The sequence below is a fragment of the Streptomyces sp. NPDC021115 genome (assembly GCF_044333065.1).
Classification (GTDB): Bacteria; Actinomycetota; Actinomycetes; order Streptomycetales; family Streptomycetaceae; genus Streptomyces.
On sequence record NZ_JBIRQF010000023.1, the window covers coordinates 1 to 56555 of the forward strand.

53 protein-coding genes, 1 tRNA gene, 1 pseudogene and 1 riboswitch (1 of these 56 running past the window's edge) are annotated in these 56555 nt (G+C 70.7%); of the genes and pseudogenes, 30 read left to right on the top strand and 25 right to left on the bottom strand.

Translation table 11 applies throughout. The features are described from left to right. Positions 1-101 (bottom strand): biotin carboxylase N-terminal domain-containing protein (locus ACH4TL_RS39785; protein ID WP_158786612.1); only part of this gene is annotated, 101 nt, incomplete at its 3' end. Positions 102-455: 354 nt separating this feature from the next. Between ACH4TL_RS39785 and ACH4TL_RS39790 the strand changes: the two genes are divergently transcribed. After that, positions 456-908 (top strand): hypothetical protein, encoded by a 453-nt coding sequence (locus ACH4TL_RS39790; protein WP_398328894.1) that lies wholly within the window; start codon positions 456-458, stop codon positions 906-908. A 24-nt stretch (positions 909-932) separates the two neighbouring features. On the opposite strand, the gene ACH4TL_RS39795 is transcribed toward ACH4TL_RS39790, so the two are convergent. Beyond that, complete coding sequence (locus ACH4TL_RS39795) at positions 933-1544, bottom strand: Maf family protein (RefSeq protein WP_398328918.1); 612 nt, start codon at positions 1542-1544, stop codon at positions 933-935. A gap of 283 nt (positions 1545-1827) precedes the next feature. Between ACH4TL_RS39795 and ACH4TL_RS39800 the strand changes: the two genes are divergently transcribed. Then, on the top strand, positions 1828-2226 hold the full coding sequence (locus ACH4TL_RS39800; protein ID WP_398328891.1) for a peptidase inhibitor family I36 protein: 399 nt from the start codon (positions 1828-1830) through the stop codon (positions 2224-2226). 23 nt (positions 2227-2249) lie between these two features. Here the strand turns inward: ACH4TL_RS39800 and mmpB are convergent, their stop codons facing one another. From mmpB to ACH4TL_RS39815, 3 genes are all read right to left on the bottom strand, one after another. Beyond that, positions 2250-2381, bottom strand: coding sequence for a morphogenic membrane protein MmpB (gene mmpB / locus ACH4TL_RS39805; protein WP_385446875.1), 132 nt, complete (start codon positions 2379-2381; stop codon positions 2250-2252). A 119-nt stretch (positions 2382-2500) separates the two neighbouring features. Next, positions 2501-2707 carry an acyl-CoA carboxylase epsilon subunit gene (locus tag ACH4TL_RS39810; protein ID WP_398328887.1) on the bottom strand — a complete coding sequence of 69 codons (207 nt, stop codon included), beginning with the start codon at positions 2705-2707 and terminating at the stop codon, positions 2501-2503. A 20-nt stretch (positions 2708-2727) separates the two neighbouring features. Further along, positions 2728-4323: an acyl-CoA carboxylase subunit beta gene (locus ACH4TL_RS39815; RefSeq protein WP_398328884.1), complete on the bottom strand. Its 1596-nt coding sequence runs from the start codon at positions 4321-4323 to the stop codon at positions 2728-2730. Positions 4324-4547: 224 nt separating this feature from the next. Between ACH4TL_RS39815 and ACH4TL_RS39820 the strand changes: the two genes are divergently transcribed. The 6 genes from ACH4TL_RS39820 (at position 4548) to hutH (ending at position 12807) form a co-directional block, all read left to right on the top strand. Continuing rightward, entirely contained in the window at positions 4548-5450 is a 903-nt protein-coding gene (locus ACH4TL_RS39820) for a biotin--[acetyl-CoA-carboxylase] ligase (RefSeq protein WP_398328881.1), read from the top strand. Positions 5451-5750: 300 nt separating this feature from the next. Further along, the gene (locus tag ACH4TL_RS39825) at positions 5751-6977 is read left to right on the top strand and encodes an adenylate/guanylate cyclase domain-containing protein (protein WP_398328879.1); all 1227 of its coding nucleotides are present in this window, start codon (positions 5751-5753) and stop codon (positions 6975-6977) included. Between the two features lie 112 nt (positions 6978-7089). After that, positions 7090-8568: a cytochrome P450 gene (locus ACH4TL_RS39830; RefSeq protein WP_398328876.1), complete on the top strand. Its 1479-nt coding sequence runs from the start codon at positions 7090-7092 to the stop codon at positions 8566-8568. Between the two features lie 46 nt (positions 8569-8614). Further along, positions 8615-9409: an enoyl-CoA hydratase/isomerase family protein gene (locus tag ACH4TL_RS39835; protein WP_398328873.1), complete on the top strand. Its 795-nt coding sequence runs from the start codon at positions 8615-8617 to the stop codon at positions 9407-9409. Between the two features lie 193 nt (positions 9410-9602). Next, positions 9603-10700, top strand: coding sequence for a diguanylate cyclase domain-containing protein (locus ACH4TL_RS39840; RefSeq protein ID WP_398328915.1), 1098 nt, complete (start codon positions 9603-9605; stop codon positions 10698-10700). A 562-nt stretch (positions 10701-11262) separates the two neighbouring features. Next, the gene (gene hutH / locus ACH4TL_RS39845) at positions 11263-12807 is read left to right on the top strand and encodes a histidine ammonia-lyase (protein WP_398328870.1); all 1545 of its coding nucleotides are present in this window, start codon (positions 11263-11265) and stop codon (positions 12805-12807) included. 52 nt (positions 12808-12859) lie between these two features. Here hutH and ACH4TL_RS39850 read toward each other — a convergent pair whose 3' ends face one another. Further along, on the bottom strand, positions 12860-13168 hold the full coding sequence (locus ACH4TL_RS39850; protein WP_398328867.1) for a hypothetical protein: 309 nt from the start codon (positions 13166-13168) through the stop codon (positions 12860-12862). A gap of 294 nt (positions 13169-13462) precedes the next feature. On the opposite strand from ACH4TL_RS39850, the gene ACH4TL_RS39855 reads away from it, so the two are divergent. Then, a complete protein-coding gene (locus ACH4TL_RS39855; RefSeq protein WP_398328864.1) occupies positions 13463-14719 on the top strand; it encodes an Ig-like domain-containing protein in 1257 nt (418 codons plus the stop codon). A 100-nt stretch (positions 14720-14819) separates the two neighbouring features. Here ACH4TL_RS39855 and ACH4TL_RS39860 read toward each other — a convergent pair whose 3' ends face one another. Continuing rightward, complete coding sequence (locus ACH4TL_RS39860) at positions 14820-15395, bottom strand: RDD family protein (protein ID WP_398328861.1); 576 nt, start codon at positions 15393-15395, stop codon at positions 14820-14822. A 127-nt stretch (positions 15396-15522) separates the two neighbouring features. Here ACH4TL_RS39860 and ACH4TL_RS39865 point away from each other — a divergent pair, with 127 nt between their 5' ends. After that, positions 15523-16314, top strand: coding sequence for a VOC family protein (locus tag ACH4TL_RS39865; protein WP_398328858.1), 792 nt, complete (start codon positions 15523-15525; stop codon positions 16312-16314). On the opposite strand, the gene ACH4TL_RS39870 is transcribed toward ACH4TL_RS39865, so the two are convergent. Then, positions 16286-17758, bottom strand: coding sequence for a DUF2079 domain-containing protein (locus tag ACH4TL_RS39870; protein ID WP_398328855.1), 1473 nt, complete (start codon positions 17756-17758; stop codon positions 16286-16288). The genes ACH4TL_RS39865 and ACH4TL_RS39870 overlap by 29 nt on opposite strands. 222 nt (positions 17759-17980) lie before the next feature. Here ACH4TL_RS39870 and ACH4TL_RS39875 point away from each other — a divergent pair, with 222 nt between their 5' ends. The 3 genes from ACH4TL_RS39875 to ACH4TL_RS39885 all read left to right on the top strand — a co-directional run bounded on the left by ACH4TL_RS39875 (position 17981) and on the right by ACH4TL_RS39885 (position 20092). Continuing rightward, a complete protein-coding gene (locus tag ACH4TL_RS39875) occupies positions 17981-18598 on the top strand; it encodes a SurA N-terminal domain-containing protein (protein ID WP_398328852.1) in 618 nt (205 codons plus the stop codon). Positions 18599-18612: 14 nt separating this feature from the next. Next, entirely contained in the window at positions 18613-19608 is a 996-nt protein-coding gene (locus tag ACH4TL_RS39880; RefSeq protein WP_398328849.1) for a nucleoside triphosphate pyrophosphohydrolase, read from the top strand. 97 nt (positions 19609-19705) lie between these two features. Next, positions 19706-20092 carry a DUF6479 family protein gene (locus ACH4TL_RS39885; protein ID WP_398328846.1) on the top strand — a complete coding sequence of 129 codons (387 nt, stop codon included), beginning with the start codon at positions 19706-19708 and terminating at the stop codon, positions 20090-20092. Positions 20093-20163: 71 nt separating this feature from the next. On the opposite strand, the gene ACH4TL_RS39890 is transcribed toward ACH4TL_RS39885, so the two are convergent. The 7 genes from ACH4TL_RS39890 to ACH4TL_RS39920 form a co-directional block, all read right to left on the bottom strand. Continuing rightward, a complete protein-coding gene (locus ACH4TL_RS39890; RefSeq protein ID WP_398328843.1) occupies positions 20164-20919 on the bottom strand; it encodes an enoyl-CoA hydratase/isomerase family protein in 756 nt (251 codons plus the stop codon). Between the two features lie 23 nt (positions 20920-20942). Beyond that, positions 20943-22199, bottom strand: coding sequence for a cytochrome P450 (locus ACH4TL_RS39895; protein ID WP_398328840.1), 1257 nt, complete (start codon positions 22197-22199; stop codon positions 20943-20945). A gap of 153 nt (positions 22200-22352) precedes the next feature. Further along, positions 22353-23717 (bottom strand): cytochrome P450, encoded by a 1365-nt coding sequence (locus tag ACH4TL_RS39900; RefSeq protein WP_398328837.1) that lies wholly within the window; start codon positions 23715-23717, stop codon positions 22353-22355. A 9-nt stretch (positions 23718-23726) separates the two neighbouring features. Further along, positions 23727-24317 carry a GTP-binding protein gene (locus ACH4TL_RS39905; protein ID WP_398328834.1) on the bottom strand — a complete coding sequence of 197 codons (591 nt, stop codon included), beginning with the start codon at positions 24315-24317 and terminating at the stop codon, positions 23727-23729. Beyond that, positions 24292-24663, bottom strand: a complete 372-nt coding sequence (locus ACH4TL_RS39910; RefSeq protein ID WP_398328831.1) for a DUF742 domain-containing protein — start codon at positions 24661-24663, stop codon at positions 24292-24294. Before ACH4TL_RS39910 ends, ACH4TL_RS39905 begins: the two co-directional genes overlap by 26 nt. Beyond that, positions 24660-25058, bottom strand: a complete 399-nt coding sequence (locus ACH4TL_RS39915) for a roadblock/LC7 domain-containing protein (RefSeq protein ID WP_009717316.1) — start codon at positions 25056-25058, stop codon at positions 24660-24662. Before ACH4TL_RS39915 ends, ACH4TL_RS39910 begins: the two co-directional genes overlap by 4 nt. Then, positions 25055-26164, bottom strand: a complete 1110-nt coding sequence (locus tag ACH4TL_RS39920) for an ATP-binding protein (protein WP_398328827.1) — start codon at positions 26162-26164, stop codon at positions 25055-25057. The genes ACH4TL_RS39915 and ACH4TL_RS39920 overlap by 4 nt, the downstream gene beginning before the upstream one ends. A 619-nt stretch (positions 26165-26783) precedes the next feature. Between ACH4TL_RS39920 and ACH4TL_RS39925 the strand changes: the two genes are divergently transcribed. From ACH4TL_RS39925 to ACH4TL_RS39965, 9 genes are all read left to right on the top strand, one after another. After that, a complete protein-coding gene (locus ACH4TL_RS39925; RefSeq protein ID WP_398328824.1) occupies positions 26784-28028 on the top strand; it encodes a cytochrome P450 in 1245 nt (414 codons plus the stop codon). Positions 28029-28153: 125 nt separating this feature from the next. Further along, a complete protein-coding gene (locus ACH4TL_RS39930; protein WP_398328821.1) occupies positions 28154-29089 on the top strand; it encodes a transglycosylase family protein in 936 nt (311 codons plus the stop codon). Positions 29090-29343: 254 nt separating this feature from the next. After that, positions 29344-29510, top strand: a riboswitch (cyclic di-AMP (ydaO/yuaA leader). Between the two features lie 6 nt (positions 29511-29516). Continuing rightward, positions 29517-30191 carry a transglycosylase family protein gene (locus ACH4TL_RS39935; protein ID WP_398328818.1) on the top strand — a complete coding sequence of 225 codons (675 nt, stop codon included), beginning with the start codon at positions 29517-29519 and terminating at the stop codon, positions 30189-30191. Positions 30192-30305: 114 nt separating this feature from the next. Continuing rightward, positions 30306-31592 (top strand): phosphopyruvate hydratase, encoded by a 1287-nt coding sequence (gene eno, locus ACH4TL_RS39940; protein ID WP_398328912.1) that lies wholly within the window; start codon positions 30306-30308, stop codon positions 31590-31592. Between the two features lie 132 nt (positions 31593-31724). Further along, positions 31725-32201: a septum formation initiator family protein gene (locus ACH4TL_RS39945; protein ID WP_398328815.1), complete on the top strand. Its 477-nt coding sequence runs from the start codon at positions 31725-31727 to the stop codon at positions 32199-32201. A gap of 64 nt (positions 32202-32265) precedes the next feature. Next, a complete protein-coding gene (locus tag ACH4TL_RS39950; RefSeq protein ID WP_398328812.1) occupies positions 32266-32826 on the top strand; it encodes a DUF501 domain-containing protein in 561 nt (186 codons plus the stop codon). Beyond that, positions 32823-33785 carry an exopolyphosphatase gene (locus ACH4TL_RS39955; protein ID WP_398328809.1) on the top strand — a complete coding sequence of 321 codons (963 nt, stop codon included), beginning with the start codon at positions 32823-32825 and terminating at the stop codon, positions 33783-33785. Before ACH4TL_RS39950 ends, ACH4TL_RS39955 begins: the two co-directional genes overlap by 4 nt. A 396-nt stretch (positions 33786-34181) precedes the next feature. After that, a complete protein-coding gene (locus ACH4TL_RS39960) occupies positions 34182-35567 on the top strand; it encodes an NAD(P)/FAD-dependent oxidoreductase (protein ID WP_398328806.1) in 1386 nt (461 codons plus the stop codon). 200 nt (positions 35568-35767) lie between these two features. Further along, positions 35768-37084, top strand: a complete 1317-nt coding sequence (locus ACH4TL_RS39965) for a class I SAM-dependent methyltransferase (protein ID WP_398328803.1) — start codon at positions 35768-35770, stop codon at positions 37082-37084. An 81-nt stretch (positions 37085-37165) separates the two neighbouring features. Here the strand turns inward: ACH4TL_RS39965 and ACH4TL_RS39970 are convergent, their stop codons facing one another. Both ACH4TL_RS39970 and ACH4TL_RS39975 read right to left on the bottom strand, forming a co-directional pair. Continuing rightward, the gene (locus ACH4TL_RS39970; RefSeq protein WP_398328799.1) at positions 37166-39712 is read right to left on the bottom strand and encodes an ABC transporter permease; all 2547 of its coding nucleotides are present in this window, start codon (positions 39710-39712) and stop codon (positions 37166-37168) included. 78 nt (positions 39713-39790) lie between these two features. Further along, complete coding sequence (locus ACH4TL_RS39975; RefSeq protein WP_398328795.1) at positions 39791-40573, bottom strand: ABC transporter ATP-binding protein; 783 nt, start codon at positions 40571-40573, stop codon at positions 39791-39793. A 398-nt stretch (positions 40574-40971) separates the two neighbouring features. Here ACH4TL_RS39975 and ACH4TL_RS39980 point away from each other — a divergent pair. Continuing rightward, a tRNA-Leu gene (locus tag ACH4TL_RS39980) sits at positions 40972-41054 on the top strand. A 206-nt stretch (positions 41055-41260) separates the two neighbouring features. Then, on the top strand, positions 41261-42154 hold the full coding sequence (locus tag ACH4TL_RS39985; RefSeq protein ID WP_398328792.1) for a Bax inhibitor-1/YccA family protein: 894 nt from the start codon (positions 41261-41263) through the stop codon (positions 42152-42154). A gap of 160 nt (positions 42155-42314) precedes the next feature. Here ACH4TL_RS39985 and ACH4TL_RS39990 read toward each other — a convergent pair whose 3' ends face one another. Next, positions 42315-42545, bottom strand: a complete 231-nt coding sequence (locus tag ACH4TL_RS39990; protein WP_385446208.1) for a DUF4287 domain-containing protein — start codon at positions 42543-42545, stop codon at positions 42315-42317. A 123-nt stretch (positions 42546-42668) separates the two neighbouring features. Between ACH4TL_RS39990 and ACH4TL_RS39995 the strand changes: the two genes are divergently transcribed. Continuing rightward, a complete protein-coding gene (locus ACH4TL_RS39995) occupies positions 42669-43016 on the top strand; it encodes a hypothetical protein (protein ID WP_398328789.1) in 348 nt (115 codons plus the stop codon). Between the two features lie 24 nt (positions 43017-43040). On the opposite strand, the gene ACH4TL_RS40000 is transcribed toward ACH4TL_RS39995, so the two are convergent. The 3 genes from ACH4TL_RS40000 to ACH4TL_RS40010 form a co-directional block, all read right to left on the bottom strand. Further along, complete coding sequence (locus tag ACH4TL_RS40000; protein ID WP_398328786.1) at positions 43041-44006, bottom strand: hypothetical protein; 966 nt, start codon at positions 44004-44006, stop codon at positions 43041-43043. A 245-nt stretch (positions 44007-44251) separates the two neighbouring features. Continuing rightward, a complete protein-coding gene (locus ACH4TL_RS40005) occupies positions 44252-45472 on the bottom strand; it encodes an acetyl-CoA C-acetyltransferase (RefSeq protein ID WP_398328783.1) in 1221 nt (406 codons plus the stop codon). Positions 45473-45952: 480 nt separating this feature from the next. After that, positions 45953-46960, bottom strand: coding sequence for an SGNH/GDSL hydrolase family protein (locus ACH4TL_RS40010; protein WP_398328780.1), 1008 nt, complete (start codon positions 46958-46960; stop codon positions 45953-45955). Between the two features lie 190 nt (positions 46961-47150). Here ACH4TL_RS40010 and ACH4TL_RS40015 point away from each other — a divergent pair, with 190 nt between their 5' ends. From ACH4TL_RS40015 to ACH4TL_RS40035, 5 genes are all read left to right on the top strand, one after another. After that, a complete protein-coding gene (locus ACH4TL_RS40015; protein WP_398328777.1) occupies positions 47151-48536 on the top strand; it encodes a cystathionine beta-synthase in 1386 nt (461 codons plus the stop codon). Positions 48537-48936: 400 nt separating this feature from the next. After that, positions 48937-50319: an acyl-CoA synthetase gene (locus ACH4TL_RS40020; RefSeq protein WP_398328774.1), complete on the top strand. Its 1383-nt coding sequence runs from the start codon at positions 48937-48939 to the stop codon at positions 50317-50319. 86 nt (positions 50320-50405) lie between these two features. Next, positions 50406-50681, top strand: a complete 276-nt coding sequence (locus tag ACH4TL_RS40025; protein ID WP_398328771.1) for a hypothetical protein — start codon at positions 50406-50408, stop codon at positions 50679-50681. Further along, positions 50668-51291, top strand: a complete 624-nt coding sequence (locus tag ACH4TL_RS40030) for a DUF6879 family protein (protein WP_398328768.1) — start codon at positions 50668-50670, stop codon at positions 51289-51291. The genes ACH4TL_RS40025 and ACH4TL_RS40030 overlap by 14 nt, the downstream gene beginning before the upstream one ends. A 54-nt stretch (positions 51292-51345) precedes the next feature. Beyond that, positions 51346-53679: an ATP-binding protein gene (locus tag ACH4TL_RS40035; RefSeq protein ID WP_398328765.1), complete on the top strand. Its 2334-nt coding sequence runs from the start codon at positions 51346-51348 to the stop codon at positions 53677-53679. A gap of 9 nt (positions 53680-53688) precedes the next feature. On the opposite strand, the gene ACH4TL_RS40040 is transcribed toward ACH4TL_RS40035, so the two are convergent. From ACH4TL_RS40040 to ACH4TL_RS40055, 4 genes and pseudogenes are all read right to left on the bottom strand, one after another. Further along, complete coding sequence (locus ACH4TL_RS40040; RefSeq protein ID WP_398328762.1) at positions 53689-54150, bottom strand: SRPBCC family protein; 462 nt, start codon at positions 54148-54150, stop codon at positions 53689-53691. 680 nt (positions 54151-54830) lie between these two features. After that, positions 54831-55010: pseudogene (locus ACH4TL_RS40045) on the bottom strand (hypothetical protein); the annotation flags it as partial. A gap of 227 nt (positions 55011-55237) precedes the next feature. After that, on the bottom strand, positions 55238-55777 hold the full coding sequence (locus ACH4TL_RS40050; RefSeq protein WP_398328758.1) for a CYTH domain-containing protein: 540 nt from the start codon (positions 55775-55777) through the stop codon (positions 55238-55240). A 470-nt stretch (positions 55778-56247) separates the two neighbouring features. Further along, positions 56248-56555, bottom strand: partial view of a hypothetical protein gene (locus ACH4TL_RS40055; RefSeq protein ID WP_398328755.1) — the 3' portion only. Its footprint extends 19 nt past the window's final position; only the last 308 of its 327 coding nucleotides appear in the window; its start codon lies off the right edge, out of view — the gene reads right to left on this strand; it ends in the stop codon at positions 56248-56250.

Here is a 56555-nt window from a genome sequence, read left to right on the forward strand (position 1 = left end):
GGATCGGCGTAGACGGCTACGCTCGCGATCCCGGCATCCCGGCAGGCACGGGCAACACGGACAGCGATCTCGCCACGATTGGCGATGAGCACCTTGCGCACGATGGCTCCCTCCTTGAAACAAGCCGAGTTTAGGTACAGGCAACACCCCACGCCGAGAAGCACTCGGGCGTGAGCTTGACCACACGGAGCGTTAATCCTGCCCGGGGCAGACAGCCGGATCCCCCGTCGCTCCACGGTACGCCCGGTTTTCCGGCCCGCGGCGAAGTCCGCGATGTGTGCGGGATCTCCACCCCGCCGTGCTGGGGAGCTTCGGGATTCTTTGTGGGATCCCTACGAACGAGGGGCGGAAACTTTGCCGCACGGTCCTGCTCGGACAAGCCCCTCGCGCACCTCTTGTGGGGCGGCTTACCCGTTAGTAGCGTTCGCCGTGTCGAACCGGAAGAGGTGGGCGGGGTGGCACGCAGACCAGTGGCCGCGGTGGCGGCCGTGACGCTGATGCTGGAAGCGGTCGGCATAGCGCTGCTGAACTGGATCCTCGGCCTGGTCGTGGACCGGCAGCAGATGTCCCTGGGCGGGCTGGACACCGACGCCATGTCGGTGGGGACTTGGGTCGGCGGCGGCGTCTTCGGCCTCTATCTGCTGCTGTGCGGCGTGGTGCTGCTGCGCATGGCGCTGCGCGACCGCGCGCCCGGCCGGTTCGGCCGCATCCTCCTCATCACCTGCGCGGTGACACACGGCGTGGTGGGCGCGTTCTCGGTCGGCCTGGTGGGCTGGCCCGCGTTCGTCTTCATGATGGTCGTGCTGGGGCTGGTGGTGCTCAGCCTGCTGGCGTACGAGCCCCAGGGCGCGGCCCGGGGCGGCGCCGCCCCGGAGGCCGAGGGCCAGGACGCCCCCAGCCCGGCCTGAGGCGCCTTCAGCCCGCTTCAGCTCTCACGCCCACAGGTCGGTGATGCCCACGCCGATCTCGGCCAGCAGGGTGCGCAGCATCGGCAGCGACAGCCCGATGACGTTGCCCGCATCGCCCTCGATGCCCTCGATGAACGGCGCCGAGCGCCCGTCGAGCGTGAACGCGCCCGCCACGTGCAGCGGTTCGCCGCTCGCCACGTACGCGGCGACCTCGGCGTCGGTCGGCTCGCCGAAGTGGACCGTGGTGGAGGCGGTGGCGGAGGTGCGGCGGCCGCTCGCGGTGTCGATCACGCAGTGCCCGGTGCGCAGGACGCCCGCCCGGCCGCGCATCGACTTCCAGCGGGCGGTGGCCTCCTCGGCGTCCGCGGGCTTGCCGAGCGCCTGCCCGTCCAGCTCCAGCACCGAGTCGCAGCCCACGACGATCGCCCCGTCGGCCTCCGCGAGACCGGCCACGGCCGCGGCCTTGGCCTCCGCCAGCACCCGCGCCAGCGCGGCGGGCGTCTCGGCGGTCAGCGCGTCCTCGTCCACTCCGCTGACGATCACCTCCGGCGCGAATCCGGACTGCCGCAGCAGTCCGAGGCGGGCGGGGGAGGCGGAGGCGAGGATCAGGGTGCGCTGGGCAGTCATGCGCACCAGAGTAGGCGGGCGGCGCGCCGGGTGTGAGCCCTCGTCCCCTTGAGGGCCGGTCGGAGCCGGGGATCGTGGCGGGAGCCGGGTTGTGGCGGCGGGAGGCGGCGCGGGCGGTCCGGCGCCGACACCACCGGCGCCCCCGGCTCGCGGTGCGGAGGGCGCCCGTCCGCACCCTCCCGGGGCGCCTCCCGCGCCCTCCGCACGCCCTGACGAGGGCCGTTTCCACCGCACCAGACTGACTTCCGCCCGGGTGGTTGCCCGGGGACACCTACGGGAGGAGACGTCTTCCATGCGTCATGCCACTTCGCTCGCCATCGCCTCGTTCGCCTTCGCGGCCGCCCTCGGCGTGGCCCCCGCCGCGTCCGCCACCGGCTCGGCACCGGCCACCGCGGGGGGCGGCAGCGGCGCCGCGGCCTTCCACTGCGATCCGGGCAAGTTCTGCATCTACAGCGGCTGGGACGGCGGCGGCACCCGCTGCCAGTGGACGTCGGAGAAGGTCGCGAACACCGCCGACCTGTGTTCCTTCATCCGCAACGGCAAGAAGGTGCTGTCCGTGTGGAACGGAACGGGCCACCGCGTCCAGTACTACACGCAGACCAACTACAACGCGCGCGTCGGATCGACGACCGCCGGCCACGGGGGCAACCTCCAGGGCAGCTACCAGATCCGCTCCTTCAAGAAGCAGTAGGCCGGCGGCCGCGGATCCATCCGTCAGGGGTGCAGCGTGAGCAGGCAGGTGGCGATCATGACGGCGATCGCCAGGACGGCGCGGACGCGGCGGAGCATCGCCTGAGCGCGCCGTAGATCTTCTGGCGGCTCGTCGGGCGGCTCGGACCACAGCATGCGACCGATAGTGCGCCCGGACGGTCGCGTGGCGCCTGAGTACGCGTACTCAGGCGCCACGGCGCGGAGGAACTATTTCTGTATTGAACTAGTCGAGCCCGTCGAAACGGCTGGATGGTTCAGGCGGGCCAGTACGTCGTGCGCCACGCCTTGGGGCCGGGCTGCGGGACGCGGCGGCTCGGGATGGTGCGGGCCGGATCGGACCACTCCTCCGGTACGCCCTCGCCCTGCGCGGCGGTCGACGCGGCCGCCGCGCGGGCTTGTACGACCGCCAGTGCGGCTGCCAACTCCTCTGGGGTGGGATTGCCCCGGACGATTCGGATCATGGAAACAGCCCTTCCTGAACCTAGAGCGGGATGTTGCCGTGCTTCTTCGGGGGCAGTTGCTCGCGCTTGTTCCGCAGGGTGCGCAGCCCCCGAACGATGTGGCGGCGGGTCTCGGACGGCATGATGACCGCGTCGACATAGCCGCGCTCGGCCGCCGTGTACGGGTTGAGCAGGGTGTCCTCGTAGTCCGCGATGAGTTCGGAGCGGGTCGCCTCGGGGTCGTCGGCGGCCGCGATCGTACGGCGGTGCAGGATGTTGACCGCGCCCTGGGCGCCCATGACGGCGATCTGCGCGGTGGGCCAGGCCAGGTTGAGATCGGCACCCAGGTGCTTGGAGCCCATCACGTCGTACGCGCCGCCGAAGGCCTTGCGGGTGATGACGGTGATGAGCGGGACGGTGGCCTCCGCGTACGCGAAGATCAGCTTGGCGCCGCGCCGGATGATGCCGTTGTACTCCTGGTCGGTGCCGGGCAGGAAGCCGGGCACGTCCACGAAGGTCAGCACGGGCACGTTGAACGCGTCGCAGGTGCGGACGAAGCGCGCGGCCTTCTCCGAGGCGTCGATGTCCAGACAGCCCGCCAGCTGCATCGGCTGGTTGGCCACGATGCCCACCGGATGGCCCTCGACCCGGCCGAAACCGGTGATGATGTTGGGCGCGAAGAGCGTCTGGGTCTCCAGGAACTCGCTGTCGTCCAGGACGTGCTCGATGGCCCGGTGCATGTCGTACGGCTGGTTCGCCGAATCCGGGATGAGGACGTCCAGCTCCTGGTCCTCCTCCGAGACCTCCAGATCGGCCTCGTCGGGGAAGGCGGGCGGCTCGGAGAGGTTGTTGGACGGCAGGTACGACAGCAGCGTCTTGACGTACTCGATGGCGTCCTTCTCGTCGCCGCCCATGTGGTGGGCGACGCCGGAGGTGGTGTTGTGGGTGCGGGCGCCGCCCAGCGACTCGAAGCCGACGTCCTCACCGGTGACCGTCTTGATCACATCCGGTCCGGTGATGAACATGTGCGACGTCTGGTCGACCATGACCGTGAAGTCGGTGATCGCGGGCGAGTAGACCGCGCCGCCCGCGCACGGGCCGACGATCAGGCTGATCTGCGGGATCACCCCGGAGGCGTGAACGTTTCGGCGGAAGATCTCGGCGAACAGGCCGAGCGCCACCACGCCCTCCTGGATCCGGGCGCCGCCGCCGTCGTTGATCCCGACGATGGGGCAGCCGGTCTTCAGCGCGAAGTCCATCACCTTCACGATCTTCTCGCCGTAGACCTCGCCCAGCGAGCCGCCGAAGATCGTGAAGTCCTGCGAGTACACGCACACCGGACGCCCGTCGACGGTGCCGTAGCCGGTCACGACGCCGTCCCCGTAGGGCCGGTTCTTCTCGATGCCGAAATTGGTGGAGCGGTGCCGGGCGAACTCGTCCAGCTCCGTGAAGGAGCCCTCGTCGAGGAGCAGGTCGATGCGCTCGCGCGCGGTCAGCTTGCCCTTGGCGTGCTGCTTCTCGACCGCCCGCGCGGAGCCCGCGTGTGTCGCTTCTTCGATGCGGCGCTGCAGATCCGCGAGCTTCCCCGCGGTGGTGTGACGATCTGGAATCTCGGGGGCAATCTCCGGCTCGGACATCGGGATGCGGCTCCTGCTCGTCCTGGGGGTGGATTCTGGGACCGTGACGCTGAGGTGCGGTTCCGGGGGTTCGAACGGTGGCTTGATCGGGGCTAGATCGGGGCTTGATCGGGCTCGTGAGGACTGGGGGCTACCGGTCCGTAGCGTATCGGCGCGTCCGCCGGGTGGCACTGCGTCGTTGGCCACACCTCCTGGTCCACCTCCCTGGTCCTAGGCTGGCCCGTATGACGTCATCTGACACCCCCGAGGGCCCAGGAGATCGACGGGATCCCCGAGATCCACGCGATCCGGGTGGCCGCTGGTCGGACCTGGAACGGCCGCCGCTGAACGCGACCGCCCTGCGCCGCGCCCTCGTGCGCCCCGGCGGGCTGTGGACCGAGCTGGAGGTGGTGGAGGCGACCGGCTCGACCAACACCGACCTGGTGGCCCGGGCCGGGGCCGGTGCCCCGGAGGGCGTGGTCCTCGTCGCCGAGGAGCAGAACGCCGGGCGTGGCCGCCTCGACCGCGTCTGGACCGCCCCGGCCCGGTCCGGGCTGTTCTTCTCCATTCTGCTGCGGCCCGGCGCCGCGGGCGTCCCCACGTCCCGCTGGGGCTGGCTGCCGCTGCTCGCCGGGGTGGCGAGCGCGGGGGCGCTGAGCCGTACGGCAGGCGTGGACACGACCCTGAAGTGGCCGAACGACCTGCTGGTGAAGGTCGGCGGCGAGGAGCGGAAGTTCGGCGGCATCCTCGCCGAACGGGCCGACGACGCCGTGGTGATCGGCGTCGGCCTGAACGTTTCGCTGCGCGCCGGTGAACTCCCCGTGCCGACGGCGGGCTCGCTCGCCCTCGCCGACGCGATCTCCACCGACCGCGACCCCCTGCTGCGGGCCGTCCTGCGGTCGATCGAGCAGTGGTACGGGGAGTGGCGCCGGTTCGAGGGCGACCCCGCGGCCTGCGGCCTCCAGGAGGCGTACGCGGCGGGCTGTGCGACCTTGGGACGACGGGTCCGCGCGGAGCTGCCGGGCGGCGGGGCGACCGTCGGCGAGGCGGTCGCGGTCGACGGCGACGGACGGCTGGTGCTGGCCTCGGACACCGGGGTGCAGGAGCCGGTCTCGGCCGGTGACATCGTGCACCTGCGCCCCGCGTGAGCGGGGGACAAGGGATGGACGGGCAGAGTGAGCCGAAGGGCGCGCCGCTGTCGTAAGGGAGAGCGCGCGGAGACTCCGAGGAACGAGGAGTCGAGCACGGTCGACCGTCGACCGGGGGCACCTCCCAGCGGTAGCTGGGGGCGGGCTTAGGCGCCCGGAGGCGAACGGAGAGACGGGCAGAGTGAGCTAGGGCACACCTGACGTATCGTGGTGGCGGTCCGTCCAGTTCGGGGCGGCCGTAGGCCGAACCGGAAGAAGGAACGTAAGGGCAGTGCGCACGGAACGGACAGGGGGCGGGCGGTGACCGCCGACGACGCGGGTTCCGGCACGGCCGAGGGGCGCGGGTTGCGGGACGACGCCGTGGACGACGCCGACCGTGCCGCAGCGGAGGCCGCCGAGGCCGCCAAGGCCGACGACGACGCCGAGGCCGCGGAGGCCACGGATGAGGACGGGGCCGCCGAGGACGGGGACGACGCCGACGCGCCGGACCCCATCGCGCTCCGGCTGGAGCAGCTCATCCTCGGCGCCGAGCGGCGCTACACCCCCTTCCAGGCCGCCCGCAGCGCGGGCGTCTCCGTCGAGCTGGCCACCCGCTTCTGGCGGGCCATGGGCTTCGCCGACATCGGCCAGGCCAAGGCGCTCACCGAGGCCGACGTGCTGGCGCTGCGCCGCCTGTCAGGACTGGTCGAGGCGGGGCTGCTGAGTGAGCCCATGGCGATCCAGGTGGCGCGCTCCACCGGGCAGACCACCGCCCGTCTCGCCGACTGGCAGATCGACTCCTTCCTGGAGGGGCTCACCGAGCCCCAGGAGTCCGGGATGACCCGGACCGAGATCACCTATCCGCTGGTCGAGCTGTTGCTGCCGGAGCTGGAAGAGTTCCTGGTGTACGTCTACCGGCGGCAGCTCGCGGCCGCGACCGGCCGGGTCGTGCAGGCGGCGGACGACGCGGAGATGGTCGACCGGCGGCTCGCGGTCGGCTTCGCGGACCTGGTGAGCTTCACCCGGCTGACCCGGCGGCTGGAGGAAGAAGAGCTGGGCGAGCTGGTCGAGGCGTTCGAGACCACGGCCGCCGACCTGGTGGCCGCGCACGGCGGCCGGCTGATCAAGACGCTGGGCGACGAGGTGCTGTACGCGGCCGACGACGCGGGCATCGCCGCCGAGATCGCGCTGCGGCTGATCGAGACCCTGACCCATGACGAGACGATGCCCGAGCTGCGCGTCGGGATCGCCTTCGGCACGGTCACGACCCGCATGGGCGACGTCTTCGGTACGACGGTGAACCTCGCGAGCAGGCTGACCTCCATAGCCCCCAAGAACGCGGTCCTGGTGGACGGCGCCTTCGCGGAGGAGCTGAGCCACATCGGGGACGCCCCGGTGTCGGAGGCCGAGGCCGCGGAGGCGGCCGCCAAGGCCGAGAAGGACGGCGAGGAGCCGCCCACGTACCGCTTCGCGCTCCAGCCGATGTGGCAGCGGCCGGTGCGAGGGCTCGGGGTCGTGGAGCCGTGGCTGCTGAGTCGCCGGGGCTGAGCCGTCGGGGCTGATCCGGGGCCGGGTTGCCGTGGCGGGCCGAAGTTGACGAATCTCACCAAACGCCGAAGTCGCCACGAGGCGGAAATCCGTTCGGCTAGCGTACGTCGGCATGATCGACGAACCGGTTGAAACGGGCACCGGGACGGGTACCGGGCCGGACGCCGAGGCGGCTGCCGTGCCGCTGTACACGCCGGAGTTCATCAAGGACCCGTCCGCCGTCTACCGGCGACTGCGCGAGACGTACGGCCCGCTGGCGCCGGTGGAGCTGGACCCGGGCGTCACCGCGACCCTGTGCGTCGGCTACGACACCGCGCTGGAGATCCTGCGCCGCCCCGAGACGTTCTCCAAGGACCCGCGGCGCTGGCGGGCCAAGAACGAGGGCCGGGTGCCGCTGTCCAGCCACGCGGGGCAGCTCATCCGCTACCGGCCGCAGCCCACCGCGGTGGACGGCGAGGAACACCTGCGGTACCGCACCGCCATCGACGACTCCACCGGCCGCATCGACCCGGGCGCGCTGCGCGGCTACGTCGAGCGGATCGCCGACTCCCTGATCGACCAGTTCTGCGACGCGGGCGAGGCCGACCTGATCGGCGAGTACTCCGCGCTGCTGCCGCTGCTCGTCCTCGGCGAACTCTTCGGCTGTCCGCGCGAGATCGCGGACCGGCTCTTCACCGGACTCGCGCACCTGTTCGACGGTACGGACGTGGCGGAGGCCGACCGTACGATCACCGCGGCCCTTCAGGAACTCGTCGCCCTCAAGCGCGCCCGGCCCGCCGCCGACATCACCTCCTGGCTGATCGCCCACCCGGAACGGCTCGCCGATCACGAACTCGTCGAGCAGCTGATGCTGCTCACCGCCTCCGGCAGCGACCCGGTGATCAACCTCATCGGCAACGCGCTGCGGGTGCTGATGACCGACGAGCGGTTCGCGGGCGGCCTCTCCGGCGGCAGCATCCTCGTCGAGGACGCCCTGGACGAGGTGCTGTGGACGGACCCGCCGCTGGCCAACTTCGCGGTGCACTTCCCGCGCCACGACGTCACCCTGGCCGGGACGCGGCTGCGCGAGGGCGAGCCCGTCGTGATCAGCTTCGCCGCCGCGAACCAGGACGCGCTCCGGACCTCTGACCGCAACCGCGGCAACCGCGGCCACCTGGCGTTCAGCGCGGGCCCCCACATGTGCCCCGGCCGCAGCTCGGCCCGGCTGATCGCCTCCGTCGCCATCGAGAAGCTGATGGACCGGCTGCCGGAAGTGGAGCTGGCGGCCGAGCAGGAGGATCTGCTGTGGCGTCCGGGCATCTACCAGCGTGGTCTGGTGTCGCTTCCGGTGCGCTTCCCGGTGGTGGAACCGGAACCGGAGACCCCTGCGGCTCCGGCCCCCTCTCCGGACCCCGCCCCGGTGTCGCCCGAGGCATCGCCTCCGCCTCCGGATCCGGCCCCCGCCCCGGCCCCCGCTTCCGCCCCGACCCCGCCGCCGGTGCCGAGTTGGGCCACCGCCGACGAGGGTTCCACGGCGGCCGCGGGCGACTCCCCGGAGCGCTCCCGGCCGTCGATGCTGGCCTTCCTGATGCGGTGGCGACGGCGCCGGTAACGTAGCCCGGGCAACGGTTCACGGTCGTTAACCGGGAGGGTGCGAGATGAGTGAGCAGCGGTACGGGGAGTGGGTCGCGGTCCGTCGGGACGGCTTCGTGGCGGAGCTGGTGCTGGACCGGCCGAAGGCCATGAACGCGGTGTCGTCCGAGATGGCCCGCAGCATCACGGCGGCGTGTGCGGCGCTCGCGGACGACGCCTCGGTACGGGCCGTCGTCCTCACCTCCACCCATGAGCGGGCCTTCTGCGTCGGCGCGGACCTCAAGGAGCGGAACTCCTTCACCGACGCCGAGATGATGCGCCACCGCCCCGTCTCCCGCGCCGCCTACACGGCCGTGCTGGAGCTGCCCGTGCCCGCCATCGCCGCCGTACACGGCTTCGCCCTCGGTGGCGGCTACGAGCTGGCGCTGTCCTGTGACGTGATCGTCGCCGACCGTACGGCCGTGGTGGGGCTGCCCGAGGTATCCGTCGGCGTGATCCCGGGCGGCGGCGGTACGCAGCTGCTGCCCCGCCGGGTCGGGGCCGCCCGCGCCGCCGAGCTGATCTTCTCCGCCCGCCGGGTGCCCGCCGAGGAGGCCCACGCGCTGGGCATGGTGGACGAGCTCGTCGCGCCGGGTGAGGACCGTACGGCCGCACTGGAGCTGGCCGGGCGCATCGCCGCGAACTCGCCGGTCGGCCTGCGCGCCGCCAAGAAGGCCATGCGGCTCGGGCACGGCCTGGACCTCAAGGCCGGGCTGGAGGTCGAGGACGCGGGCTGGCGGACGATCGCCTTCTCCGGCGACCGCGCCGAGGGCGTCGCGGCGTTCAACGAAAAGCGCACGCCGGACTGGCCCGGCGAGTGACGGTCACCGATCCGGCCAATACTGGCAGTGAACGGCCTAAAGCGGATTGTCCTCGACATTCATACTCTTGAGTGCAGAGCGGACATGCGGCGAGGAATGCGAGGCCGACGTGAGTGACAACGGGGATGACGGGGCCGACGGGGACCGAAGGGTCGACGGGCGGTTGCGGGCGGTGGTGGGCCTCGCGCAGGCGATGGCGGCGGCGCCCACCCGGCGCGAGTCGGTGGGCGCCGCCGCCGACAGCGCGCGCCGCGCGCTGGACGGCACCTTCGCGGCGGTTTCGGTGTGGGAGCGGGACCGGGGCCGGTTGCGGGTCCTGGTGAACGTGGGCGAGCTGATGCCGGGGGAGGAGCCGGTGCCGGACGACGAGTCGTATCCGGTGCACGACTTCCCGGAGATCGCGGAGTTCCTGCACGAGCGGTGGGCCGCGGGCGGCGAGCCGCATGCGTGGGTCGAGACCGCCGAGGGCACCGGGCCGGGCACGGCCTCGTACTGCCACCAGCGGGTGGCCGCCCTGCGACGGCGCGGCCGCGGCTCGTGCGTGGTGGCACCGCTGGTGCTGCACGGGCGGGCGTGGGGCGAGCTGTACGTGGCGCGGCCGGTCGGCCGCCCCGCCTTCTGCCGCGACGACGCGGATTTCGCGACCGTCCTCGCCTCGGTGGCGGCGGCCGGGCTCGCCCAGACCGAACGTCTGGAGGAGGCCCGCCGCCTGGCCTTCACCGACCCCCTGACCGGTCTCGGTAACCGGCGGGCGGTGGACATACGGCTGGACGAGGCGCTGGAGGCGTACCGCGAGCACGGCACCGTGGTGACCCTGGTGGTGTGCGACCTCAACGGCCTCAAGCGGGTCAACGACACCCTCGGCCATGCGGTGGGAGACCGCTTGCTGGAACGTTTCGGCACGGTGCTCTCCCTCTGCGGCGCGATGCTGCCGGGCGCCCTTGTGGCGCGGCTGGGCGGCGACGAGTTCTGCCTGCTGGGGGTCGGGCCACCGGCCGACGAGGTGGTGCGGGTGGCCGATGAGCTGTGCCGGCGGGCGGCGGAGCTGGAGATGGGCGAGGGGGTCGCGTGCGGCGTCGCCTCGACCGGCGACCCGATCGGCCCCGTACCGTCCGCCCGCCGCCTCTTCCGCCTGGCGGACGCGGCCCAGTACCGCGCGAAGGCGGCCCGCTCCCAGAAGCCGGTCGTCGCGGGCCGCGACGGCGGCCCCGACGACCCGGTGATCCGCCTGGCCGACACCCCCGCGACCCACCCCCCAGAACGCCGCCGCTTCCGAGGCCGCCGCCCGTAGCCCACCCCGGGCCCCTCCGCCCGAGGGTCCGTCCCGCGCCCCGCTCGGAGCCCGCCCCCTGCCGCGGTCGGCGTGTCTTCGTCCGGGGGCCCGCCGCGCTGTGTTTCCCCGCCCCGCCCCTTCCCGAACGGGGTGCTGCGCCCGCGCCCCTGCTCGGGGCCGTGGTGCGGTGCCTCCGCCCGGGGGTGCGTGCCGCGCTCTGTTCCCCGCCCCGCCCCTTCCCGAACCGGGGGCTCCGCCCCCGAGCCCCCGCTCGGGGCTCCGCCCCGCATCCCTCGGGAGGGCGCCCCGGACCGCTTCGGGCCTGCGCCCAGGCGCTGCGGCGCCTCCGCCGCGCCGCCCCCGGGGCTGCGCCCGCGCTCCGGCGGCGCCTCCACCGCTCCCCTCTCGGGGCACCCCGGACCGTTTCGGGGCCGTGTCCGCTTCGGGGCTCTGCGCCTGCGCCCCCCTGCACGGCTGTGGCCCACCTCCAACCCGGGCTGCGCCCCCGCAACCCTGCCCGGACCCCGGGGGCGTGCCCCCGGGGTGACAGTGGGGGATTCACTCTCTAGGGTGCCTGAATATGGATATGCACACTGTGGTGGTGGGGACGTCCGGAACGACCGCCGAGGACGTTGTCGCCGTGGCGCGGGGCGGGGCGCGGGTTGTGGTGGGGGAGGAGGCGCTGGGGGCCGTCGCGGAGGCGCGGCGGGTCATCGACGACCTGGCGGCCAAGCCCGAGCCCGTGTACGGCGTCTCCACCGGCTTCGGCGCGCTCGCCGTACGCCACATCAGCCCGGAGTTGCGGGCCCAGCTCCAGCGGAACATCGTCCGCTCGCACGCGGCCGGGATGGGCCCGCGGGTGGAGCGCGAGGTGGTGCGGGCGCTGATGTTCCTGCGGCTGAAGACGCTGGCGTCCGGCCGGACCGGGGTGCGGCCGGTGGTCGTGGAGACGATGGCGGCCCTGCTCAACGCGGGGATCACGCCCGTCGTGCACGAGTACGGCTCCCTCGGCTGCTCCGGCGACCTCGCGCCGCTGTCCCACTGCGCGCTCGCGCTGATGGGGGAGGGCGAGGCGGAGGGGCCCGACGGGGAGGTGCGGCCCGCGGGCGAGCTGCTGGCGGCGCACGGCATCGAGCCGGTCGAGCTGCGCGAGAAGGAGGGCCTGGCGCTGCTCAACGGCACCGACGGGATGCTCGGCATGCTGGTCATGGCCTGCGCCGACCTGGCCCGGCTGTACACCGTCGCCGATGTGACGGCGGCCCTGTCGCTGGAGGCGCTGCTCGGTACGGACCGGGTGCTCGCGCCCGAGCTGCACGCGATCCGTCCGCACCCCGGCCAGGCGGCCAGCGCGGACAACATGCTGCGGGTGCTGGCCGGTTCCGGGCTCACCGGGCATCACCAGGACGACGCGCCGCGCGTCCAGGACGCGTACTCGATCCGCTGCGCGCCCCAGGTCGCGGGCGCGGGCCGGGACACGCTCGCGCACGCCCGCCTGGTCGCGGACCGGGAGCTGGCGTCGGCCGTGGACAACCCGGTGGTGCTGCCGGACGGCCGGGTGGAGTCGAACGGCAACTTCCACGGCGCGCCCGTCGCGTACGTCCTGGACTTCCTCGCCGTGGCGGCGGCCGACCTCGCCTCGATCGCGGAGCGCCGTACGGACCGGCTGCTGGACAAGAACCGCTCGCACGGGCTGCCGCCCTTCCTGGCGGGTGACCCGGGCGTGGACTCGGGGCTGATGATCGCCCAGTACACCCAGGCGGCGCTGGTGAGCGAGCTGAAGCGGCTCGCGGTGCCCGCGTCGGTGGATTCGATCCCGTCCTCAGCGATGCAGGAGGACCACGTCTCGATGGGCTGGTCGGCGGCGCGCAAGCTGCGCACGGTGGTGGACAACCTGACCCGGGTCCTGGCGATCGAACTGGTCGCCGCGGCCCGCGCGGTGGAGCTGCGGAAGGGGCTGGAGCCCGCGCCCGCGACCCGGGCGGTGCTGGCGGCGGTGCGCGGCGCGGGGGTCGAGGGGCCGGGCGGGGACCGCTACCTGGCGCCGGACCTGGCGGCGGCGGAGGAGTTCGTACGGTCCGGGAAGCTGGCCGAGGCCGTCGAATCGGTGACCGGGCCGCTGGCCTGACGGAGCATGGGCCGGAAGTCCCGGGCAGAAAGGCCCGGGTAGAACGGCACGGTCAGGGGGCCTCCGCGCGCGCACGGCGTGCGGAGGCGGTCACCATGGTCACGCCGAGGCCCAGGAAGGCCGTGCCTCCGGCGAGATACGGGGTGACGTCCACGCTGCCGGTGTCGGCGAGGTTTTCGTCCGGGACGGCCTCGGTGCGCGGCTGGGACGGCGCCTGGTCGGAGGAAGACCCGGAGGAAGACCCGGAGGAGGACGCGCGGCCGTCGGTCTCTACCGTCGCGTTGGCGGAGGGGACGAACCACAGGGCGCACAGCAGCGAGCCCGCGGCGGCAGCGGTCAGCAGCGGTCGGCGTGCGGACACAACGGCATCCTCCTTGAGGCTGCGGCGAATTGACCCTGTGCGTCCGATCGTAGTGACACATCGGGTCCGTACGGTAGCGAACCGGGGCGCCGGACCGTGCCGCACCATATGACTAATCCATGACTGTCATGGTTTGTCCGGATTCACGGCGCTGCGTCATAAGCTGGACCAGCGTCTTTGCTAAGTGGCCTCGCGCACAGTTTTACTGGGCGTGGAACCGACCAAAAGGTACAGGCGTTCTTCCTGGATAGGTCTTGGGTTTCTGGGGTCCAGTCGTAAATGGAGAAGCGTGTGATGACGTACGGCAAGCGCCGTAGGGGGCTGGCGGCAGCAGCCGCCGTGCTCAGCGGGGTAGTGATGCTGTCCGCCTGCGGCGGGGGCGGCGACAGCAGTGACGACAAGGGCGGCGGCAAGGGGCAGTCGCAGGTGGACGAGGCGGCCGCCAAGGACGCCTCCGACGCCCGCATCAAGATCACCCCGAAGTCCGGTGCGACCAACGCGGGCATCAACAGCGACACCAAGGTCACCGTCGCCAAGGGCAAGCTCACCTCGGTGACGATGACGTCCAAGGCCGACGGCTCCACCGTGGCCGGGTCCATATCGTCCGACGGGACCTCCTGGAAGCCGGACGGGCAGCTGGAGCGGTCCACCCAGTACGAGATCAGCGCGAAGGCCAAGGACTCCGACGGCCGCAAGGCCACGGAGCACTCCTCCTTCACGACCGTCTCCCCGGCCAACAGCTTCATCGGCAACTTCACGCCGGAGGACGGCTCGACGGTCGGCGTGGGCATGCCGGTGTCGATCAACTTCGACAAGGCGGTGACCAACAAGAAGGACGTCCAGTCCCACATCAAGGTCACCTCCAGCAGCGGCCAGGAAGTCGTCGGCCACTGGTTCAACGGCAACCGGCTGGACCTGCGCCCGAAGGACTACTGGAAGGCCAACTCCACCGTCACCCTGAAGCTCGACCTGGACGGCGTCGAGGCGTCGTCGGGTGTGAAGGGTGTCCAGGAGAAGACCGTCACGTTCAAGATCGGTCACTCGCAGGTCAGCACGGTCGACGCCAAGTCCAAGACGATGAAGGTCGTCCGCGACGGCAAGCTGATCAAGACCATCCCGATCTCGGCGGGCAGCCCCGACAACACGACCTACAACGGCCAGATGGTGATCTCCGAGAAGTTCAAGGAGACCCGGATGAACGGTGCGACGGTCGGCTTCACCGACGACGACGGCAAGGGCGAGTACGACATCAAGGACGTGCCGCACGCGATGCGTCTGTCGACCTCCGGCACCTTCATCCACGGCAACTACTGGGGCGCCAAGTCCATCTTCGGCAGCCAGAACACCAGCCACGGATGCGTGGGCCTGTCGGACACCAAGGGCGCGAACGACCCGAACACGCAGGGCGCCTGGTTCTACAACAACTCCCAGATCGGTGACGTCGTGGTGGTGAAGAACTCCAACGACAAGACCGTGGCCCCGGACAACGGCCTCAACGGCTGGAACATGGACTGGAGCCAGTGGGTGGCGGGCAGCGCGACCGGCGCCTGACGCCGCGTCCGACGTCTTCTCCACCTCAGCACCACGACCGGGCGGCGGTCGGCCTTCGGGCCGGCCGCCGCCCGGCGTTTCGGGGCCTGTTGGCGTGCCGTCAGGCCAGGGCCCGCAGCCGCCGCAGGTCCTTCACCCGTACGTAGCGGACCTTGCAGTGGTCCTCGTACGGATCGCCGTCCGCGCCGAACAGGCCGCGCACCGGCTGCATCGGCAGCCAGGTCATCCCGATCAGCCAGCGGTGGACCAGCCGCCAGAACCCCGGCCGCCCGGCGTCGGCCTCGCGCACCACCCGCATCCACAGCATCCACTTGCCGAGGGAGGCCCGGAAGATCCAGGCCCCCAGCACCTGGTTGACGATGGACAGCCCGAACACGGCGCTCACGAACAGGATCACGGGGTCGGCCCCGACCTTGAGCATCGGGAAGACCTTCAGCCCGAGCGTGAGGCCGCCGCCCCAGGCGAGGGCGCAGTCCACCGTCGCCGCGAACATGCGCCGCTCGTCACCGGCCGGCTCCGGGACGTGGACCGGCCGGGGCTGCGGCGTGGGAGGCGGGGCGTACGGCTGCGGGGCGGGGTGCGCGTAGGGATGGGCGGGCGGCTGGGCGTAGGGGTTGCCGGAACCGGGCGGAGGGGAATGCGGAGTGGGCTGGTACTGCCCCCGTGGATCACTCATGGTCGAAATCTTGCCAAGGTCCACGACAGGACCCGACGGCGGCTCCCGCCGAGTGGTGCTCCGGCCGAGTGGCGCCCCCGCCGCACCGGAGGACAATTGACGGCAGAGGCGCGACCGGGAGGCAACGATGCCCGCATTCACCGCTCCCTATGAGCCCGGCACCCCGTGCTGGATCGACCTGACGGCCTCCGACCAGCAGGCCGCCCTGGACTTCTACGGCGGCCTGTTCGGCTGGTCCGGGGAGATCGGCCCGGCCGAGTTCGGCGGCTACACGGTCTGCACGCTGAAGGACCGGCCGGTGGCGGGGGTGATGGCCGCGCAGGCGATGGACGACCAGCCCGCGCCGCCGACCGTCTGGACCACCTATTTCGCCTCGGCGAACGCCCAGGCCACCTCGGAGGCGATCAGCCGCAACGGCGGCACCGTGCTGCTGCCCGTCATGGACGTGATGGACCTCGGGAAGATGCTGGTGGCGGCCGACCCCACCGGGGCCGTGTTCGGCGTCTGGCAGGCGCAGGAGTTCCCGGGGGCGGGCATCGTCAACGAATCGGGCGCGCTGGTGTGGAACGAGCTGAACACCAGCGACCGCGAGGCGGCGAGCACGTTCTACGCGGAGGCGCTCGGCCTGGAGACGACCGCCATGGAGGGCGACGCCAAGGGCTACTACGGGCTCTCCGTGAACGGCCGCACGGTCGGCGGGCTCCAGCCGCTGCGCGAAGGGGTGCCGCCGGGCACGCCCTCGCACTGGCTCGTCTACTTCTCGGTCGAGAACACCGACCGGACGGTGGCGAAGCTGTCGGCGGAGGGCGGGACCGTGCTCAAGCCGCCGTTCGACATGGTGGCCGGGCGGATGGCCCTGGTGCAGGACCCGCAGGGCGCGCCGTTCGCGGTCATCGCCCCGCAGCCGATGGGCTCTTGAGCCGGAGCAGGAAGTAGCCGCCGCCGGTGGCCAGCGCCTCGTAGCGCGCGTGGGGGTGCAGCTGCTTGGCGTACGCCAGCTCCTGCCGCACCGTGCGGTCCGGCGGCTCGGCGAGGGCCAGGTACTGCGGGGTGACGCCCTGGGTGGCGCCGACCCAGAAGACCCGGCAGCGGCTGGTGAGGCGCGCTATCGGCCCGACGTTGGCCTCGACGGTCGCGCCGTCGGGGATGCGGTCCAGCAGCCGTTCCGCGGCGGCGACGTCTCGCGGCTTGCGGTACGTGGCGGCCTCGGCGAGCCCGGCCAGCGGCAGTGAGGTGGTCAGGGCGAGGGCCGCGGCGCAGACCGCGGCGGGTACCTGGCGGGCGTACCGGCCGAGCCAGTCGCGGCGGCTCGCCCCGATCCGGTCGAGCGCGTCGACCAGGGCCAGGAAGACGACCGGCATCAGCACCGCGCTGTAGTGCCAGTCCGTGCCCCAGTAGTGCTCGTCGTGGGAGACGAAGCGCCAGCCGAGGGTGGGCACGGCGGCCAGCAGCAGCGGGGAGCGCAGCGCGAGCAGCCCGGTGGTCGGCAGCAGCGTCCACAGCAGGGTGCCCAGCGCGGTGGCGAAGGGGATGGTGGCGTCCGAGCCGCCGCTGCCGACCTTGTCCCAGTAGTCGTACGAACCGGCCCCGTTGAAGCCGGGGATGACGACGCCCAGGGCGAGCGCCGAGCCGAGGATGCCGAAGCCCATGAGGGCGACGGCGAGCGGCGCGATGCCCGGCACCCGCTCGCGCCAGGCGCGGATCGCGATGACGGCGCCGATCGCGGCGACCGTGGCGCCCATGTCCTCCTTGACGAAGACCAGCGGGGCGGCCCACAGCATCGCCGCGTACCAGCGCTTGCGTATGACGGCTTCGAGGGAGAAGGCGATGAGCGGGATCGCGAAGCAGATCTCGTGGAAGTCGAAGTCCACGGCGCGCTGGAGGCCCCAGGCCAGTCCGTACGCGAGGCCGATCGCGAGCCCCCGGGCCCGGCCGAGGAGCCGGGCGGCGGTCCGCGCGACGGGCACGGCGGAGAGCGCGAACAGGGCGGCCTGCGCGACGAGCAGCGTGACCGGGCCCGGGAAGATCCGGTAGAGCGGGGCGAGCAGGGCGGTGATGGGGCTGAAGTGGTCGCCGAGGATGTTGGCGCCGGGGCCCTTGAGGTCCGCTATCGGGGCCTGGAAGTGTGCGTACGCCCGTATCGCCTGCTCGAATATGCCCAGGTCCCACGACATGGTGGCCATGCGGCGGTAGCGGCAGACCGACAGGGTCGCGAAGGCCGCGAACAGGCCGAGGGCCAGCCACCACGGATCGAGGCGGGGATGGCGCAGCGCGGCCGCCCGGGTGTGCGGACGCTCACCCTCCGTGGCGGCGGCCGCGCCCTCCGCGGTGCTGCCGGGCGGGGCTGTCGCTGCCGTGTCCATCCGGGGTCCTTGTCCTTAAGGAGTCTGGGCTCGTGCGGGCGGGGCGGTCCGGTCGAAAAGATACGCGAACGGGGGGCGCCGGTTGCACGGTCGCCGTAACCCGGGGCTGACCAAGACCGCGGTGAATCGTTGTCCAAGCAGTGGCCTAGGCCGCGCCGACTCCATACCATCGATCAACGCCAGATCGTTTGTCGCGCCGCACGATCTCTGCCGGGAGGCTCAATGATCCGCCGCCGTACTGCGCTCTCCGTCTCCGCCGCGTCCGCCCTGCTGGTCTGCGCACCCCTGCTGACCGCCTGCGGGGGCACCCCGCGGGCCGGTTCCGCGGCCGTCCTGCACGACGGGCGGATCACCGAGTCGCAGCTCCAGGCCCAGGTGAAGGACGTACGGGACGCGCAGCGCGGCTCCCCGAAGGCGGACCAGCTGGTGGCCGCCAGCGGCCAGCTCACCCAGAACACCCTCATCCGCATGATCCAGTTCAAGGTCATCGAGCGGGCGGGGAAGGACAACGGCATCGGCGTCAGCCGCAGCGCCGTGCAGCGCGCCCGCGCCGCCACCGAGCAGCAGGCCGGCGGGGCCGCCGGGCTGCGCGCCGCCTACCTGGAGCAGGGCATCGCCCCGGACCAGATCGACGATGCCGTCCGCATGGAGCTGACCCGCACCGCGCTGCTGCGCAAGCTCGGTGTCGCCAAGGTCAACGCGGTGTTCACCCGCACCTCCAAGGACCTCGACATCAAGGTCAACCCGCGCTACGGAAGCTGGGACGACACCAAGGGCACCGCGGTCCTCGCCAAGGAGGCCTGGTTGCGCACCTCCACCGCCTCGCAATCGCCCGCGTAGGTTACGTTTCAAGGGTGACCACGCCTGACTCCGATGCCCCCGCGACCGGCTCCGCCACCGGCCGCGTCGTCCTCCTCACCACCACCCACCGGGTGGCTCCCGGACTGCTCTCCTGGCCCGCCTGGCAGGCGCTGCGCGGCGCGGACCGGGTGCTGTGCGCGGACCCCGACCATCCGCAGCTGCCGTATCTGCGGGAGGCGGGCATCGAGGCCGAGCACGCCGTCCCGGCGGCGCGCGAGCTGGTCGACTACTGCGTCGCGGAGGGCGGCCGCAGCGCCGTCGTGATCACCTCGGCCGACGGCGAGTCCGCGCTGACCGACGGGCTGGCCCGGCTGGCGGGTTCGGGCCGCGAGGCGATGCCGGACCTGGAGCTGCTGCCCGGTTCGTACGACCTGCCGGGCGCGCGCCTGCTGGACCTGGTCCAGGTGATGGACCGGATCCGCGCGGAATGCCCGTGGAGCGGGGCGCGGACCCATGAGGAGCTGGTCAAGTACGGCATCGAGGAGGCGTACGAGCTCGTCGAGGCCATCGAGGAGGGCGACCGGGAGGCGCTGCGCGAGGAGCTGGGCGATGTGCTGCTCCAGGTCGTCTTCCACTCCCGGATCGCGCAGGAGCACGAGGACGAGCCGTTCTCGATCGACGATGTGGCGGGCGCGATCGTGGACAAGCTGATCCGCCGTCATCCGCATGTCTTCGGCGAGGAGGCCGCGGAGACCGCCGAGGACGTCAAGGCGCACTGGCTGCGTACCAAGGCGATCGAGAAGCAGCGTGACTCGGTCACCGAAGGGGTGCCGCTCGGTCAGCCCTCGCTCGCCCTCACCGCCCAACTCGCCTCCCGCGCCCGTACCGCCGGGCTCGCGGTCGCCCTGCCGGAGGGCGAGGGCATCGGCTACGAACTGCTGGCGCTGGCGATCCGCGCCAAGGAGGCGGGCGTGGAGCCGGAGACGGCGCTGCGCGCCGCGGCCCGCGCCTACCGGGACGCGATCCGGGCGGCAGAGAGCACCGCCTGACGGCCCCTCGAACGGTGGTTTCACCCCGGCCGGACCGCGTCTTGATCGCGGTCCGGCCCGGGTGCGTCAACCCTGCGGCGCGGGGTACCCGGCGGCCATGGATACGTACGCCATGGATCTTGCGATGCCGCACGACTTCCTGGTCGGTACGGCACCGCTCGTCGTCGGCATCGTGGTGGTCGTGATCCTCATCGTGGCCATCTGGTTCGGCATCCGGGTACGGGCCCGCGAGCCGGTGCCCACCCAGGAGCCGCAGCGCCGCTCGGGCGCCTGGCAGCAGGTGGACGAGAGCGAGCGCGAGGCACGGCGGGCGGGCCACGGTCCGGGACACCAGGACGACCAGGACCGGGTCGGCTACCAGACGCAGCACCGGGAACCGGACGAGGTGTCCCGGGACGGCGTCCGGCGCCGCCCGCACCAGCTGGGCGGCTCGGGCACCAGGGACTCGGGTTCGGGCGGAGCCGAGGGCCGGAAGCCCTGGTGACCGAGGTCAGCAGCGGTTCGTTCGGCGGTGGGTGAGCCGTACGGGACACTCCCGTACGGCTACGGCTACGGCTACGACCGGCGGCCGCTCGCGACGACGGCCGACAGCAACTCGGCGTCCAGCAGGGTCGTGTCGCCGAGCCGGGAGGCGGCCGCATAGGAGTTCAGCAGCACCTTGGTGGTGCGCAGGGCCGCTGCGGAGCGGCGCAGCACGGGCTTGGACCACTCCTTGATCGCGTCGTCCAGTTCGGCTTCGGCGGCGACCCGGTGCACGACGGACAGTTGTTCCGCACGGGTGGCGTCGAAGCTGTCCCCGGTGAGGATCAGCTCACGGATCCTGGTGGCGCCCACCTCGTGCAGCAGCCGCGGCAGGGAACCGCCCCAGGCGGTCGGCAACCCGAGGGCGAGTTCCGGCAGCCGGAAGCGGCAATCGAACGCGCCGATGCGCAGATCGCAGAAGAGGGCGAGGGCCAGACCCGCCCCGATGACCTGTCCGTGCAGCCGCGCGATGGTGACGGCGGAGGTGGTGGCGAGGGCGTCGCATACTCTGCGTGCCTTCCCGCCGATGGTCCGCAGCCCCGATCCGGTGGGGTCGTCGGTGAGTTGTCCGGCGAATTCGTGGCGGTCTCCGCCCCGGCAGAAATCGGGTCCGGCGCCGGAGAGCACCAACACGCGTATGTCCGGCCGATTGTGCACTTCTTCCAGCACCACGAGAAGATCGTCAAGGATCTCCTCGCTGATCGCGTTGCCGGTTTCCGGACTGTTGAGTTCCACTCGCAGTTCGGGCCCGTCGCCCGTGATGTGCAGGGTCTTGACGTCGTTGAACATGGTGTCCTCTCATTCGGTCTGTTTCAGCGCTCTGTTACGTGCAGCGCGGTGAGCCGCCGGAAGGCGACCCGCGGCTCCCAAACCGGGGGAGCGCTGACCCGTAGGGTCGGAAAACGCCTGATGAGGGACTTCAGGAGAACGGTGGCCTCCAGGCGGGCCAGGGCCGCTCCGATGCAGTAGTGGATTCCGCTGCCGAAACCGAGGTGACTTTCGGTGCGCAGGATGTCGAAGGTGTGGGGGTCGGTGTAGTGCGCCGGGTCGTGGTTGGCGGCGCCGAGCATCACGTGGACGACCTCGTCTCTCGATATTCGAAAGCCGGAGAGAATGGTGTCCTCGGTGGCGACCCGGGTGGTCAGGTGGATCGGCGCGTCGTAGCGGAGTACTTCCTCGATGGCCTGCGGCACCTGCTCCGGGTGGGATCGCAGCCAGGCCATGGTCGCCGGGTGCTGGTCGAGCAGCCACACCATGTTGGAGAGCAGGGTGGAGGTCGTCTCCAGCGAGGCGATGACGATGAACATCACCAGGTGGTAGACGGTTTCGTCGGCGAGGGCGCGGTCCGGCTCGATCTCGTCCCAGGTACGGATCCAGTGGGAGAGGGGGTCGTCCCCGAGGGCCTGCCGACGCTCCCGGATGACCGCGGTGAAGTAGTCGCGCAGGCCCTCGGCGGCCTCATTGGCGTGGGCGAGCTGACTCTTGGAGGGCAGGAGTTCCTGGGCGAGTCCCTGACCGTGGGTCAGGGACTTGAGAAGATCGTGATCCGATTGTGGGAGGCGTAGCCAGTGGCTGATTGTCGCCGCTGGCATTTCCTCGCCGACCGTGGTAGCGAAATCCGCTTCCTTGGTGGTGCGCAGCTGCTCGGCAAGCTGGTCGAGCAACGTGTCGGCGATGCGTGAGACCGGTCCCTCGAGCGCGTTGAGGGTGGACCGATCGAATATGTTGCCCAAGGACCGCCGCTGAAGGGTGTGCACCGGCGGATTGAGTCCCTGAAGGGTTTTGCTGAGTTGCTGAGCGGCCGGCGCGTTCCAGCGATTTACGTCGCCTTGCCGCGCCCGCCAATCAGCGTCGAAGGTTGACCATTTCTTGCTGCGCAACACATGGTCGCAGATATCATGAGAGAGGAGCAGATAGCCGCCCCAGGGCGCGGGAACAACATCTCCCATCGCCCTGAGTTCCGCGTAGATCGGGTAGGGGTTCGACTGCCCTCGCGAGGAGCGAAGGCGGGACATGAGTGAAACTACGGAACGTCGGTCGACAATCCTGTCGGCAGCGACAGATTCCATATTGGCTCCTTCAAGTCCAACACCCCGGCCTTGCTCATCTCTTTTTGTGTGAGTTACCGAGAGTGAGGTAGGTGTCACGTGAATTCGCGATACGTTCTACCCTCGTGATTGAACATTCATTCAGGGTGAAATACGTTCGAATTATGGACATCGTCACACCTTCCACCACGCCAGGAAGGAGCTCCACCAGCTACCCTTCTCCGGCTTTTCCTGGGAACGGTTTCGAGGGGCCGCCGGGGTGGCGGACGGGGCCTGGTGCTGCCCGGTCGGCGGCGCGGAGGTCCGCTGGGGCTGCACGGGTGCGAAGCGCGCGGGCAACCCGGCGAGTGCCCGGTGGAACGGGCCGGGGCGCCAGGTCAGGCTGTCGGCCGACACTGCCAGCTCGATGTCCGGGAGCTGGTTCAGCAGCTTCTCGATGGCCGTCACGGCGATGAGCTGAGCGGGATCCTTGGCCGGGCAGGCGTGCGGTCCGGCGCTCCACGCGAGATGGGCCCGCTTGCTCAGGACCTGGCGGGACGAGGAGAGCTTGGGGTCGGTATTTGCCGCGGCGAAGCTGACGATAAGCAAATCGCCCGCGGCCAGTCGTGCATTGCCGAATTCCGTGTCCTGCACGGGATAGTGCGGGGCGTAGTTCGCCATCGGGGACTGGTTCCAGAGGGCGTCGTCGATGGCGTCCTCCACCAGCAGCCCGCCGCCCGAATACCGCTCGTCGGACAGCATGAGGTAGAGCCCGTTGGCGATGAGGTTCCGCTGCGGTTCCGTACCGGCCGAGATGAGCATGACGAGCTGATGGATCATCTCCTCGTCACTGAGCTTCGCGCGGTGCTGCATGAGCCGGGATGTGACATCGTCTCCCGGCTGCCGCCGCTTGAGCGAGACAAGCTCGATCAGGCCCTGCGTCAGTTCTTCGTTGGCTTTTTCCGCGTCGACCCCGCCGTCGAAAATCCCCGAGGTACCGAAGACCAGTCGGTCACCGATTTCCGGCGGGCAGCCGAGAAGCTCGTTGAAGACCAGTAGCGGCAGCATCTTGGCGTAGTCGTTGAGCAGATCGACCGTGCCCCGCGCGCTGAATTGGGCGATGAGATAGGAGGCGACCTGCTCGACATGGCGGCTCAGCCAGTGCGGGTCCACGGCCGCCAGGCTGTCTGTCACCGCCTGGCGCAGCCGCAGGTGCTCCGCCCCGTCGGTGAACAGACAGTTCGGGCGATATGCCAGCATGGGTGCGACCGGGCTGTTCTGCGGTATTTTGCCCTCGTTGAAATCCCGCCATCGGCGGGGGTCCTTGGAGAAGAGATCCGGGTTCTGCAGCACCTGGAGGGCCGCCGAGTAGTCCGTGACCAGATTGGCTTCCACGCCGGGGGACAGCTCGACCGGTGCGATCGGCCCGTACGTGCGGAGGTGCTCGTAGAAGGCCGCCGGGTCGGCCGCGAACTCGGGACCGTGCAGCGGCACCCGCTCGCCGCCATGATGGGCGGGGCAACCCGGTGGCGGAACCGGGAAGTCCGACTGTGTCTCCATTGCGTGCTCCTAGCGGGTACGTGCCTGTAGATAGCGGACAAGTTCCATCAGCGCGTTGGCCGATGACTTCTCGTCACGCGCGTCACAGGTGACGATGGGGGTCTCGGGCAGGAGATCCAGCGCCTCGCGCAGTTCCCCGTCGGGTCGGACCGGAGTGCCGTCGAAGTGGTTGACGGATATCGCATAGGGAAGTCCGTACTGTTCCACCAGGTCGATCACCGCGAAGGATTCCTTGAGGCGTTCCGGATCGACCAGGATGAGCGCCCCGAGCGCACCCCGCGTCATGTCCTCCCACACCTGGACGAAGCGTTCCTGCCCAGGTGTGCCGAAGAGATAGAGAACCAGTCGATCGCTGAGTGTGAGCCGACCGAAGTCCATGGCCACGGTGGTCGTGGTCTTGCCCCGGGTACCCATCAGATCGTCGACGTGGGCACCGGCCTGCGTCATCCGTTCCTCGGTGCGCAGCGGGGGGATTTCCGACATGGTGCCGATGAACGTCGTCTTTCCGACCGCGAAGTGCCCCACGACCAGGATCTTGGCCGCGATCTGCACCGCGTCGTCCAGATAGACGCCCTCATCCGAAGCGGGCCTGGAGACCATCCAGTACCTCCTGAAGGAGTGATACGTCGACGAGCTGGGCAGGTGGCGCGGGGGCGCGCGTGATCAGATAGCCGTCCGACGACAGGTCGGACAGCAGGACCTTGACGATGCCGATCGGCAGCCCCATGTGGCCGGCGATCTCGGCAACGGAGAGATAGCCCCCTGAACACAGGTCCAGCAGGCTCCGCTTCTCCGGGTCGAGCGTCGGAGAGCGTCTCTGTTCGGAAGCGGTCACCAAGGTGATCAGGTTGAACTGGTCACTGTCCGGGAGCCCGCGGCCGTTGGTGATGACGTACGGTCGCACTAATCCAGCGGACTCGGGCTCCTGCTCCTCCGGGGCAGTCATGCCTGAACGCCCGTTTCGCGGGGTGGAGTGGTCAGCGCCTTGCCGAGCTGACCGACGAGCTGCTGCATGCGGAAGGTGATGTCGGCCATGTCGACGTCGGGCGCGGAGGACACCGCCAGGTAGGCGCCCTCACCGGCCGAGATGAGGAAGACCCAGCCACCGTCGAACTCGACCAGCGTCTGACGCCAGTTCATGTGGGGGCCGCCGCAGAAGCCGGCCATCGTCCGGCTCAGCGACTGGATGCCGCTCATCGCGGCGGCGACGGTGTCGGCCTCGTCCTTCCTGACTTCTTGGGACCGGGCCATCAGCAGACCGTCCGCGGAAACCAGGATCGCGTGACGCGCCCCGGGTACTTCCAGGGCGCTGTCAAGCATCCATGACAGGTCGTTGTTCACTGAGGATCATGCCCTTCCCTGTTCGGGTTTGCGGAGCGACCGGACTGTGTGCCGCGTTGGAAGGCGCCCATGATCGAGGCGGTTTCCTCGCTCGTCCGGCTGGGGGCGTTCGATTCGTCGGACCGCGGCACGATGGACATCGAGCCCTTGCGGCGGCGTTTGGGCAGCCCGCCCGCGGTGGAATCGCTCTCCTCGGGGGCTGCGGCCTGGGACGTTCGGGGCGTGGGCTGTTCTTCCGGCTCGGGCATGTTGGTCAAGAGGTCCTCGGGAAGCAGCACAACCGCACGCACACCACCGTAGGGAGAGGCCGAATCGACGGAGACGGTGAAGCCGTAGCGGGAGGCGAGCACGCCGATCACCGCGAAACCGAACTGGGGCGGATTGCCCAGGCCGGTGACGCCCGACGCGCGCTGGGCGGAGAGCAGTTCGTCGGCCCGGTTCTTCTCCTCCTCGTTCATACCGACGCCGGCGTCGTCGATGATGATGCAAACGCCCTTGGGGACGGTGCGGATCGAGATGTCGATCGGGGAGTCGGGAGCGGAGTAGCTGGTCGCGTTGTCCAGCAGCTCGGCGAGGGCCAGGGCGACGGGTTCGACGGCCCGGCTGACCAAGGCGAAGTTGCTCTGGGAGCGGATCTCGACGCGCGTGTAGTGGCGGATGCGGCCCTTGGCGCTGCGCACCACGTCGTAGACGGAGGCGACGGCCCGCTGACGGCCCAGCCAGCCGTCGCACAGAACCGCGATCGACTGCGCACGGCGGCCGAACTGCGAGTTCATGTGGTCGATCTCCAGCAGGTCCTGGAGGATGTGGTGCTCGCCGTAGCGGTCCTGGAGCTTCGAGATCGCCAGCTGCTGCTCGTTGGCCAGACCCTGAAGCGTCCGCATCGCGGACTTCAGCGCGCTCTTGGTGGCTTCCTCGGCTCGTACCTGAGCGTCCTGAACCGCCGCCGCGTAGTTGTTCTCGAGTTCGGCGGTGCGGTTCTGGAGTTCCGCCCTCTCGGTACTGAGCTTCGCTCTCGCTTTTCGCCCGCGAATAATGGCGGTTGCGGCGAGAGGCGTGCCAGCGATCAGGGCCCAGAGCGCAGGATCCTGTATGTAATGCGTCATAAGACTCTCTTTAAACGACTAGACCGCCAGGGACTGAAGGTTGCTGCGTGAATAAGAATCCAGGGGTTATGGAGGGGCGGCGGTAAGTCAGCGCCCGTACGGTGCCGGCCGGGTCGCGGTGCGTCGCACTGGTCCTGCCGCGGGCAGCGCACGGGCACGAGTGCGCCGGTACGGCTCCATATGCCCAACTCGCGGCATAGTGCTCCTCAGAGTGGTAACCCTCTCGGCTGATTTACCGGATCGCCGTGTGTCTTACGGGCCCTTGGCTCGCCTGGCAAGCGCGGTGATCGTATCACCAGGGGAGGGAGGCCCCATGCATGTGCCGGAGGCCCATTTAACCACCTGACACCGTTTCAGCCACCCCCGCATTTTGCCTCATTGGTCGACGTCAGCGCATGTGCCGTAGGTCTCTGCCGAGTGCGTCGCGGGCAGCTCCGGGCGGTGTCTCCACCCATCAGATATCCGGGCATTCGCCGCGCGCTGTGTGCGCGCCGTGGAGGGAGTGTGGAGATGATCGTCGAATTGTTTCGACGTTAATTGGCTTTACTTTCGCGTAATGGATTTACTTCCGATAAGTGGCGTATCGGAATCCATCGACCGCGGCCGGTATCGTCGGGGCGTGTCAGATCAGCCCTGCCCCGCCCCCGCTCCCACCCTCTTCACCTGGGAGTTCGCCACCGATCCCTACCCCGCGTACGCCTGGCTACGCGAACACGCCCCGGTGCATCGGACCACTCTTCCCAGTGGGATCGAGGCCTGGCTGGTGACCCGCTACGCCGACGCCCGGCAGGCCCTCGCCGACACCCGGCTGTCGAAGAATCCCCAGCGGCACAGTGAATCCGCTCACGCCCGGGGCAAAGTGGGCATCCCGGGCGAGCAGCGCGCGGATCTGATGACACATCTGCTCAATATCGATCCCCCCGACCACACCCGGCTGCGGCGGCTGGTGTCCAAGGCGTTCACCCCGCGCCGTGTCGCCGCGTTCGCCCCGCGGGTGCGCGAGCTGACCGACGACCTCATCGACGCCTTCGCCGACCGGGGGGAGTCGGACCTCATCCATGAGTTCGCCTTCCCTCTCCCCATCTACGCGATCTGCGATCTGCTCGGCGTCCCGCGGGAGGACCAGGACGACTTCCGGGACTGGGCCGGGACGATGATCCGGCACGGCGGCGGCCCGCGCGGCGGAGTGGCCCGCGCGGTGAAGCGGATCCGCGCGTATCTGGCCGAGCTGATCCACCGTAAGCGCGCCGCGCTCGGCGACGACCTGATCTCCGACCTGATCCGGGCCAGCGACCACGGCGACCACCTCACCGAGAACGAGGCCGCGGCGATGGCCTTCATCCTTCTCTTTGCTGGGTTCGAGACGACCGTGAATTTGATCGGTAATGGGCTCTATGCCCTGCTTCGTCACCCCGGGCAGCGGGCCCGGCTGCACCGTGCACTAGAAGAAGGGGACGAGGGGTTGCTCGCCACCGGGGTCGAGGAACTGCTGCGCTACGACGGGCCGGTGGAGATGGCCACCTGGCGGTTCGCCACCGAGCCGGTCACCCTCGGCGGGCAGCACATCGCCGAGGGCGAGCCGGTGTTGGTGGTGCTCGCCGCCGCCGACCGCGACCCCGGGCGCTTCCCCGACCCCGACGTCCTCGACCTCGCCCGCACCGACAACCAGCACCTCGGCTACGGCCACGGCATCCACTACTGCCTGGGCGCCCCGCTGGCCCGCCTGGAGGCGCAGACCGCGCTCGCCACCCTGCTGCGCCGCATCCCCGACCTGCGGTTGGCGGTGGAGCCCGACGAACTGCGCTGGCGCGGCGGCCTCATCATGCGCGGGCTGCGCACCCTCCCGGTGACCTGGGGAGAGTGACGCCCGGTCAGACGCGGGGAACCGGTATGTGATCACCGCGTGACCTCAGATACACCGGCTTGTGATGATCGTGTGGCGTCGCTATGTTCAACCGACAAACCAGCCCCACACGAGAGGCGATTCGCATGCTTTCCGGGAACGGACGTCACCGCCGCCCCCGCCAGGCTCCGGCCATCGTCGTCGCGGCGGGGGTGACCGGCGCGAGCATCGCCATCCCGCTCCTCGGCGCGACCGGCGCCCAGGCCGCCCCCGCCTCCGCGTGGGACCGGGTCGCCGAGTGCGAGAGCGCCGGGATGTGGAGCGCCAACGAGGGCAATGGCTTCTACGGCGGTCTTCAGCTGACCCTCGACATGTGGAAGAAGTACGGCGGCACCGGCTACGCCCCGCGCCCCGACCTCGCCAGCCGCTCCCAGCAGATAGCCGTCGCCGAGGCGATCCTCGGCGACCGCGGCCCGGACGCCTGGCCCAGCTGCGCGCTGAACGCCGGGCTGGCCGACGGCGGTGACGCCCCGGACGTGAACCCGGGCAGCACGGCACGCCCCTCCCAGCAGCCCCCGCAGCGCGACGACTCGGGCGACGCGGGCGATACGGACCGGCGGGACGACTCGGGCGAGCGGGACGGCGGCGCTCCGTCCGGCAAGACCCCCGACGCCTCGTCCACGCCGGACGCGCCGGACGCGTCCCGTACGCCCGACGAGCCGGGGGCGCCCGACGCATCGGACACGCCCGACGAGCCGGAGCGGTCCCATGCCTCGAAGTCGCCCGACGGGCCGGACCGCGACGCGTCCTCCCCGTCCCCCTCTTCTCCGTCTCCCGGCGACTCCGGCGCGCGGGAACGGCCGAGCGGCCACGCCTCGCGCGGAGGCGCCGAACGTGTCGAAAACCCCACGGATGGCGGCTACACAGTGCGTCCGGGTGACAACCTTTCAGCAATCGCCGAAAAGCAGGAATTGGGCGCTGATTGGCGTCGGCTCTACGCGTCCAACGAAAGCCTCATCGGAACCGACCCGGATCTCATTCTCCCTGGTCAGCGACTTGACCTCACCATCAGGGGCCAGTAGTTCGGGGGGATTTGCCCGATCTGGCGCCGGTGAGACATACCTCTCGTCACATTTACCGGGGCGTCCCTCGTGTCCGGTCTCTCCACACCCGGCCCCACCTGCGCCGATGTGGGCCAGGTGAGATCGATTACAACCCTCTTCGCTGCGATGGGGGTGTTTGAACGTTTCCCGGCCGTGTGTTTAACGTCTTTCCGCTCGCCACCGCGAGCACCGTCGACCGTCACGCCGAGTCCTGCCGGCGGTCGTCCGGTACCGACGCGCCAGCGCCGAAGGCAGGAGCGGGGGACCCAAGGTAAGTGCCGTAAGGCCAGCGGAACCGGCCGAGCGGCTAGGGGTGAAGCCCGGTGCGAACCCCGCACCGGGCCGGGCAACTCACGCCCGAACCCGACAGCTCACCTCGTAGGCGTCGGTGAGGAAACGAACGAACATGTCCAACGCTCAGGGCAAGCACCGTCGTCCTTCCAAGGCCACCCGCATCACCGCGCTCGTCGGCCTCGCCGGAGCCGCCGTGGCCACTCCGCTCATCGGTGCGACGTCCGCCTCTGCCGCCACCACGTCCCAGTGGGACCAGGTCGCGCAGTGCGAGTCCGGTGGCAACTGGTCGATCAACACCGGCAACGGGTACTACGGCGGCCTTCAGTTCTCCTCCTCCACCTGGGCCGCCTACGGCGGTACCGCGTTCGCGTCCACCGCCGACAAGGCGGGCAAGGCCCAGCAGATCCAGGTCGCCGAGAAGGTCCTGTCCAGCCAGGGCAAGGGCGCCTGGCCGGTCTGCGGCAAGGGCCTGACCACCGGCGGCGCCCCGTCGGCCCCCCAGCCGTCGACCCCGCAGCAGAGCCAGCCCGACTCCTCGCAGTCGGCCCCGTCCGCCCAGCCGAAGGCCGCGCCGCGCAGCGCGCCCGAGCACGCCGCGCGCTCCGAGGCCCGCGGCCCGGTCAAGAAGGGCGACGGCGAGTACAAGGTCAAGTCCGGTGACACCCTCGGCAAGATCGCCAAGGCGGAGGGCGTCAAGGGCGGCTGGAAGAAGCTGTTCGACCTGAACAAGAACATCATCCAGAGGGCCGACCTGATCTTCCCCGGCCAGCAGCTCCACCTGAGCTGAACCGCCCCACCGTAGCCAACGAGCCCCGGCCGGGTGCGCCGCCCCCACGGTGCACCCCGCCGGGGCTTCGGTGCGGTTAGGCTCATGCTGCTACCGAAGACCCATACGAAGGAGATCCTCGTGCCGTCCATCGACGTCGTCGTAGCTCGCGAGATCCTCGACTCGCGAGGCAACCCCACGGTCGAGGTCGAGGTCGGCCTCGACGACGGCAGCACCGGCCGTGCCGCCGTCCCGTCCGGCGCTTCCACTGGCGCCTTCGAGGCCCTCGAACTCCGTGACGGCGACAAGAACCGCTACAACGGCAAGGGCGTGGAGAAGGCCGTCCTCGCCGTCATCGAACAGATCGGCCCCGAGCTGGTCGGCTACGACGCCACCGAGCAGCGCCTGATCGACCAGGCGATGTTCGACCTGGACGCCACCCCCGACAAGTCCTCGCTCGGCGCCAACGCCATCCTCGGCGTCTCCCTGGCCGTCGCCCACGCCGCCTCCGAGGCGTCCGACCTGCCGCTCTTCCGTTACCTCGGCGGTCCGAACGCGCACCTGCTGCCGGTCCCGATGATGAACATCCTGAACGGCGGCTCGCACGCCGACTCCAATGTGGACATCCAGGAGTTCATGATCGCTCCGGTCGGCGCGGAGTCCTTCTCCGAGGCCCTGCGCTGGGGCGCCGAGGTCTACCACACCCTCAAGGGCGTGCTGAAGGAGCGGGGCCTGTCCACCGGCCTCGGCGACGAGGGCGGCTTCGCGCCGAACCTCGACTCCAACCGGGACGCCCTGGACCTGATCGTCGAGGCCATCAAGAAGGCCGGTTACCAGCCCGGCCAGGACATCGCGCTCGCGCTCGACGTCGCCGCCTCCGAGTTCCACAAGGACGGCGTCTACCAGTTCGAGGGCAAGGACCGCACCGCGTCCGAGATGACCGCGTACTACGCCGAGCTGGTCGAGGCGTACCCGCTGGTCTCCATCGAGGACCCGCTGAACGAGGAGGACTGGGACGGCTGGAAGACCATCACCGAGCAGCTGGGTGACAAGGTCCAGCTGGTCGGCGACGACCTGTTCGTCACCAACCCCGAGCGGCTGGCCCGCGGCATCGAGAACGACACCGCGAACGCCCTGCTGGTCAAGGTCAACCAGATCGGCTCGCTGACCGAGACCCTGGACGCCGTCGAGCTGGCCCAGCGCAGCGGCTTCAAGTGCATGATGTCGCACCGCTCCGGTGAGACCGAGGACGTCACCATCGCCGACCTGGCCGTCGCCACCAACTGCGGCCAGATCAAGACCGGCGCCCCGGCCCGCTCCGAGCGGGTGGCCAAGTACAACCAGCTGCTGCGCATCGAGGAGATCCTGGACGACGCCGCGGTGTACGCGGGCCGCTCCGCGTTCCCCCGCTTCAAGGGCTGACGCTCCTCGATCCTCGACGAGCGGACACGTCTGACGCCTGTCCCCGGCCGCGGTCCCGTACCGTGGCCGGGGACGGCGTGACTCGTCACTCAAGGCTCACGGCTCAAGCGAAGTCATCACCGGGGAGGCGACGTGCCGGCGGATCGGTTCTCCACCGCGACCAGGCTCAAGGCGCTCGGCGAACACGCCGCCGCCCGGGTCTACCGTGCCCGGATCAAGCGCCGCCGCAGCCGCCTCACCGGCCGGGCCGCCCTCCTCGCGCTGGTCGTCTGCTCCCTGGTGGTGGCGCTGGCCTACCCCATGCGGCAGTACGTCTCCCAGCGCTCCGAGATCGCCGACCAGCGGCGCCAGGCCCAGCGCGAGCGCGCCGAGGTGGCCAAGCTGCGCGAGCGGAAGGCCCGGCTGCACGACCCCGCGTACATCGAGCGGCAGGCCCGCGAGCATCTGCACTATCTGATGCCGGGCGAGACCGGCTTCAGCATGGTGGACCCCGGCGCCAGGGCCGAGCACTCCACCGACCAGGGCGCGGCGAACCGCCCCTGGTACACCAACCTCTGGGACACCGTGGACACGGCGGACGAGCCGAAGGCGGCCGCCGCGGACCGCTGACGCGCCGCCTCGGCGCCGCACGGTCGCCCCCGGTCCGATACCGAGCGAAGAGAACTTTCCCCTCATGGACACGCCCCCTCCGCAGACGGAGCCCACCGCGCCCACCGACGCGGACATCGCCGCCGTCAAGGAGCAGCTGAACCGCGTACCGCGGGGCCTGCGCACCGTCGCGCACCGCTGCCCCTGCGGCAACCCCGATGTCGTCGAGACCGCGCCGCGCCTCGAGGACGGGTCCCCGTTCCCCACCCTCTTCTACCTGACCTGCCCGCGCGCCGCGTCCGCGATCGGCACGCTGGAGGCGGAGGGCGTGATGAGGGAGATGACGGCCCGGCTCGCCGAAGATCCCGAGCTGGCCGCCGCCTACCGCGCCGCCCATGAGGACTACATCGCGCGCCGCGACGCCATCGAGGAGCTGAAGGGCTTCCCGAGCGCGGGCGGCATGCCGGACCGGGTGAAGTGCCTGCACGTCCTGGTCGGCCACTCCCTCGCGGCCGGGCCCGGGGTCAATCCGCTCGGCGACGAGGCGATCGCGCTGCTGCCCGAGTGGTGGCGCAAGGGCCCGTGCGTGAGCCCCTGCGGGGACGCCGGGACGGCAGACGCCGGGACGGAAGGGGAGACCGCATGACCCGCGTCGCGGCCGTGGACTGCGGCACCAACTCGATCCGGCTGCTGGTCGCCGACGCCGACCAGGCCACGGGTGAGCTGACCGAGCTGGACCGCCGGATGACGATCGTCCGGCTGGGCCAGGGCGTGGACCGCACCGGGCGGCTGGCCCCCGAGGCGCTGGAGCGCACCTTCGCCGCGTGCCGGGAGTACGCGGAGGTCATACGCGCGCTGGGCGCCGAGCGCGTCCGCTTCGTCGCCACCTCGGCCTCCCGGGACGCCGAGAACCGCGAGGAGTTCGTGCGCGGCGTCGTGGACATCCTGGGCGTCGAGCCCGAGGTGATCACCGGCGACCAGGAGGCGGAGTTCTCCTTCACCGGCGCGACCAAGGAGCTGACCGGGCACGCGCATCTGAGCGGTCCTTTCCTGGTGGTGGACATCGGCGGCGGCTCGACCGAGTTCGTCAGCGGTGACGACGGGGTGCGGGCGGCCCGCAGCGTCGACATCGGCTGTGTGCGGCTGACGGAGCGGCATCTCGTCGTAAAGGGTCAAGTGACCGATCCGCCAACGGCCGGTCAGATCAGTGCCATCAAAGCGGATATCGGCCGGGCGCTGGATCTGGCCGGGGAAACCGTGCCCCTCACGGGGGCGTGCCGCCCGGGCGGGGGCGGGCACACCCTGGTCGGGCTGGCCGGTTCGGTCACCACCGTCGCCGCCATCGCGCTGGGGCTGACGGAGTACGACCCGGCCGCGATCCATCACGCGAGGGTTCGGGCCGATCATGTCAGCGAGATCGTGGGCAAGCTGCTGACCTCGACTCATGCCGAACGGGCGGCCGTCGGGGCGATGCATCCGGGCCGCGTCGACGTGATCGCGGCGGGCGCCCTCGTGCTCCTTTCGATCATGGAGAGGACCGGCGCCGAGGAGGTCGTGGTGAGCGAACACGACATCCTCGACGGCCTTGCGTGGAGCATCGCCTGAGCAGGATCGATAACGTATGAGCGGCAGCGGAAGGCCCCTCGGGGGCCTTTCGCTGATGGCCGCCAAAAGAGTTCGTGAAATCCTTCACATGAAAAAATTGCCTGGTGGCCGCCTTCTGTGGTGCACCGGGGTCCCTTTTGGTGATGGTGTTCAACAAGTGGCCGGATCATGGATCGGCCCGCCCGGTACGACAGATCGGCCGGGAACCCCTTGGTCTACTCGCGCGTTCAACGACTATCGCTGCTCAGAGCGCTGGGAACGTCTTGATCCGCTTACTGGTTCCCCCGCACGGCTATGTCCTCCGTCACGGGGGCGGCGGAGTGTAGCAGATACCCCCACATTGCTTGTGAAGGGGCTCACGAGGTCCCCCCTGCGGGGTGCTGGATACTCGAAGTCATGAGCACCACGGAGCGTCCCAGGATCCTCGTTGTAGGCGGTGGGTACGTAGGCCTGTACGCGGCGCGCCGCATCCTCAAGAAGATGCGGTACGGCGAGGCGACTGTCACGGTCGTCGACCCCCGCTCGTACATGACGTACCAGCCCTTCCTCCCCGAAGCTGCGGCCGGCAGCATCTCTCCGCGCCATGTCGTGGTTCCGCTGCGGCGTGTGCTTCCCAAGGCGGAGGTCCTCACCGGCCGGGTGTCCAACATCGACCAGGACCGCAAGGTCGCCGTCGTCCAGCCGCTCGTCGGCGAGTCGTACGAGCTGCCCTTCGACTACCTGGTCATCGCGATGGGCGCGGTCTCCCGCACCTTCCCGATTCCCGGCCTGGCCGAGAACGGCATCGGGATGAAGGGCATAGAAGAGGCCATCGGCCTGCGCAACCACGTCCTCGAGCAGCTCGACAAGGCCGACTCCACCACGGACGAGGACATCCGCCGCAAGGCCCTCACCTTCGTCTTCGTCGGCGGTGGCTTCGCGGGCGCGGAGACCATCGGCGAGGTCGAGGACATGGCCCGCGACGCCGCCAAGTACTACCCGAACGTGAAGCGCGAGGACATGCGCTTCGTGCTCGTCGACGCGGCCGACAAGATCCTCCCCGAGGTGGGCCCGAAGCTCGGCCAGTGGGGCCTGGAGCACCTCCAGAACCGCGGTGTCGAGATCTACCTCAACACCTCGATGAACTCCTGCGTCGACGGCCACGTGGTGCTCAAGAACGGCCTCGAGGTCGACTCCAACACCATCGTGTGGACCGCGGGCGTCAAGCCCAACCCGGCGCTCGCCCGCTTCGGCCTCCCGCTCGGCCCTCGCGGCCACGTGGACACCGGCGCCAACCTCCAGGTGAAGGGCACCGACTACATCTGGGCCGCGGGCGACAACGCCCAGGTGCCGGACCTCGCCTCCGGTGAGGGCGCCTGGTGCCCGCCGAACGCCCAGCACGCGCTGCGCCAGGCCAAGGTCCTCGGCGACAACGTGATCTCGGGCATGCGGGGCTTCCCGCAGGGCGAGTACAAGCACGCCAACAAGGGCGCCGTCGCGGGTCTCGGCCTCCACAAGGGCGTCGCGATGATCGTCATGGGCAAGATGAAGATCAAGCTCAAGGGCCGGCTGGCCTGGTACATGCACCGTGGCTACCACGGCCTGGCGATGCCGACCTTCAACCGCAAGATCCGGGTCATCGCCGACTGGACGCTGGGCATGTTCCTCAAGCGCGAGGTCGTGTCGCTCGGCGCCATGGAGAACCCCCGCGAGGAGTTCTACGAGGCCGCCGCCCCGGTCTCCGCGGCCGCCGCCGCGAAGGCCACCGCCGAGGTCACCGCGGAGAAGGCCAAGGCGTCCTGACCCGGGCCCCGGCCCGGAGGTCCACCCACATCTGAACATCGCACATACGCCGAGGGCGTCCGCCATCCGTGGGGCGGACGCCCTTCGCGTGCGCGCTTTTTACTGATTCCAGACGTGTCGGCGGGACTGTAAGGGCGGTTCCATGGTGTTTACGTGGTGAGCGAATCTTCCCTGACTCGCCATCATGGAGGTGTGCCGACATGACCCACGCCGCCGCGCGACTCGCCGCCCTGGCCGAGGAGGCGCTGGGAGCCCCGCTCCCCCTCCGCATCCGGGCCTGGGACGGTAGCGAGACCGGTCCGCCCGGCGCCCCCGTCCTCGTCCTGCGGCGCCGCCGGGCGCTGCGCAGGATGCTGTGGAAGCCGGGCGAACTCGGCCTGGCCCGGGCCTGGGTGGCGGGCGACCTCGAAGTCGAGGGCGATCTCTACGAAGCGCTGGAACAGCTGGCCGGGCTGCTGTGGGAGAAGGACGGCCCCGCCCCCGGGCGCCCGGCCCGCCTCGCCGCGGCCTGGAGGGCCGCGCGCGACCCCGGGACGCGCGCCGCCGCCCGCGACCTGCTCGCCCTCGCCGGCCCCGGGCTGCCGCCCGCCCCGCCGCGCGAGGAGGTCGGGGGGAGCCGCGGGCCGCTGCACACCCTGCGTCGCGACAAGCGGGCCATCAGCCACCACTACGACGTCGGCAACGACTTCTACGAGCTGGTGCTCGGCCCCTCGATGGTCTATTCGTGCGCGTACTGGGACAGACCCGACAGCACGCTGGAGGAGGCCCAGCGGGCCAAGCTCGACCTGGTCTGCCGCAAGCTCGCGCTGGAGCCCGGTCAGCGGCTGCTGGACGTGGGCTGCGGCTGGGGCTCGATGGTGCTGCACGCGGCGCGCGAGTACGGGGTGCGCGCGGTCGGCATCACGCTGTCCGAGGAGCAGGCGGCGTACGCGCGCAAGCGCATCGCGGACGCCGGGCTGACCGAGCGGATCGAGATCCGGGTGCAGGACTACCGCGAGATCGACGACGGCCCGTACGACGCGATCTCCTCGATCGGCATGGCCGAGCACGTGGGTTCCGTGCGGTACGCCGAGTACACCGGCATCCTGCACCGGCTGCTGGTCCCCGGCGGGCGGCTGCTGAACCACCAGATCGCCCGGCGGCCCGAGGCGGACGAGGAGGCGTACCACGTGGACGAGTTCATCGACCGGTACGTCTTCCCCGACGGCGAACTGGCCCCCGTCGGCCGGACCGTGACCCAGCTGGAGGAGGCCGGTTTCGAGGTGCGCGACGTGGAGGCGATCCGTGAGCACTACGCGCTCACGCTGCGCCGCTGGGTCGCCAACCTGGAGCGGTCCTGGCCGCAGGCCGTCCGGCTGACCTCCCCGGGCCGGGCCCGGGTCTGGCGGCTCTACATGGCCGCGTCCGCCCTGTCGTTCGAGCGCAACCGGATCGGCGTCAACCAGGTCCTCGCCGTCCGTACGCCGGAGAGCGGCGCGTCCGGGCTGCCGCTGCGGACCCGCGACTGGCGCGGCTGACGGCGGCGGGGGAAACGACGAACGGGCTTGACGCGCGGGGAGCGCGTCAAGCCCGTTCGTGTCCGTCCGGCTGCCAAGGCCCTACTCGGCCTTGATGGCCTCCAGCATGTTGAGCTTGGCCGCCCGGCGCGCGGGCCACAGGGCCGCGAGCACGCCCACGAGCGCGGCCATCGCCAGGAACAGGCCCATCCGGCCCCACGGCAGGACCAGTTCGTAGGTCGAGAGACCGGTGGAGATCAGCTCACCGGCCGCCCAGCCGAAGAAGACGCCGAGGCCGATCCCGAGCACCCCGCCGAAGAGCGAGATGACCAGCGACTCCAGCCGCACCATCCGCTTGATGCCGCGCCGGTCCAGGCCGATGGCCCGCAGCATGCCGATCTCCTGCGACCGCTCGAAGACCGACATGGCCAGGGTGTTGATGACCCCGAGCACCGCGACGATCACGGCCATGGCCAGCAGGCCGTAGAGCATGTTCAGCATCAGCGTGAACAGCTTGGCGATGCTGTCGGAGATGTCCTTCTTGTTCTGGACCTGGAGGGCCGGGTTGTTGCCGAGCGCCTTCGTCAGCGCGTCCTTGTTGGCCTCGGACGCCCCGCCCTTGGTCTTCAGCATCACCTGGACGTCGCCGACGGCGGTCATGTGCGGGGTGATGGTGGCGGTGTCGACCATGACCCCGCGGATCATCTGGTTGCCCTCGTACACACCGCCCACGGTCAGCTTGGCGCTGCGGCCGTCCTGGTACGTGACCGGGATGGCCGAGCCGACCTTCCAGTGGTTGCTGTCGGCGGTCTTGTCGTCGACGACGGCCTTCTGCCCGCCGAAGCCGGAGAACGACCCCTGGAGGAAGTCCACGCCGACCAGCTGCTCGGCGGCCTCGGGGTTGATGCCGGTCAGGGGCTCGGTCGTGTTGCCGACCTTGGACACGGCCTGGCGCAGCGGGCTGACGGCGGTGACCTCGGGCTGCTTCTCCAGCGTCTTCGCCACGTCCGGGGACAGCGGCCGCGGCGCCCCGCCGGCGCCGCCCATGCTGACGACGTAGTCGGCCTTGAGCCCGTCCGAGGCCATCTGGTCGATGCCCTTCTGGACGCTGCCCGCGATCACCGTCATGCCGGTGATCAGGGTGAGGCCGACCATCAGCGCGGACGCGGTGGCGGCGGTACGGCGCGGGTTGCGCACCGCGTTCTGCCGGGCGAGCTTGCCGGACATCCCGAAGAGCCGCAGCACCGGCGCGGCCGCCGCGATCAGCGGCCGGGACAGCAGCGGGGTGAGCACGAACACGCCGATCACCAGGACCGCGGCGCCGAACGCCATCGGGCCCTTGCCGTCCATGCCCTGGCCGGAGCCGTACAGCACCAGCGCCACACCGGCCGCCGCGAGCAGCGCGCCGATCGTGTTCCGTACCACCAGACCGCGGGTCGTCGGCGCGGCGTGCACGCTGCTCATCGCGGCGACCGGCGGGATCTTCGCGGCGCGGCGGCCCGGCAGCCAGGCGGCGAGCACGGTCACCACGACGCCGACGAGCAGCGAGGCCGCCACGGTCGTCGGCTCGATGACCAGCGGCCCGTCCGGGACGACCGCCCCGGTGGAGCTGAGCAGCGAACGCAGCCCGGCGCCGATGCCGATACCGGCGGCCATGCCCACGACGGCCGCGACGGCGCCGACGGCGGTGGCCTCGATCAGCACCGAGCGGGTCACCTGACGGCGGCTCGCGCCGACCGCCCGCATCAGGGCCAGTTCCTTGGTGCGCTGGGCGACCAGCATGGTGAAGGTGTTGGCGATGATGAAGATGCCGACGAAGAGCGCGATCCCGGCGAAGACCAGCATGGCGGTCTGCATGCTGCTCATGCCCTGCTTGATCTGCTCGGCCTGGTCGTCGGCGAGCTTCTGGCCGGTCGCTGACCTGGCGTTGTCCGGCAGGACCTGGTCGACCGCGGACTTCAGCGCGGCCTGCGAGGTCCCGGCGGCGGCCTTCACGTCGATCTCGTCGAACTGGCCGGGCTTGGCGAACAGCTTCTGCGCGGTGGCGTTGTCGTACAGCGCGAGGCTGCCGCCCGCCGCCACATTGCCGTCCTCGGTGGTGAAGACGCCCGAGATCTTCTCGGTGCGCACCGGGCCGTCCACGGACACCCGGATGGAGTCACCGGCCTTGAAGTGGCCCTTCTGGGCGGACTTGGCGTCGAGCGCGATCTCACCCGCGGCCTTGGGCGCGCGGCCCTCGGTCATCGTGTACCGCGGGTCCTTGCCGTCGGGGCCCGGGTAGTAGTTGCCGCCGAGGGTGGAGAAGCCGCTGCCGAGCGCCTCTCCGTTGCGGTCGGAGAGGGCGGTGAAGCCCTTGACGACGCCGGTGGCGGAGGCGGCGCCGTCCACCTTGGCCGCCTTGTCGAGCACCTGCTGGCTCAGCCGCGGCGTGGGGCCCGGCAGGCCCGAGCCGCTGTCGGACTTGTGCGGGGTGATGGCGACGTCGACGCCGTCGAACCCCTTCTCGGAGCTCTTCTGATAGGCGGCGGAGATGGTGTTGGTGAAGACCAGGGTGCCGGAGACGAAGGCCACGCCGAGCATGACGGCGAGGACGGTCATCAGCAGCCGGGCCTTGTGCGCGAGCACGTTGCGCAAGGCGGTACGGAGCATGGAAGTGAGTCCTGGGGAGGAAGGGAGAGGTGCGGAGGCTTCACAGCGGCGCGCCCGGTGACGGACGCGCGCCCCGCGTCAGCTCGTACGGCCCTTGGCGTCGAACCGCTTCATGCGGTCCAGCACCGAGTCGGCGGTCGGGTCCAGCAGCTCGTCCACGATCCGGCCGTCGGCGAGGAACACCACCCGGTCGGCGTAGGCCGCGGCGACCGGGTCGTGGGTCACCATGACCACGGTCTGGCCCAGCTCGCGCACCGAGTTGCGCAGGAAGCCCAGCACCTCGGCGCCGGAGCGGGAGTCCAGGTTTCCGGTGGGCTCGTCCGCGAATATGATCTCGGGCTTGCCGGCCAGCGCGCGGGCCACGGCGACGCGTTGCTGCTGACCGCCGGAGAGCTGGCTGGGGCGGTGCTTGAGCCGCCCGGCCAGACCGACGGTCTCCACGACCTGGTCCAGCCACTTCGGGTCGGCCTTGCGGCCCGCGATGTCCATCGGCAGGGTGATGTTCTCCAGCGCGTTCAGCGTGGGCAGCAGGTTGAACGCCTGGAAGATGAACCCGATCTTGTCGCGGCGCAGTTGGGTGAGCTTCTTGTCCTTCAGGGCCGTCAGCTCGACGTCGCCGATGCGGGCCGAGCCGCTGGATACGGAGTCGAGGCCCGCCATGCAGTGCATCAGCGTCGACTTGCCCGAACCCGAGGGGCCCATGATCGCGGTGAACTCGGCTTGCCGGAACTCGACGGAGACGGCGTCCAGGGCGACGACCTGGGTCTCGCCCTGTCCGTAGACCTTGGAGAGGTCCGTTGCTCGGGCCGCCGCCGTCGTGGAACGGGCGGCGGTCTCGACGCCGGAGGTGGTGGTGGTCACGGTGCGGAGCTCCTGTCGTGCGGTGCGGTCGGCCGGGACGTCATTCCATCGTCTCCGCCGTAAAGGGGGACGGGATCCCTCGCTCCTCCGGTTCTGCGCGCGACTCGGGTCGTAGGCGCGCCGCCCGGAGTCCTCCTTGGGTAGGAGAGGCCCCCCGAACGGGGGCATCGAGATTGCGTCAATCCGCCGTCAAAGGGGCCACAGGGCATATAAGCAGGTCCGGCGGGCGCCGGTGTCGGCGGGTACCCTGACCCACTGCTGATGGGCCCTCAGTTGCCAATAAAATAAGACAACCTCGGTCCGGTGGTTCGCTGTTCGGGTCCATCGGCCCGGATAGGCTCGTGCTGCTCTCCTATGGGGAGGGAGGTACGCACTCGTGCTTCCCAGGGTGAGCCGCTGCCCGGATGGTGGAATGCAGACACGGCGAGCTTAAACCTCGCTGCCCCTCGCGGGCGTACCGGTTCAAGTCCGGTTCCGGGCACCTCCAGATCTCGTGGGCGCACTCTGCGTGCGTAGCCGGTCGCCCACCGTACGACCGGGGTCCGCGCCCGGTCCCGGGCGGCTCCCAGGGGGACCTCGCGCCGTCCACGCGCGCGTGAAAAGATCCTCCTTGGGCACTAGGGTGCTTTCTTTGCTTACCCATTACTCTTGAGTCAAGGTCGCGCACGGCGGCCATGGAGGAGTGAGATGAGGAGCAGCAACCCGGTCTTCTCGCGACGGGGGTTCAGCCGCAGCGGCGGCTACGCCGGCTTCGGCGCGGCCCAGCAGGCCGGGGGCCCCGCCGCGGCACAGGGCAACCCCTACGCGGGCACCAATCCCTACGCGCAGACGCAGGCACCGGCGAATCCCTACGCGGCCGGTGGCCAGCAGAACCTGACGCCCGAACAGCTCCAGCAGATGTACGGAGCGCCCCCGGCCGGTCCGCAGACCGGCCGGATGACGATGGACGACGTCGTCATGCGCACCGGTATGACGCTGGGTACGGTCATCGTCGCCGCGGCCGTCGCCTGGATCGCGCACCTTCCGGTCGGTGTGGGCTTCGGCGCCGCGCTGGTCGCGATGGTGCTGGGCTTCGTACAGGCGTTCAAGCGCAAGGCGTCGCCCGCGCTCATCCTGGGATACGCCCTGTTCGAGGGGCTCTTCCTCGGCGTCATCAGCCAGGTGTACAACGAGCGCTGGTCCGGCGCCCCGATGCAGGCGGTCCTCGGCACGATGGCCGTCTTCGTCGGTGTGCTCGCCGCGTACAAGACCCGGCTCATCCGGGTGAACGCGCGCTTCCAGCGCTTCGTCATCGCGGCGGCCATCGGCTTCCTGCTGCTGATGGCGGTCAACCTGCTGTTCGCCGCCTTCGGTGGCGGTGACGGCCTGGGCTTCCGCAGCGGCGGCCTCGGCATCGCCTTCGGGATCATCGGCGTCGTGCTCGGTGCCGCGTTCCTGGCGATGGACTTCAAGCAGGTCGAGGACGGCGTCCGGTACGGCGCTCCGCGCGAGGAGTCCTGGCTGGCCGCGTTCGGTCTGACGCTCTCGCTGGTGTGGATCTACCTGGAGCTGCTCCGGCTGATCTCCATCTTCAGGGACTGACCATCTTCGGGGACTGACCCCGGATCTGACAGTCGAAGGGCCCGTGGAGGCAATTGCCTCCACGGGCCCTTCGCCGTCTTCTGCGGCTTAAGCCGCTCTCGGGCCGTGCCCCTCTGTGGTACACGCTTCTGCCTCCGGGGCCTCCGGGCAGCGTGGCGGGCTACAGCAGCTTGCGCGCCGCGCGCCTCAGGTCGTGTTCGTGGATGATCGCTTTGGCGTGCCCGTAGGCGAGCTGGTGCTCGCCCCGCAGCCAGCTGACCTTCTCCTCGAAGCGGAAGAAGGCGGGACCTTCGTCTACCGTGCGCAGCCAGTCGGCAATGTCACGGCCAGTGCATTGGGGGATGCGGGAGAGTAGGTTCCGGTGAGTCTCGTCGGAGAAGATCTGGGACATCGGCGCCTCCGGACGCGTCCATTCCGGCCCCGGGTTCAATCACCCGGGTGGGGTCCTTCAGCTCACCGTGCCTGAGTGTTCGGCCGTTGGCAACAGTCCGTGGGTGGCGCATACGCTCTCGGCGTGGATGATGCGACCCCCCTGCTCCGTGCCGTAGACCGCCTCGCCGACCGGCTGCGCGCCCTTCCGCAGTCCCGGCTGCACCAGGGCGCGGCGGCCGAAGGACTGGCTCTGGCGAGGGAATTGTCCGTACGGGCCCAGCGTCTGGAGGGGCCGGGGAACCCGCCGCGGATCATGCCGGACGCGGGAGTGTTCACGATCGCCGACCAGGTCGCGGTGGCCGGTCATGATTTGGTGCACGCGCTGGAGCGCGCGCCGGGTGGCGCCGCGGAGGCGGAGACCGCAGCGAGTGGGGACGTGGCCGAGGCGCTCGCGCTCGTCGAGGCGGCGGCCGGGCGCTGCGGGCTCTGACGCGGGATTATCGGCTGACGGCTGTCACAGCGAGGCGATGACGCGGTCGGCGAGGACGTACACGTTCCCGTCCCCGCAGCCGAAGGTGAGCGCGTACGCGCCCGAGACGCCCGAACCGCCGAGCAGCACCGGGGCGGTGCCCGCGCGCAGCGCGTCGGCCAGCCGCTCGGCCGTCTCCCGGTGGCCGGGGGTCATGCAGATCGTGGTGCCGTCGGCGAAGACGTACACGTCGAGCGTGCCGAGCGGGCCGGGGCGTACGTCCGTCAGCGGGGTACGGGCGTCCGCCAGCTCGGTCAGCCGGGCCACGGTCCGGTCGTGGTCGGCGACCGGCGACGACGGCGTGAAGTCGGGGTGCGAGGGGTGGCGGCGGCGCGCGGCGGCCAGCTCGGGCGACTCGACGGCCTCGGCCTCCGGGTCCGTCTCGGCGCCCAGCTCCGCGGCGCTGATCTCCGCGCCGACCTCGGCGCCCAGCTCCAGCTCCATCGGCTGCTCCGGCTCCTGCTCCCCGGAGCGGTCGCGGGCGTCGGGGCCCAGCGCGTCCAGGCCGAGCAGGGGCTCAAGACCGGCCAGATCGGCCTGGCGGGGCACGAAGAGCTGCGCGTCGTGCGGTACGTCGTGCGGGGAGTCCTCGCCGAGCCCGGCCAGCCCGCCGAGCAGCGAGGGGGCGTCGGACGACCCGGCCGAGTCGCGGGCCTCCTGCGCGGCCCAGAACGCCCGGGCCTCGGCCAGCTCGCGCTCCCGCTCCTCGGCGAGCGCGTCGGCGACGGCCGCCCGTATCTCGGCGGCGGGGGTGGCGCGGGCGGCGGGCACCGTGAGGGCGTCGTCCCCGGACCGGTCGGCCGCCTGGGCGGCCGCGGCGACCGTGGCCGCCAGCTCGGCGCGCAGCTCGGTGATCTGCCGCCGCACACCGCGCGCGGTGTGCAGGGCGGCCGCGCCGGTGGCCGTGGCGGCCAGCGCGGCCAGCAGGAGGGCAAGGGTCATGGGGCTCACTGACGTAACTCCCGATTGCTGTCGATCCCCCGAATTCCTACCTCAGCTTGACCCGGATCGCCTCTCGGCGTCAGGGCCGTAGGTCACCGAGCGGACCGAAGTCCATGCCGGAAGGGGGCCGTACACCATAGCTGAGCTGGGGAAACGGGGCTCCCCCAGGACGTTGGTCACATCCTGGGGGAGATTGGGTCACAACTCGCGCTCGGGCCGTGTACCCGCCGGGGGACCGGCTCGGCGGCTCGCGCTCAGCTCAGCCGCTCGATGACCATCGCCATGCCCTGGCCGCCGCCCACGCACATGGTCTCCAGGCCGAACTGCTTGTCGTGGAACTGGAGCGAGTTGATCAGCGTGCCGGTGATACGGGCGCCGGTCATGCCGAACGGGTGGCCCACCGCGATCGCGCCGCCGTTGACGTTGAGCCGGTCCAGGTCGATGCCCAGGTCCCGGTAGGACGGGATGACCTGGGCGGCGAACGCCTCGTTGATCTCCACCAGGTCGATGTCGCCGATCGTCAGCCCGGCCCGGGCCAGCGCCTGCTTGGACGCCTCGACCGGTCCGTACCCCATGATCTCGGGGGAGAGGCCGGAGACGCTGGTGGACACGATCCGGGCCAGCGGGGTGATGCCCAGCTCGCGCGCCTTGGTGTCCGACATGATCACGAGTGCGGCGGCGCCGTCGTTGAGCGGACAGCAGTTGCCCGCGGTGACCAGGCCGTCGGGGCGGAAGACCGGCTTCAGGCCCTGTACGCCCTCCAGCGTGGTCCCCGCACGCGGCCCGTCGTCCGTGGCCACCACCGTGCCGTCGGGGGTCGTCACGGGGGTGATCTCGCGCTCCCAGAAGCCCTTCTTGATGGCCTCCTCGGCGAGGTTCTGCGACCGCACGCCGAACGCGTCCATGTCCTCGCGGGTGATCCCCTTGAGCCGGGCCAGGTTCTCGGCGGTCTGCCCCATCGCGATGTACGCGTCGGGGACCAGCCCGTCCTCCCGCGGGTCGTGCCAGCCGGTGCCCTCCTGCTCGGCGCGCGCCGCGGTACGGGCCTCGGCGTCGGCGAACAGCGGGTTGTGGGTGTCCGGCATCCCGTCCGAGCTGCCCTTGACGCTGCGCGAGACCATCTCGACGCCTGCCGAGATGAACACGTCCCCCTCACCCGCCTTGATGGCGTGCAGCGCCATCCGCGACGTCTGGAGCGACGAGGAGCAGTACCGGGTGATCGTGCACCCGGGCAGATGGTCCATCCCCATCTGCACGGCCACGATCCGCCCCAGGTTGTGCCCCTGCTCCCCACCCGGCAGCCCGCACCCGAGCATCAGATCGTCGATCTCCCGCGGATCCAGCTGCGGCACCTTGGCCAGCGCGGCCTGGATGATCTCGGCGGTCAGATCGTCGGGCCGCAGATCCTTGAGCGACCCCTTGAAGGCACGGCCGATGGGCGAACGGGCGGCAGAGACGATCACGGCTTCGGGCATCACGGCTCCATGGGGCGGATCGGGGGTACGACGTGGGACTGTGAGGGAAGTTACCCGCACGTAGAGCGGGGGTCACGGGGCGAGTGCTGTGACGCGGAACTCTTTTTCCTAAGCGTACGCTCAGCCCCCCGAACCCGAGGCGTTTTCCCCACCCCGCCCCTTCCCGATCCGGGGCCCCGCCCCAGGACCCCGGGCGGGGCCACGCCCCACACCCCGTCGGGGCTCCGCCTCTGGCCCCGAGGACGTGGCCGCCCCGCACCCCCGCCTCGTCGGTGCTCCGATGCCTGCCCTGTCGGGTCCGGGACCCACCAGGGCCCGGAGGGACCCGCCCCCTCCGGGCGTACCACTCAGCCCCCTGGGGGCACCTCCCAGCGGTAGCTGGGGGAGTTTGAGGAGCGGGGGTGTGGGGGCGGAGCCCCCGCCCGGGGGCCGGGCGGGGGCTCCGGTTCGGGGAGGGGCGGGCTCGGGGAAGGCCCCCGCTCAGTGCGGCAGCGGGGGCGCCGGGGCGGACCCCTGGGTGGGGGTCTCGGTGGGTGGCTGGCGGCGCCGCAGGAGCCGGGCCCACGGCCCGCGGGCGGCCGTCACCTCGGTACCCCCCTCGGCCGCGGCCGCGGCCGCCGCCGTGGCCACCGGCAGAATGCCCTCGTCGCGCGTCTCCGGCGCCTCCTCGGGCCACAACCCGAGCGCACCGCACAGCGTGGGCAGCACGGCCATCGCGGCCGTGGCGTACCCCTCCGCCGAGGGGTGGTAGTTGTCCGGGCCGAACAGCTCCCGCGGGTTGGCCGCGAACTCCGGCCCCAGCAGGTCGCCCAGCGACACCGTACGGCCGCCCTGCTCGACGACCCCGATCGTCTGCGCGGCCGCCAGCTGGCGGCTGAGCCGCCGGGCGACGAAGCGCAGGGGCTGGTAGACGGGCTCGATCGTGCCCAGGTCGGGGCACGTACCGACCACGACCTCGCACCCGGCATCGCGCAGCCTCCGCACCGCCTCCGACAGCAGCCGCACCGACTGCGCGGGCGGCATCCGCCCGGTGACGTCGTTCGCGCCGATCATGATGACGCACACGTCCGGCAGCTGCTCCGGGTCCGCCAGTACGCGCGTGACCTGCCGCTCCAGATCGCTGGACTGGGCCCCGGGGAGCGCCACGTTCCGCAGGTCAACCGGGCATTCCGCCACCGCCGCGAGCCCGGAGGCCAGCAGCGCGCCCGGCGTCTGACTAGGGCGGTGGACGCCCTGTCCGGCGGCGGTGGAGTCGCCGAGAAAGGCCAGCCGCAGTGGGGGCTGACCGGTCCTGAGGGCGAAGTCGAAGCCGTAGCGGCCGTCCGCGCGCGGCGGGGCCTCCTCCGATCCGCCCACGATCCGTTTCGCCAGGGAGACCTCGGTGAGCAACAGCACGGCGGTGACCCCGCCCAGCAGCCCGATCCCGCCGCCCCCGTACGCCGCCGCGGCCGCGATACGCCGCGCAACCCTCGCCCTCGACATCGACATGGGTCCAGCCCACCTCCTACCGAACGCCTTCTGTACCTTTGTACGCCTTGCTAACCACTTGGTGCCCCCTGCGCGGGTGGCCACAACCGCACGGGTCGGCGGGCGGTTCCGCGCAATAAGCTGGCTGTACGGGCCCGCGACGCGGCCGTCCCGACGCGGAGATCCCGCGGATTCCGGACCAGGAGCAGGCGTGCAGTACTACGAATCGATGATTGAGCTGGTCGGCAACACCCCGCTGGTAAAGCTCAACACCGTGACCGAGGGCATCCGGGCGACCGTTCTGGCCAAGGTCGAATACTTCAACCCCGGCGGCTCGGTGAAGGACCGCATCGCGGTCCGCATGATCGAGGCGGCGGAGGCGTCGGGCGCGCTGCAGCCCGGCGGCACGATCGTCGAGCCGACCTCCGGAAACACCGGTGTGGGCCTCGCGATGGTCGCCCAGCGCAAGGGCTACAAGTGCGTTTTCGTCTGCCCGGACAAGGTCTCGACCGACAAGATCAACGTGCTGCGGGCGTACGGCGCCGAGGTCGTCGTCTGCCCGACCGCGGTCGACCCCGAGCACCCCGACTCGTACTACAACGTCTCCGACCGCCTGGTCCGCGAGACCCCCGGCGCCTGGAAGCCCGACCAGTACAGCAACCCCGACAACCCTCGCTCCCACTACGAGACCACAGGACCCGAGCTGTGGGAGCAGACCGAAGGCAAGATCACCCACTTCGTGGCGGGCGTCGGCACCGGCGGCACGATCAGCGGCACCGGCCGCTATCTGAAGGACATGAGCGACGGCCGGGTCAAGGTCATCGGCGCCGACCCCGAGGGCTCGGTCTACTCCGGCGGCTCCGGGCGCCCGTACCTCATCGAGGGCGTCGGCGAGGACTTCTGGCCCACCGCGTACGACCGGACCGTGGCCGACGAGATCGTCGCGGTCTCCGACAAGGACGCCTTCCAGATGACCCGGCGGCTCGCCAAGGAGGAGGGGCTGCTGGTCGGCGGCTCCTGCGGGATGGCGGTCGTCGGCGCGCTGGAGGTCGCCAAGCGGCTCGGTCCGGACGACGTGGTCGTCGTACTGCTCCCGGACAGCGGCCGCGGCTACCTCTCCAAGATCTTCAACGACGAGTGGATGGCCGACTACGGCTTCCTGGAGGACGACGGCCCGTCCGTGCGCGTCGGCGACGTCCTCCAGGGCAAGGCGGGCGGGCTGCCCTCCCTCGTCCACATGCACCCGGACGAGACGGTCGGCGAGGCCATCGAGGTGTTGCGGGAGTACGGCGTCTCGCAGATGCCCATCGTGAAGCCGGGCGCCGGACACCCCGACGTGATGGCCGCCGAGGTCATCGGCTCGGTCGTGGAACGCGAGCTGCTGGACGCGCTGTTCGCCCAGCGCGCCTCCCTCGGCGACCCCCTGGAGAAGCACATGAGCCCGCCCCTGCCGCACGTCGGCTCGGGCGAGGCCGTCGAGGACCTGATGGCCGTCCTGGGCCGGGCGGACGCGGCGGTCGTGCTGGTCGAGGGCAAGCCCAGGGGCGTCGTGAGCCGTCAGGACCTGCTCGCGTATCTCGCCAACGGCGCGAAGTGACCCCCGAGTTCGTTGCTTCGGCGAAGTGGTACGTGAGCGTCACGCGTCCGCAGCACAGCGTTAACACTGACCCGGCAGATTAGTGGATGTCGGAACGGACGACACCGACACACCTGAACGCGGCGACCAGGACATCCGGAGCGGCTCCCGGACCTCCACGGTCGCCCGGGACGCGGTCTTCGCGTCCCTCGCGGGAACCGCCGTCGTCCCGCCCCTGGCCGACCGGCCGGGGTGCGGCGGTTCCCGCGATACTTCTTTCACCTCCTGCACCTCCTGATCACGGGCTCCCACGCTTCCGAAGGTACGGTCACGGGGACGCTCAGTCCGTAGGGCCCGGCCCCCCGAAAGGAAGAGGGGCCACAGGCAGCAGCCCCGGCCCTCGGTGAAAGGAGTCAGTTCCGTGACCGCACCTCTCCTCACCTCCCTCGCCGCGCAGAGCGGTGACCGCCCCGACGCGCTCACCGTCGGCGGCCACGCCCTCTCGCGCGAGGACCTGCTGGGCGCCGCGGGCGCGGTGGCCGCCCGGGTGGCCGGGGCGCCGGTCGTCGCGGTCCGGGCGACCCCGACCGCGGAGACGGTGACGGCGGTCGTCGGCGCGCTCCTCGCCGGGGTGCCGGTGGTCCCCGTACCGCCGGACTCAGGGCCCGCCGAACGGGACCACATCCTGCGCGACTCCGCCGCCGCCCTCCTGCTGACCGGGGACGCCGATGTGGAGGCACCGATCGAGACGGTTCCCGTGAACCTGACCGAACGGGCGGCCTGGACGAAGCCGGAGCCCGACCCGGAGTCCACCGCCCTCATCCTCTACACCTCCGGCACCACGGGCGCGCCCAAGGGCGCGCTCATCTCGCGCCGCGCGGTCGCCGCCGACCTGGACGGGCTGGCCGAAGCCTGGGCCTGGACGGCGGACGACACCCTGGTCCACGGGCTGCCGCTGTTCCACGTCCACGGCCTGGTGCTCGGCGTCCTCGGCGCGCTGCGCACCGGCAGCCGCCTCGTCCACACCGGCAAGCCGACCCCGGCGGCGTACGCGGCGGCGGGAGGCAGTCTCTACTTCGGCGTACCCACGGTCTGGAACCGCGTCGTCCAGGACCCCGAGTCCGCCCGCGCCCTGTCCGCCGCCCGCCTCCTGGTCTCCGGCTCGGCCCCGCTGCCCGCCCCGGTCTTCCGCGACCTGGAACAGCTCACCGGCCAGCGCCCCGTCGAGCGCTACGGCATGACCGAAAGCCTCATCACCATCTCCACCCGCGCGGGCGGCGAACGCCGCCCCGGCTCCGTCGGCACCCCGATCAACGGCATCCGCACCCGGGTCGTCGCCGAGGAGGGCGCCGAGATCGGCGAACTCCAGCTCACCGGCCCCACCCTCTTCGACGGCTACCTCAACCGCCCCGAGGCCACCGCCGATTCGTACACCGAGGACGGCTGGTTCCGCACCGGCGACATCGCCGCCGTCGACCCGGACGGCTTCCACCGCATCGTCGGCCGCGCCTCCACCGACATGATCAAGTCGGGCGGCTACCGCATCGGCGCGGGCGAGGTCGAGAACGCCCTCCTCGACCACCCCGCCGTCCGCGAGGCCGCGGTCGTCGGCGCCCCCCACGACGACCTCGGCCAGCAGATCGTCGCCTACGTCGTCGCCGACGGCGTGGGCGAACAGGACCTGATCGACTTCGTCGCCACCCAGCTCTCCGTCCACAAGCGCCCCCGCAAGGTCCGCTTCCTGGACGCCCTCCCGCGCAACGCCATGGGCAAGCCCCAGAAGAAGCTCCTGCCCCCGGCGTGATCAGGGCCCCTGGCTCGCGGCCACCGTTGCCATCCGTGACACTCATTCCTACACTCAGTGATCACGACGGATGAGTGGAGACACCGATGGCTCGCGCATGGGAAGCCGACCCGTCCGCCTCGTTCGCGCGTCGATTAGGAAAGTCGGCGCGCGAGCTCGGTAACACCGGCGGCCGCGACGGATGTCCCGACATCTGGCAGCTCGACAACGGCGACATCGCGGTCATCGGCCGCGATCTCACCGAGACCTACCGGGCGAGACTCCCCGAGGATGCCAGCATCGCCCCGGACGAGCGCCTGGTCGTCATCCCGGGAAACACCTTGAGCGCGGCGAAACCGGATATCCCCGATGCTCGGACTTGACGGCCCCCGCCTCGCATCCGCCCGGGGCGAAGTACTCTCCCTCGACGCCTACCGCCGCGACTTCCGCGAGCGGCAATGGACGATCGACGGCCAGGACTCCTGGAAGCTGGAGCGCCAGCAGCGCTTCAGGGAACCGGGCTTCGCCAGCTGGGACGCGTTCGCTCGGGGCGACTGGGACGAATCCCTGCGCCTCATCGAGGAGGAGCGCGACTATCTGCGGGAATTCTCGCAGGAGGTCGAGGACCACCGGATCACCCTTTACCGGGTCCGGGTGGCCGAGCAGCCGATCGCCCCGTATCTGCAATGGGAGCTGCATCTGCTGCGGCTGCGCGCCGAATGCGGTGAGAAGATCCGTGTAGTCGGCCCCGAACACCTCGCTGAGCTGGAAAGATCCGAACCGCTGCCGGAGCTGCTGACACTGGGCGACCGCACGACGTATCAGATCCGCTACTCGGACCATGGGATTCTCGACGGCGCGGTGCGGTACCTGGACGAGGCCACCACCGCACGGTGCCGCGCGCTCACCAGAGACCTCTACGACGTGGGCGAGGACATGGCGTCCTTTTTCGCCCGCGAAGTAGCGCATTTACCACCACCGAATCCGGAGTAGCAGATCAACGAGGATCACGGAACGCATTCCGAACTGTCCGGGTCCGCAGGGGACGTGGTCCAGGCCCGGGACATCAGCGGAGGTATCCACTTCCACCAGAGCGGCCGCTCCGACCAGCCCAAACCGCGGCAACTGCCCGGGGACGTCCGCGGGTTCGTCAACCGGGGCCAAGAGCTGGGACGGCTCGACGCCATCCTGGCCGACGAGCGCGGTGACACCGGGGAAGACCTTTCCGTCTCGGTCTGCGTCCTCGCCGGGACCGCGGGCGTCGGCAAGACCTCGCTGGCGCTGCGCTGGGCGCACCGCGCGAAGGACCGGTTCCCGGACGGCCAGCTGTATGTGAACCTGCGGGGTTACGACCCGGGCGCACCGGTCACCCCGCAGGAGGTGCTGCACCGGTTCCTCTCGGCCCTGGGCGTACCGGCGGCGGCGATTCCGGCGGACCCGGAGGCGGGTGCGGCGCATTTCCGGTCGCTGCTGGCCGGGCGCAGGATGTTGGTCATCCTGGACAACGCGGCCACGGTGGGCCAGGTCAGGCCGTTGCTTCCGGGCACCGTGGGGTGCTTGGTGATCGTGACCAGCCGGAGCAGGCTGTCGGGGCTGGCCGTCCGCGACGGGGCGCACACACTGACGCTGGGCACGCTGGACGAGTCGGAAGCCATCGCTCTGCTGAGCGTTGTCACCGCCGCCCACCGGCCCCAGGACGACCGGGACCAGCTCGTCGAGTTGGCCCGGTTATGCGCCCGCCTTCCGCTGGCCCTGCGCATCGCGGCGGAGCGGGCCGCCAGCCGCCCGAGAATGGGGCTGGACGACCTCATAAGAGATCTGCGCGACGAATCAGCCCTGTGGGACGCCCTGAGCGTGGGGGACGACGAGGAAGCCGAGGCGGTGCGTACCGTGTTCGCTTGGTCCTATCGGGCGCTGCCCGCGGAGGCGGCGCGTCTCTTCCGGCTGCTCGGGCTGCATCCGGGCGCCGAGTTCGGCACCGGGGCCGCCACCGCTCTGGACGGGGGCGCGGGCACGGGCCGGGTGCGGCATCTGCTGGACGTTCTGGCCGGGGCCCATCTGCTGGAGCAGACCGGGCCCGACCGCTACGAGTTCCACGACCTGCTGCGCGCCTACGCGGCCGACCAGGCGCGGCACGAGGAGTCGGCCGAGGGCCGCGAGGCGGCGTTGCGCCGGGTGCTGCTCTGGTATCTGCACTCCGCGGACGCCGCTCAGACCTGGATCAACCCGCAAGAGGCCCACATCCCGCTGGAACCCCTGAGCGCGGGCGTCACCGCGGCGTCCTTCCCGGACTACGACGAGGCCATGCGGTGGTACGAGGCGGAGCGCGGCAATCTGCTGGCCGCGACGCGCGCCGCCGAGGACGCCGGGCTCGATGTGATCGCCTGGCAGCTTCCCGCGGTGCTGCGGAGCGTGCACATGCTCCTCAACCCGTTCGAGGAGTGGCTCGCCATGAGCCGGATCGGGCTGGGCGCGGCGCGCCGGGTGGGTGACCGTACGGCGGAGGCCGAGCTGCTGGAGAGCCTCGGGATGGCCTGCACGCAGTCCCATCGCCTGGCCGAGGCGGCGGAGTACCACCAGGGCGCCCTCGCCGCCCGGCGGGAGACGGGGGACCGTCTCGGGCAGGCGCTGTCCCTGAACGACATCGGGCTGATCCACTTGCGGGGACGTCGGCTGGAGGCGGCGAAGGAACACTTCGAACAGGCCGCCACCCTGTTCCGGGAGTTGGAGGCCGCCCACTGGGAGGCCGTCGTCCTGTCGAACCTCGCCGAGGTGACGTACGAGCTGGCTCAACTGGACGAGGCGTCCGACTTTGTCCACCGGGCCCTGGAGGCGCACCGCGAGCTGGGCAACCAGGGCGGCGAGGGCAATGCGCTGCGCATCCTGAGCGCCGTTCAGCGGGACCTCGGACAGCCGGGGGAGGCGCTGCGGTCCGCCCAGGACGCGCTGGACATCGCCCTCACCCACCGCAACCACATGTGGGAGGGGTACTGGCTGCTGGAGCTGGGCCGGGCGCAGTTGGCGAACGGTGCACCGCACGACGCTCTGGTCTCGTTCCAGCGGGCGGCCTCGCTCCAGCGCCGCCTCGGCGACCGGGCGCGGGAGGCGCGGGCGTGGGACGGCGCGGGGGAGACGTACCGGCGGCTCGGGCGTCCGGCGGAGGCGGCCGACTTCCACCGCCGCGCCGCGACGGCCCACCGCGAGCTGGACGACCTGTGGCACACGGCGCTCGCCCTCGACGGCCTCGCCGGTGCGCTGCGCGAAGCGGACGAGACGGAGGAGGCGCGGCGGCACTGGGCGGAGGCCCTGCGCGTGCTCGCCCCCTACGACGACCTGCGGGCGGCCGCTCTGCGTGAGCGCATCACCGTCGCCCTCGCGTGACGCGGCCCGTCAGGGGTGCGAGGGCTCCACGGTGTTCGCCAGTGCCTCCAGCGTCCGTTCCATCGTCCAGCGATTTCGAGCTGAGCGGCGGCCCAGGCCGGTGGTGACCACCGAGGTCACCTTGTAGAACACGCTGCGCCGATCGAAAGTCCGCTGTGTGACCTCGCACCCGCCCTCGCGCGGGACGATCTCGAACTCCCAGGCCGCGACCGGCCGACCAGCCGCCTTCACGTCGAACGCGAAGCGCTTCCCGGGATCGGCCGCGGTGACGGTGCAGATCGTGCTCCACTTCACCCAAGGGCGCCGGTTGTGCCCGCGGAACGTCGATCCGACCGCGCCCGGCTCGCCGTTCAGCCACTCGGCTCCGGTGGCCTCAGGGCTCCATTCCCCTATCCGGGTCACGTCGGCGACCAGTTCGTACACGTCTCGGGGATCAGCGGCCATCATGCGCCGCGCCTCGACAGTGGCCACGAAAAACACTCCTCGACTTCTCGCTTCCACGCCGTGAGACGTGCCCAAGTCCTGGCCGTCGCAAGGAAGAAGCACTCTTCAGGTGACGAAGCGTATCGCTGGCGAACTGTGAAAGGTGCGGCCATGCTCTGTCAGGTGAACTGGCAAAAGTCGACGTTGGGGCAGCCTGGTTTCGGCTGCCCCACCTCGGTTCATGCCAATTTCAGCATTCTCCGCGCCACCTGACGCTGTACGCGACGAGTTGACGAGGGGCGTTCCATTGGTATTGCCCGGGCCCTGGGTTGTAGTGGAAGCAGGACGTAGCGGTGGCGTCACCTTCGTACCAGTAGGTCAGGTCGACGTGATCCGCGCCGGGGAAGCTGTATCCGTTGTTGAACACCCTGACGAAAGCCGCTTGTCCGCTCCAGTTTCCTGCCGTGTGCAGCGTCCTGTTGCCGTTCGCGTCCCAGGCGCAGAAGTACCCTTTTTCGCAGCCGGGCGGGTTGGGCTCCGCGGCTGCCGTGGGAGCGAAGCCCACCACTCCGCCGAGCGCCGCTGCCGATGCTGCCACGCCTAAAATGCTCTTGCGCACTCTGATACTCCTCGTTCCGTGTGAGGTCATACGAGTTCCAGGAGCGACGTTCGGTCGGCAGTGTGTAATCCGCGAGCAGGGCAGGCAATAGGAATTGCAGCATCCGGTAGACGGCCGGGGCCACGGTCGCGACAGCGGTGATCTGGAGGTTCGCGCCGAGCCACAGCGTGGACTGGCTGAAGGCGGCGCCGTGCCGCTCCGCGTGGGGGACGACGTCGATCGAGCGCCGCTCGACCTTGGTGTCGGCCTTGGCACTGCGGATGACGGGAACGGGTGCATGCGCTGCCACGGCCCGGATGCGGCACTCGGCCTTGGGCGCCGCGCTGTAGGTCAGCCCGCGGTCGGGAGCGGCCCAGGGCTTCATGGCATGGCGCTGGCTCATGAACCGTCGGCTATGCCGAGAACATCAAATCGGCCGGGATGCGGGCCGGAAGGAAGTCGGCGCCATTGGTCTTCAGGTCGTGCATCGGGCTCCCTCCATCGTCCCGGCCGACGCCCGTCGGCCGGGAGCCTCGGCTACGCGAACCGCAGGTCGGTGATCGCGTACAGGTCGATGCCGTACAGGTCGTAGACCTTGGTCGTGTTGACCGACGTCAGGCGGTCGCGGTCGAAGCCCAGTGCTTCGGCCGCGGCCCACACCTGCGGCTCGTCGTCCGCCTCGATCTCCAGGTACGGCGGAATGAGGGGCCACTCGTCGACCTCCAGGCGCACGGCGCCGAGCGTGTAGGAGGTGCGCCGGTTCTCCTGGTAGCTGCGCGGCATCAACCCCATGAGGCCGAGCAGCGCGTTTGTCTCCTCGAAGTTGTCGACCGTGACCTCGGTCTCGTGGGTACCGTCGACCGCATCGGTGGAGATCTGCTTGACGCACAGGGTCGTCACGGCCCCGGTGTCACGCAGGCGCACCCACCGGCCGGGGACGGCCGGGATGGTGTCGTAGACGTACCGGCGCATCAGCCGCGGCTCGGCTTGGCGCACCCCGCCCGCCTCGACGATGAGCCGCTCCATTTTCGTCGGGTTGATGTCCAGGGCCTTTGCTTCGAATTCGATGCCTGCCACGGGTCTCCGTTCGGTAGGTGCTGCTGTAGCGAACGATTGTCGGGGGCGGGAGCACCGTTCGGCCGCAGGGATCGCTGAGGGGGCATGCCTCGAAACTAGGAAGCCGCACCCAGCGCGCGCGAGGATCTTGCACCTTCTTGCGCACCTTCACCCGAGAGCGTCAATCGCCTTGGTGATCAACGCTCGGGCGTGGGTGCCATGAGCGGCCATGGAGGCAAACGCAGCGAAGGGTTCGCTCGTACTCGGCAATCTCCGGTGGCCGACTTCCACCGCCGCGCTGCGGCGGCCCACCGGGGGCTGGACGACCTGTGGCACGCGGCGCTCTCCCCCGACGGCCTCGCCGGTGCGCTGCGCGAGGCGGACGAGGCGGGGGTGCACTGGGCGGAGGCCGGTGTGCGCTCGCCTCCTACGACGACCCCCGGGCGGCGGCTGCGCGACGCGTCACCGCCGCCCTCGCGTGGTGCGGCCGGTCAGGTGCGCTCGGCGCGGTCGAATGCGGCGGCTTTGGACGGCGCCAGCCAGACGAGCCGCGCGGCCTGGAGGGAGCCATCAGGCCGGGGGCCGAAGTACCGGATTGCCCGCTCGGGTGAGTTGAGGACGAGCTGTCGTGTGCCGTCCACGCTGGCCACGCGTACGGCTCCGTCGTCGAACGCTAAGCCCCAGGCGGCGATGACGCCGTCCCGTAGCCCTGGTTCCACGTCGTACTCCTGGACCACGGCGAAGAGTCTCGGTGCGAAGTCGATGACGAGGTCGCACAGTTCCTTGTCGAAGGTGTCGG

Bases quoted from the DNA above. Each gene is read 5' to 3' on its own strand.
- ACH4TL_RS39800 (WP_398328891.1), top strand. From the start codon at position 1,828: ATGCGTCATGCCACTTCGCTCGCCATCGCCTCGTTCGCCTTCGCGGCC.
- mmpB (WP_385446875.1), bottom strand. From the start codon at position 2,381: ATGCTGTGGTCCGAGCCGCCCGACGAGCCGCCAGAAGATCTACGGCGC.
- ACH4TL_RS39810 (WP_398328887.1), bottom strand. From the start codon at position 2,707: ATGATCCGAATCGTCCGGGGCAATCCCACCCCAGAGGAGTTGGCAGCC.
- ACH4TL_RS39815 (WP_398328884.1), bottom strand. From the start codon at position 4,323: ATGTCCGAGCCGGAGATTGCCCCCGAGATTCCAGATCGTCACACCACC.
- ACH4TL_RS39820 (WP_398328881.1), top strand. From the start codon at position 4,548: ATGACGTCATCTGACACCCCCGAGGGCCCAGGAGATCGACGGGATCCC.
- ACH4TL_RS39830 (WP_398328876.1), top strand. From the start codon at position 7,090: ATGATCGACGAACCGGTTGAAACGGGCACCGGGACGGGTACCGGGCCG.
- ACH4TL_RS39835 (WP_398328873.1), top strand. From the start codon at position 8,615: ATGAGTGAGCAGCGGTACGGGGAGTGGGTCGCGGTCCGTCGGGACGGC.
- ACH4TL_RS39840 (WP_398328915.1), top strand. From the start codon at position 9,603: ATGGCGGCGGCGCCCACCCGGCGCGAGTCGGTGGGCGCCGCCGCCGAC.
- hutH (WP_398328870.1), top strand. From the start codon at position 11,263: ATGGATATGCACACTGTGGTGGTGGGGACGTCCGGAACGACCGCCGAG.
- ACH4TL_RS39855 (WP_398328864.1), top strand. From the start codon at position 13,463: ATGACGTACGGCAAGCGCCGTAGGGGGCTGGCGGCAGCAGCCGCCGTG.
- ACH4TL_RS39860 (WP_398328861.1), bottom strand. From the start codon at position 15,395: ATGAGTGATCCACGGGGGCAGTACCAGCCCACTCCGCATTCCCCTCCG.
- ACH4TL_RS39865 (WP_398328858.1), top strand. From the start codon at position 15,523: ATGCCCGCATTCACCGCTCCCTATGAGCCCGGCACCCCGTGCTGGATC.
- ACH4TL_RS39870 (WP_398328855.1), bottom strand. From the start codon at position 17,758: ATGGACACGGCAGCGACAGCCCCGCCCGGCAGCACCGCGGAGGGCGCG.
- ACH4TL_RS39875 (WP_398328852.1), top strand. From the start codon at position 17,981: ATGATCCGCCGCCGTACTGCGCTCTCCGTCTCCGCCGCGTCCGCCCTG.
- ACH4TL_RS39885 (WP_398328846.1), top strand. From the start codon at position 19,706: ATGGATACGTACGCCATGGATCTTGCGATGCCGCACGACTTCCTGGTC.
- ACH4TL_RS39890 (WP_398328843.1), bottom strand. From the start codon at position 20,919: ATGTTCAACGACGTCAAGACCCTGCACATCACGGGCGACGGGCCCGAA.
- ACH4TL_RS39895 (WP_398328840.1), bottom strand. From the start codon at position 22,199: ATGGAATCTGTCGCTGCCGACAGGATTGTCGACCGACGTTCCGTAGTT.
- ACH4TL_RS39900 (WP_398328837.1), bottom strand. From the start codon at position 23,717: ATGGAGACACAGTCGGACTTCCCGGTTCCGCCACCGGGTTGCCCCGCC.
- ACH4TL_RS39905 (WP_398328834.1), bottom strand. From the start codon at position 24,317: ATGGTCTCCAGGCCCGCTTCGGATGAGGGCGTCTATCTGGACGACGCG.
- ACH4TL_RS39910 (WP_398328831.1), bottom strand. From the start codon at position 24,663: ATGACTGCCCCGGAGGAGCAGGAGCCCGAGTCCGCTGGATTAGTGCGA.
- ACH4TL_RS39920 (WP_398328827.1), bottom strand. From the start codon at position 26,164: ATGACGCATTACATACAGGATCCTGCGCTCTGGGCCCTGATCGCTGGC.
- ACH4TL_RS39930 (WP_398328821.1), top strand. From the start codon at position 28,154: ATGCTTTCCGGGAACGGACGTCACCGCCGCCCCCGCCAGGCTCCGGCC.
- ACH4TL_RS39935 (WP_398328818.1), top strand. From the start codon at position 29,517: ATGTCCAACGCTCAGGGCAAGCACCGTCGTCCTTCCAAGGCCACCCGC.
- ACH4TL_RS39950 (WP_398328812.1), top strand. From the start codon at position 32,266: ATGGACACGCCCCCTCCGCAGACGGAGCCCACCGCGCCCACCGACGCG.
- ACH4TL_RS39955 (WP_398328809.1), top strand. From the start codon at position 32,823: ATGACCCGCGTCGCGGCCGTGGACTGCGGCACCAACTCGATCCGGCTG.
- ACH4TL_RS39960 (WP_398328806.1), top strand. From the start codon at position 34,182: ATGAGCACCACGGAGCGTCCCAGGATCCTCGTTGTAGGCGGTGGGTAC.
- ACH4TL_RS39965 (WP_398328803.1), top strand. From the start codon at position 35,768: ATGACCCACGCCGCCGCGCGACTCGCCGCCCTGGCCGAGGAGGCGCTG.
- ACH4TL_RS39970 (WP_398328799.1), bottom strand. From the start codon at position 39,712: ATGCTCCGTACCGCCTTGCGCAACGTGCTCGCGCACAAGGCCCGGCTG.
- ACH4TL_RS39985 (WP_398328792.1), top strand. From the start codon at position 41,261: ATGAGGAGCAGCAACCCGGTCTTCTCGCGACGGGGGTTCAGCCGCAGC.
- ACH4TL_RS39990 (WP_385446208.1), bottom strand. From the start codon at position 42,545: ATGTCCCAGATCTTCTCCGACGAGACTCACCGGAACCTACTCTCCCGC.
- ACH4TL_RS40005 (WP_398328783.1), bottom strand. From the start codon at position 45,472: ATGCCCGAAGCCGTGATCGTCTCTGCCGCCCGTTCGCCCATCGGCCGT.
- ACH4TL_RS40010 (WP_398328780.1), bottom strand. From the start codon at position 46,960: ATGTCGATGTCGAGGGCGAGGGTTGCGCGGCGTATCGCGGCCGCGGCG.
- ACH4TL_RS40025 (WP_398328771.1), top strand. From the start codon at position 50,406: ATGGCTCGCGCATGGGAAGCCGACCCGTCCGCCTCGTTCGCGCGTCGA.
- ACH4TL_RS40030 (WP_398328768.1), top strand. From the start codon at position 50,668: ATGCTCGGACTTGACGGCCCCCGCCTCGCATCCGCCCGGGGCGAAGTA.